Annotated in this window: 53 protein-coding genes (2 of these 53 only partly in view); 29 read left to right on the top strand and 24 right to left on the bottom strand. The window is 30.7% G+C overall.

Annotated elements, in window-relative coordinates:
* From panB to CW733_RS03480, 4 genes are all read left to right on the top strand, one after another.
* Positions 1 to 233 carry the 3' portion of a 3-methyl-2-oxobutanoate hydroxymethyltransferase gene (gene panB / locus CW733_RS03495; RefSeq protein WP_100995745.1) on the top strand. Its footprint begins 586 nt before the window's first position, so 233 of the gene's 819 nt are visible here — the last part of the coding sequence; its start codon lies off the left edge, out of view; its stop codon occupies positions 231 to 233.
* 154 nt (positions 234 to 387) lie between these two features.
* Positions 388 to 738, top strand: a complete 351-nt coding sequence (locus CW733_RS03490) for a four helix bundle protein (protein ID WP_100995743.1) — start codon at positions 388 to 390, stop codon at positions 736 to 738.
* Positions 739 to 762: 24 nt separating this feature from the next.
* The gene (locus CW733_RS03485; RefSeq protein ID WP_100998641.1) at positions 763 to 1467 is read left to right on the top strand and encodes an RluA family pseudouridine synthase; all 705 of its coding nucleotides are present in this window, start codon (positions 763 to 765) and stop codon (positions 1465 to 1467) included.
* A gap of 81 nt (positions 1468 to 1548) precedes the next feature.
* Complete coding sequence (locus CW733_RS03480; protein ID WP_100995741.1) at positions 1549 to 2919, top strand: aldehyde dehydrogenase; 1371 nt, start codon at positions 1549 to 1551, stop codon at positions 2917 to 2919.
* Between the two features lie 19 nt (positions 2920 to 2938).
* On the opposite strand, the gene CW733_RS03475 is transcribed toward CW733_RS03480, so the two are convergent.
* The 13 genes from CW733_RS03475 to CW733_RS03415 form a co-directional block, all read right to left on the bottom strand.
* Positions 2939 to 3760 (bottom strand): sensor histidine kinase, encoded by an 822-nt coding sequence (locus tag CW733_RS03475; protein WP_100995739.1) that lies wholly within the window; start codon positions 3758 to 3760, stop codon positions 2939 to 2941.
* Positions 3761 to 3879: 119 nt separating this feature from the next.
* Positions 3880 to 4521 carry a hypothetical protein gene (locus CW733_RS03470; protein WP_157811531.1) on the bottom strand — a complete coding sequence of 214 codons (642 nt, stop codon included), beginning with the start codon at positions 4519 to 4521 and terminating at the stop codon, positions 3880 to 3882.
* Positions 4522 to 4621: 100 nt separating this feature from the next.
* Positions 4622 to 5332 carry a hypothetical protein gene (locus CW733_RS03465; RefSeq protein ID WP_100995734.1) on the bottom strand — a complete coding sequence of 237 codons (711 nt, stop codon included), beginning with the start codon at positions 5330 to 5332 and terminating at the stop codon, positions 4622 to 4624.
* 8 nt (positions 5333 to 5340) lie between these two features.
* Positions 5341 to 5862: a hypothetical protein gene (locus CW733_RS03460; protein WP_100995732.1), complete on the bottom strand. Its 522-nt coding sequence runs from the start codon at positions 5860 to 5862 to the stop codon at positions 5341 to 5343.
* A 148-nt stretch (positions 5863 to 6010) separates the two neighbouring features.
* Positions 6011 to 6718, bottom strand: a complete 708-nt coding sequence (locus tag CW733_RS03455) for a hypothetical protein (protein ID WP_100995730.1) — start codon at positions 6716 to 6718, stop codon at positions 6011 to 6013.
* A 6-nt stretch (positions 6719 to 6724) separates the two neighbouring features.
* Entirely contained in the window at positions 6725 to 7084 is a 360-nt protein-coding gene (locus CW733_RS03450; protein WP_100995728.1) for a hypothetical protein, read from the bottom strand.
* 182 nt (positions 7085 to 7266) lie between these two features.
* Complete coding sequence (locus CW733_RS03445; RefSeq protein WP_100995725.1) at positions 7267 to 8805, bottom strand: YifB family Mg chelatase-like AAA ATPase; 1539 nt, start codon at positions 8803 to 8805, stop codon at positions 7267 to 7269.
* 90 nt (positions 8806 to 8895) lie between these two features.
* Entirely contained in the window at positions 8896 to 9855 is a 960-nt protein-coding gene (locus CW733_RS03440) for a YheT family hydrolase (protein WP_100995723.1), read from the bottom strand.
* A gap of 117 nt (positions 9856 to 9972) precedes the next feature.
* A complete protein-coding gene (locus CW733_RS03435) occupies positions 9973 to 13509 on the bottom strand; it encodes a T9SS type A sorting domain-containing protein (protein ID WP_100995721.1) in 3537 nt (1178 codons plus the stop codon).
* Positions 13510 to 13572: 63 nt separating this feature from the next.
* Entirely contained in the window at positions 13573 to 15195 is a 1623-nt protein-coding gene (gene ade, locus CW733_RS03430; RefSeq protein WP_100995719.1) for an adenine deaminase, read from the bottom strand.
* 345 nt (positions 15196 to 15540) lie between these two features.
* Complete coding sequence (locus tag CW733_RS03425; protein WP_100995716.1) at positions 15541 to 17907, bottom strand: protein-disulfide reductase DsbD domain-containing protein; 2367 nt, start codon at positions 17905 to 17907, stop codon at positions 15541 to 15543.
* On the bottom strand, positions 17904 to 19220 hold the full coding sequence (gene tilS / locus CW733_RS03420; RefSeq protein WP_100995714.1) for a tRNA lysidine(34) synthetase TilS: 1317 nt from the start codon (positions 19218 to 19220) through the stop codon (positions 17904 to 17906). The genes CW733_RS03425 and tilS overlap by 4 nt, the downstream gene beginning before the upstream one ends.
* Positions 19221 to 19413: 193 nt before the next feature.
* A complete protein-coding gene (locus CW733_RS03415; protein ID WP_100995712.1) occupies positions 19414 to 20724 on the bottom strand; it encodes an anthranilate synthase component I family protein in 1311 nt (436 codons plus the stop codon).
* Between the two features lie 75 nt (positions 20725 to 20799).
* Between CW733_RS03415 and CW733_RS03410 the strand changes: the two genes are divergently transcribed.
* From CW733_RS03410 to CW733_RS03400, 3 genes are all read left to right on the top strand, one after another.
* A complete protein-coding gene (locus CW733_RS03410; protein ID WP_100995710.1) occupies positions 20800 to 21690 on the top strand; it encodes an aldose 1-epimerase family protein in 891 nt (296 codons plus the stop codon).
* Between the two features lie 41 nt (positions 21691 to 21731).
* The gene (locus tag CW733_RS03405) at positions 21732 to 23090 is read left to right on the top strand and encodes a DEAD/DEAH box helicase (protein ID WP_100995708.1); all 1359 of its coding nucleotides are present in this window, start codon (positions 21732 to 21734) and stop codon (positions 23088 to 23090) included.
* A gap of 150 nt (positions 23091 to 23240) precedes the next feature.
* Positions 23241 to 23831, top strand: coding sequence for a hypothetical protein (locus tag CW733_RS03400; RefSeq protein WP_100995706.1), 591 nt, complete (start codon positions 23241 to 23243; stop codon positions 23829 to 23831).
* 58 nt (positions 23832 to 23889) lie between these two features.
* Here the strand turns inward: CW733_RS03400 and CW733_RS03395 are convergent, their stop codons facing one another.
* Entirely contained in the window at positions 23890 to 24276 is a 387-nt protein-coding gene (locus CW733_RS03395; protein ID WP_100995704.1) for a MotA/TolQ/ExbB proton channel family protein, read from the bottom strand.
* 191 nt (positions 24277 to 24467) lie between these two features.
* Between CW733_RS03395 and CW733_RS03390 the strand changes: the two genes are divergently transcribed.
* On the top strand, positions 24468 to 25535 hold the full coding sequence (locus CW733_RS03390; protein WP_100995702.1) for a sensor histidine kinase: 1068 nt from the start codon (positions 24468 to 24470) through the stop codon (positions 25533 to 25535).
* Entirely contained in the window at positions 25528 to 26238 is a 711-nt protein-coding gene (locus CW733_RS03385) for a LytTR family DNA-binding domain-containing protein (RefSeq protein WP_100995700.1), read from the top strand. Before CW733_RS03390 ends, CW733_RS03385 begins: the two co-directional genes overlap by 8 nt.
* Positions 26239 to 26301: 63 nt before the next feature.
* On the opposite strand, the gene CW733_RS03380 is transcribed toward CW733_RS03385, so the two are convergent.
* From CW733_RS03380 to CW733_RS03355, 6 genes are all read right to left on the bottom strand, one after another.
* The gene (locus CW733_RS03380; protein WP_100995698.1) at positions 26302 to 26793 is read right to left on the bottom strand and encodes a nuclear transport factor 2 family protein; all 492 of its coding nucleotides are present in this window, start codon (positions 26791 to 26793) and stop codon (positions 26302 to 26304) included.
* A gap of 126 nt (positions 26794 to 26919) precedes the next feature.
* The gene (locus CW733_RS03375; protein WP_100995695.1) at positions 26920 to 27501 is read right to left on the bottom strand and encodes a hypothetical protein; all 582 of its coding nucleotides are present in this window, start codon (positions 27499 to 27501) and stop codon (positions 26920 to 26922) included.
* A 230-nt stretch (positions 27502 to 27731) separates the two neighbouring features.
* Complete coding sequence (gene fabV, locus CW733_RS03370) at positions 27732 to 28922, bottom strand: enoyl-ACP reductase FabV (RefSeq protein WP_100995693.1); 1191 nt, start codon at positions 28920 to 28922, stop codon at positions 27732 to 27734.
* A gap of 3 nt (positions 28923 to 28925) precedes the next feature.
* Positions 28926 to 30326 (bottom strand): dihydrolipoyl dehydrogenase, encoded by a 1401-nt coding sequence (lpdA, locus tag CW733_RS03365; RefSeq protein ID WP_100995691.1) that lies wholly within the window; start codon positions 30324 to 30326, stop codon positions 28926 to 28928.
* A gap of 108 nt (positions 30327 to 30434) precedes the next feature.
* Positions 30435 to 31064, bottom strand: a complete 630-nt coding sequence (locus CW733_RS03360) for a CPBP family intramembrane glutamic endopeptidase (RefSeq protein ID WP_100995689.1) — start codon at positions 31062 to 31064, stop codon at positions 30435 to 30437.
* A gap of 13 nt (positions 31065 to 31077) precedes the next feature.
* Complete coding sequence (locus CW733_RS03355; RefSeq protein ID WP_055436985.1) at positions 31078 to 31536, bottom strand: Lrp/AsnC family transcriptional regulator; 459 nt, start codon at positions 31534 to 31536, stop codon at positions 31078 to 31080.
* Positions 31537 to 31714: 178 nt separating this feature from the next.
* On the opposite strand from CW733_RS03355, the gene CW733_RS03350 reads away from it, so the two are divergent.
* The 8 genes from CW733_RS03350 to CW733_RS03315 all read left to right on the top strand — a co-directional run bounded on the left by CW733_RS03350 (position 31715) and on the right by CW733_RS03315 (position 39667).
* Positions 31715 to 32929 carry an aminotransferase class I/II-fold pyridoxal phosphate-dependent enzyme gene (locus CW733_RS03350; RefSeq protein ID WP_100995686.1) on the top strand — a complete coding sequence of 405 codons (1215 nt, stop codon included), beginning with the start codon at positions 31715 to 31717 and terminating at the stop codon, positions 32927 to 32929.
* A 25-nt stretch (positions 32930 to 32954) separates the two neighbouring features.
* Positions 32955 to 33611: a MarC family protein gene (locus tag CW733_RS03345; RefSeq protein ID WP_100995684.1), complete on the top strand. Its 657-nt coding sequence runs from the start codon at positions 32955 to 32957 to the stop codon at positions 33609 to 33611.
* 747 nt (positions 33612 to 34358) lie between these two features.
* Positions 34359 to 35828, top strand: coding sequence for a Na+/H+ antiporter NhaC family protein (locus CW733_RS03340; RefSeq protein WP_100995682.1), 1470 nt, complete (start codon positions 34359 to 34361; stop codon positions 35826 to 35828).
* A gap of 144 nt (positions 35829 to 35972) precedes the next feature.
* Positions 35973 to 36617, top strand: a complete 645-nt coding sequence (locus tag CW733_RS03335) for a peroxiredoxin (protein WP_100995680.1) — start codon at positions 35973 to 35975, stop codon at positions 36615 to 36617.
* A gap of 6 nt (positions 36618 to 36623) precedes the next feature.
* Positions 36624 to 36932, top strand: a complete 309-nt coding sequence (locus CW733_RS03330; RefSeq protein ID WP_100995677.1) for a co-chaperone YbbN — start codon at positions 36624 to 36626, stop codon at positions 36930 to 36932.
* 111 nt (positions 36933 to 37043) lie between these two features.
* Positions 37044 to 37301: a hypothetical protein gene (locus CW733_RS03325; protein ID WP_100995675.1), complete on the top strand. Its 258-nt coding sequence runs from the start codon at positions 37044 to 37046 to the stop codon at positions 37299 to 37301.
* 279 nt (positions 37302 to 37580) lie between these two features.
* Complete coding sequence (locus tag CW733_RS03320; protein ID WP_100995673.1) at positions 37581 to 37955, top strand: hypothetical protein; 375 nt, start codon at positions 37581 to 37583, stop codon at positions 37953 to 37955.
* 2 nt (positions 37956 to 37957) lie between these two features.
* Positions 37958 to 39667 carry an AarF/UbiB family protein gene (locus tag CW733_RS03315; protein WP_100995671.1) on the top strand — a complete coding sequence of 570 codons (1710 nt, stop codon included), beginning with the start codon at positions 37958 to 37960 and terminating at the stop codon, positions 39665 to 39667.
* A 114-nt stretch (positions 39668 to 39781) separates the two neighbouring features.
* On the opposite strand, the gene CW733_RS03310 is transcribed toward CW733_RS03315, so the two are convergent.
* Positions 39782 to 40381 (bottom strand): DNA replication initiation control protein YabA, encoded by a 600-nt coding sequence (locus CW733_RS03310; RefSeq protein ID WP_100995669.1) that lies wholly within the window; start codon positions 40379 to 40381, stop codon positions 39782 to 39784.
* 139 nt (positions 40382 to 40520) lie between these two features.
* Here CW733_RS03310 and CW733_RS03305 point away from each other — a divergent pair, with 139 nt between their 5' ends.
* The 6 genes from CW733_RS03305 (at position 40521) to CW733_RS03280 (ending at position 45800) form a co-directional block, all read left to right on the top strand.
* The gene (locus CW733_RS03305; RefSeq protein ID WP_100995667.1) at positions 40521 to 40700 is read left to right on the top strand and encodes a hypothetical protein; all 180 of its coding nucleotides are present in this window, start codon (positions 40521 to 40523) and stop codon (positions 40698 to 40700) included.
* Between the two features lie 329 nt (positions 40701 to 41029).
* The gene (locus CW733_RS03300; protein ID WP_100995665.1) at positions 41030 to 41293 is read left to right on the top strand and encodes a hypothetical protein; all 264 of its coding nucleotides are present in this window, start codon (positions 41030 to 41032) and stop codon (positions 41291 to 41293) included.
* Between the two features lie 305 nt (positions 41294 to 41598).
* Positions 41599 to 42666 (top strand): ABC-three component system protein, encoded by a 1068-nt coding sequence (locus tag CW733_RS03295; protein ID WP_198520103.1) that lies wholly within the window; start codon positions 41599 to 41601, stop codon positions 42664 to 42666.
* Positions 42666 to 43148 carry an ABC-three component system middle component 2 gene (locus CW733_RS03290; RefSeq protein WP_157811530.1) on the top strand — a complete coding sequence of 161 codons (483 nt, stop codon included), beginning with the start codon at positions 42666 to 42668 and terminating at the stop codon, positions 43146 to 43148. The genes CW733_RS03295 and CW733_RS03290 overlap by 1 nt, the downstream gene beginning before the upstream one ends.
* A complete protein-coding gene (locus CW733_RS03285) occupies positions 43148 to 44959 on the top strand; it encodes an AAA family ATPase (protein ID WP_100995661.1) in 1812 nt (603 codons plus the stop codon). Before CW733_RS03290 ends, CW733_RS03285 begins: the two co-directional genes overlap by 1 nt.
* Before the next feature lie 475 nt (positions 44960 to 45434).
* Positions 45435 to 45800, top strand: a complete 366-nt coding sequence (locus tag CW733_RS03280; RefSeq protein WP_369806626.1) for a VF530 family DNA-binding protein — start codon at positions 45435 to 45437, stop codon at positions 45798 to 45800.
* A 31-nt stretch (positions 45801 to 45831) separates the two neighbouring features.
* Here CW733_RS03280 and CW733_RS03275 read toward each other — a convergent pair whose 3' ends face one another.
* Together CW733_RS03275 and katG are read right to left on the bottom strand one after the other, a co-directional pair.
* On the bottom strand, positions 45832 to 46302 hold the full coding sequence (locus CW733_RS03275; protein WP_100995657.1) for an ankyrin repeat domain-containing protein: 471 nt from the start codon (positions 46300 to 46302) through the stop codon (positions 45832 to 45834).
* Between the two features lie 72 nt (positions 46303 to 46374).
* A complete protein-coding gene (gene katG, locus CW733_RS03270) occupies positions 46375 to 48549 on the bottom strand; it encodes a catalase/peroxidase HPI (protein ID WP_100995655.1) in 2175 nt (724 codons plus the stop codon).
* A 218-nt stretch (positions 48550 to 48767) separates the two neighbouring features.
* Here katG and tpx point away from each other — a divergent pair, with 218 nt between their 5' ends.
* From tpx to ribB, 6 genes are all read left to right on the top strand, one after another.
* Positions 48768 to 49274, top strand: coding sequence for a thiol peroxidase (gene tpx / locus CW733_RS03265; RefSeq protein WP_100995653.1), 507 nt, complete (start codon positions 48768 to 48770; stop codon positions 49272 to 49274).
* Positions 49267 to 49638, top strand: coding sequence for a diacylglycerol kinase (locus tag CW733_RS03260; protein WP_100995651.1), 372 nt, complete (start codon positions 49267 to 49269; stop codon positions 49636 to 49638). Before tpx ends, CW733_RS03260 begins: the two co-directional genes overlap by 8 nt.
* Positions 49639 to 49732: 94 nt before the next feature.
* Positions 49733 to 52189: a DNA translocase FtsK gene (locus CW733_RS03255; RefSeq protein WP_100995649.1), complete on the top strand. Its 2457-nt coding sequence runs from the start codon at positions 49733 to 49735 to the stop codon at positions 52187 to 52189.
* 17 nt (positions 52190 to 52206) lie between these two features.
* Positions 52207 to 52848 carry an outer membrane lipoprotein carrier protein LolA gene (locus tag CW733_RS03250; RefSeq protein WP_100995647.1) on the top strand — a complete coding sequence of 214 codons (642 nt, stop codon included), beginning with the start codon at positions 52207 to 52209 and terminating at the stop codon, positions 52846 to 52848.
* A gap of 78 nt (positions 52849 to 52926) precedes the next feature.
* Positions 52927 to 55374: an LptF/LptG family permease gene (locus CW733_RS03245; RefSeq protein WP_232730388.1), complete on the top strand. Its 2448-nt coding sequence runs from the start codon at positions 52927 to 52929 to the stop codon at positions 55372 to 55374.
* A gap of 109 nt (positions 55375 to 55483) precedes the next feature.
* On the top strand, positions 55484 to 56635 hold the full coding sequence (gene ribB, locus CW733_RS03240) for a 3,4-dihydroxy-2-butanone-4-phosphate synthase (protein WP_100995642.1): 1152 nt from the start codon (positions 55484 to 55486) through the stop codon (positions 56633 to 56635).
* On the opposite strand, the gene CW733_RS03235 is transcribed toward ribB, so the two are convergent.
* Positions 56636 to 57671, bottom strand: the 3' portion of a protein-coding gene (locus tag CW733_RS03235; RefSeq protein ID WP_100995640.1) for a hypothetical protein. Its footprint extends 212 nt past the window's final position; only the last 1036 of its 1248 coding nucleotides appear in the window; the start codon falls outside the window, past its right edge; it ends in the stop codon at positions 56636 to 56638.

Below are 57671 nucleotides of genomic sequence, written 5' to 3'. Positions count from 1 at the left end.
TAGCACAAGAAGTTGCCGAAAGTGTTTCTATTCCTGTAATTGGAATTGGAGCTGGAAATGGAGTTGATGGCCAAGTTTTAGTTACACATGATATGGTTGGCATGACACATGAGTTTAATCCACGGTTTTTAAGACGTTACATGAATTTATATGAAGAAATGACCAATGCCTTTACACAATATGGTGCAGATGTTAAGAGTGGTGATTTCCCTAATGATGAGGAGCAGTATTAAGATTGGATTAATTAGATTTTTCGATTTCTCGATCTTTAGAACTTACTCGAATTAATACTAAATAAAACTAGTTTATTTTATAGGTATACTTTAGTTGGTTTTTAAAAATTGAACTAACCCAATAATCGAGCAACCGAACTAATCAAATAAATAAATGCATAGATTTAAAGGTTTAGAATTCTGGAAGAAAAGCCGATTATTTTGTTCTGAGATTTATGCTATTACTTCTAAATTTCCTGAATCTGAAAAATTTGGTTTAACAAATCAACTTAGAAGAGCTTCTGTTTCAATACCATCAAATATTGCGGAAGGTTCTTCAAGACAATCTAATAAAGATTTCTCGCGATTTCTTCAAATAACTTTAGGTTCTGCTTACGAAGTTGAAACACAATTATTAATTGCTCCAGATTTAAATTTTATAACTCATGAAGAATTAGATCCTCTTTTAAAAAGTTTAGAATCAATAATAAAAATGACCTCTAAGTTTAAATCTACTCTCAAATAAATCTAAAAATCTAACTATCTAGTGATCCAAAAATCTAAAATTATTTCTACAAAAGACAATCTTCAGGTTATTTACGAGGACAATCACATTATTGTAGTTAATAAACGTGCTGGTGATATTGTACAAGGTGATAAAACTGGAGATAAACCTTTAAGCGATGTTGTAAAGGAATATATTGCTGAGAAATACAATAAGCCTGGAAACGTTTATTTAGGCACAGTACATAGGCTTGATAGACCTACTACTGGCTTGGTAATATTTGCTAAAACCAGCAAAGCTTTACCACGTTTAAATAAATTATTTGTTTCTAAAGATATATCTAAAACGTATTGGGCTTTAGTAAAAAACCAACCTAAAAAAGAGGCAGATTCTTTAACACATTGGCTTATAAAGAATCCTAAAAACAATAAATCTAGAGCGCATATTAATGAAGTTCCCGATAGTAAAAAGGCTATTTTACATTATAAAACAATAAAGGCTTTAGACAATTACTTCTTACTTGAAGTTAATCTTGAAACTGGCAGACATCATCAAATTCGTGTACAACTGTCCAGTATTGGTTCGCCTATTAAAGGAGATTTAAAATATGGTTTCGATCGTAGTAATAAAGATGCTAGTATAAGTTTACACGCTAGAAATATTAAATTTATTCATCCTGTTTCTAATGTAGAACTAAATATTACTGCGCCTTTACCTAAAGATCCTATTTGGGATGCCTGCTTAAAATAAAAAGCCATTTAGACTGATGCTTTTAAGTAAGACAATGATTACTAATAAAGTTTCGTAACTTTACTTTCTAATCTATTTAGTATGATCCCTGAATTATTACAATCTCAAAAAGACTACTTTAAAACTGGAGAAACAAAATCTGTTGACTTTAGAAAGCAAGCTTTAAAACGCTTAAAAGTTGAACTTATAAAACGTGAAAACGATATTATAGAAGCTTTAGCCAAAGACTTTAAAAAGCCAGCTTTCGAGTCTGTTTTAACAGAAACTGTAGTTGTACTTTCAGATTTAGATTTAATGATTAAAAACATTACTAAATGGTCTAAACCTAAACGCGTTTTACCTGCTTTAATGAACTTTCCATCTACCGATAGATTGTATTCTGAACCTTATGGACAAGCCCTAATTATTGCACCGTGGAACTATCCTTACCAATTAGCAATTGCTCCAATGGTTGCTGCCATTGCTGCTGGAAATACCGTTGTTTTAAAACCGAGTGAACTTACTCCAAATACTTCTGCTTTATTAAAAAAAATTATAGAAACCGTTTTTAAACCCGAACATGTTAGTGTTGTAGAAGGAGGTGTTGGTGTTTCCACAGAACTATTAGCACAACGTTGGGATTATATTTTCTTTACAGGAAGTGTAAATGTTGGTAAAATTGTAGCTAAAGCTGCCGCACAATTTTTAACGCCATTAACTTTAGAATTAGGCGGAAAAAACCCATGTATTATAGACGAAACAGCTAACATTAAATTAACTGCCAAACGTATTGTTTGGGGTAAATTTTTAAATGCAGGACAAACCTGTATTGCTCCAGATTATATATTAATTGCCCAAAGTAAAAAAGAAGTTTTTTACAAAGCCATGCAAATTGAAATTGACAAAGCTTATACTAATAACCCAAAAGCATCAGAAGATTTTTGTCGTATTGTAAACCATAAAAATTTTGAGCGTTTAAACAAAATGCTTACCAATGAAAACTGCATTATTGGAGGACAAACAGATGCTGAAACATTGTACATCTCTCCTACTCTTATAGATGAACCAAACTTAGATAGTGAAGTGATGAAAGATGAAATATTCGGTCCAATTCTACCTGTTATTTCTTATAAAAATGAAGATGAAATTGAAACCATAATTTCTAAATACGAAAAACCATTGTCGCTTTATGTTTTTAGCACAAATTCAGCGAAAGCTAGAAAAATTATAGAGCAATTTTCTTTTGGAGGCGGTTGTATTAATGATACTGTAATTCATTTTGCAAATCATAGATTGCCTTTTGGTGGTACAGGAAACAGCGGAATTGGAGCTTACCATGGTAAACTATCTTTCAATACTTTCTCTCACCAAAAAGCAGTTGTTAAAAAAGGAAACTGGTTAGATTTACCGGTGCGTTATGCACCTTATACAGGGAAATTAAAGAAGGTGAAAAAGATTTTAAAATGGTTGTAATTGAAAGAATATATTATTTTTATTCGTGCTTATAAGGATACTTTAATTCCAATATTACACCTTCACCAATCTTTGATGTAAGATTATATTGTGTATTAATAAGTTTTGCTCTACTTTTCATATTTAATAAACCAGAACCTTTTTGTACTGTTTCCATATCGAAACCTTTTCCATCGTCGCTTGCTACTATAATAAGCTTATCTTCTAAATAATTTAATTTAACTAATAGATTTTTAGCTTGAGAGTATTTTACGGTGTTCGAAAAGAATTCTTGAAGTATTCTAAAAATAATAATTTCATGTTTTGTGTTTTTAAAAGGAACAATCTCTCCTTTAACATGTAACTCTGCTGTTGCAAACTTTAATTTCTTAAGTCTATTTAACTCATTTTCAATAGACTGTTCAAACCCAATATTTAAAACCACTTCGTTATTTAGAGATCGAGATAGCATCCTAACTTCCTTTAAACTCTGTTTTACAGTACTTGCGGCTTCAGTAAAGTTTTCCTTTACTTCATCACTAACTTGTGTTTTTAGTATGTTCATTTGCATACTGGCTGCTGCTAGTAATTGACCTACATTATCGTGTAATTCCCAACCAATATTCTTTAAAGTTTGCTCTTGTATTTCGGTTTGCGCATTACTTAATTCCTCTTCAAAAGCTTGTTGTTGCTTAATTTTATCGATTAGCAGTTTGTTTTTCCTTTTCTGAAAAACAATAAAGAATAAAATAACTAAAGCTGTTACTATTACCAAAACACCAATCATGTAGATTAATAAATAGCGTTCTGCAGCAGTCGAAACCATTGGTTCTTGAAATATATAAATTAAGCGATTATTCATTTTTTTGTTGTGGTTTATAAATAATTAGTTCAATAGCAAAACAAGTATACATAAAAATATTTGAAGCAAACATTAAACTTCTATTCAAGTAAACAAAATCCATATCATTTTCATTATTATTAATCTCTTTGAGGTTTAGAAATAACAAGTCCAAATGCAAACATACCGTACATAAACATATTTGCAAAAACAAAAATGCGTCTCTTTAAATTAACAAAATCAATATCTGAGATAGTATTATATGCCTCAAAAAGTAAAATTGGTGTAACAATAAGCCACCAAATTAAAACTGCGCTTAATGCATAAAAACTATAGGTTCTTAAAGCATAGGTAATCGATTCTGAATTAATAAACTCAATAAAGTAAATAGCACATCCTATTAATAAAGTAAATGCACCTACTAATTGGTAGTATGAACTATGCGTTTTAAAAAACACTTGAGGATATATAAAAAAATGACCAAGCATAAGAGTAGTAAATATAACTGTAACAGCTAGTATTAGTATCTTGTTATATTTTTTATGTAGTACGTTATAAATATAATACATTACAAATAGCATACTCCCAAATAGCCATAACAGATTGTACCAAGGTTTACTATTAAACCCTATACTTCTTAAGTATGCCGTTGGTTTAAAATTAATATCGTAGAAATATGTTGCACCTGTAAAATCTACAAAAACCACATAAATTAAAAAAAAAATAAAAATTCTAGTTGAAGTGTTTTTGTATTTATTAAAACAGAAAATACCTGTTAGCATTGCTAAAAGCTCAAAGACATAGCTTATGTGATTAAAATATTTTGTAATAAATTCTAGCAATTCTATTAAAATTTGTAGTGCTGCAAAATACGCTTAAAATCTATGATACACTACTTTGTGGTTTAGAAACTATTAAACCTATGGTAAATGTAGTGTACATAAAAATGTTTGCGAATAGATAAATTTGCCATTTTAGTATTACAAAATTCCAATCTGCTTTAGTAAAATACAAACTATAAAAAACTAATGGTGTTATAATTAACCACCAAATAAATATTGCAGTACTTATATAAAAATTTAACGATTTATAGAAACTTAAAATTTTTTCAGACTGTAATACTTCAATATAATATAGAACAACACAAATACTAATAATTAAAGCTCCTAACACGCTTATTATAGGAAAAGAACGTATAAAATATTCTTGAAAATGCACAATAATATATATTAAAGAAAATAACAGAAAAGAGTAGCCTGTATATTTAAGAAACAACTTGCTTTGTTTCGTCTTTAGTATTTTATAATAATAGAAGGTAAAAAACAATACGGCTCCAATCTTCCAATATAGCGTGGACAACCAATAATTTTTTTCAAATAAAGTACCACCTAAAAAATTTAGAAAACCAATATTCTTAACATAATAAGTATAACCACATAAAAAATCACATATAGTTATATACACTAAAAACCATATGAAATAAGTAGCAGCTGTATTTTTATACTTTTTATAGAATAATAAGCCAGTAACAGCTGCTAAAATTTCAACACCTCGTGTTATTAAAATATAATTATCTTTTAAAAATTCTTCCAAAAAAATATTTATTGAGGATAATTAGCACTTGGTGGATTTCCGGCACTTCCATCGTTTAATGGATCACCACCTGGAACATCTCCTCCATCTTTAGCATCTACTGCAGATCCTCCTTTTTGGTGTACTTGTTCTATTTCACTAGAAGTTGGAACCATAAACATTGTGGTGTAACCTACAGTTCTTTTAGAATCTACTTCTTCATCTGGATAAGCACCTAAATAAACACGTATGCCATCCATTGTGTAACCCAATTCTTCACTTTGGTTTTCTGCATATTTCAAGTAATCTTGCATATCTTTTAAAGACCACCAAGACGAACGATTATCCGGACGTTTTACAATAGAATCGCTAATTAATTTATGTCTAGAATCGAAAGCGCGATCTAAAGTTCTAGCGTCTTTAGTAGATATTACTCCAGAAGGTTTTACAACAACCATTGGAGCTGCAAAATCTCCTGATTTGCAACAATAGAAGTACATTATTATTGCACCAATTATTAAACCTAATATTAGGGTAAGTAAGTTTTTCATTTTAGTTCTAGTTTTAAAGTTAGTAATAGATGTAGTAAATAGGTTTTACAACATAATTAGTATTTATAAGAAGAGTAAATACTAAAGTTTACACCATAGATTATGTTTTTAAGATTAATAGCGATTTAAAAGTAAGAAAAAAAAATGACTACTCTGTTTTTTCTGGTTTAGAAACTATTAAGCCTATTGTAAAGGTTAAATACATAAAGATGTTTGAAAGAATGTAAATACTCTTTTTTAATAAGACGAAACTTTCATCTTCTAAAACAAAATACTGATCGAAAAACACTAATGGCGTAACAACTAACCACCATATAAAAATTGCTATGCTTATATAAAAATATAAGGATTTTGAAAATTGAAGAAAGTTATCACTATTTAAAACCTCTATAAAATAAAACACTGAACAACAACAAATTAAAATGGTTTCTAATATATATATTGAACGAAAATTACTTTTAAATAAAGCATCTATATCTAATACTATTAAAATAATTGCAATAAAAGAATATAGTATTATTCCATATTTTAATATGTTTTTAGATAATTTTTTCTTTAAAATTTTTTGAAACAATAAAGAGAATAATATAACAGCAATAATATCAAAGAAAATAGTAAACCACCAACTATTTCTTCTAAAAATACTATTTTTAATTGGTTCTAGGAAGTCAAAAGTATTATAATATTTAGGGTACATTCCTAAAACATCTACCAAACACAGATAAACCAATAACCATATAAAAAAAATAGCAGCAGTACCTTTATACTTTTTTAAACAAAAAAGCCCAGTAATTGCTGCTATTGCCTCTATACTATGAGTAATTATACTATTATAATAAAATAAGAACTCTAGCATAAAATTTTATTGAGGGTATCCAGATTCTACTGGCTCTCCTTCTTCACCTCTATCCATTCCTTTTGCTTTAGGAATATCTTTGTTCTTTCCTTTATCGTCTTCTGTTGGAACCATGAAAATTGTAGTTAATCCTTTTGGATCTTCTTTTGTAGTTTCAACACCTAAATAAAAACGGATGCCATTAACTTTTGGATTTTCCTCTTTAATTAGGTTTAAAAAGTTCTGCATGTCGTCAAACGAATACCAAGACGAGCGGTTGTCTGGTTTCCCAGCAGCTGATTGGTTTGCTCTAGCTCTTAAATTTGTCCAATTGTCGTTTAATTCTTGAGCTTCTGCAGCTGTAATAATTCCTTTTGGTGTAGGCATAGTTTTTTGTTTAGTTAATTAATAGCATTTAAATTTTTAAAAGTTGTGAAGATATAAAGATTTGACAGTTTTTCTATACTTTTTTCTTTTTTCTAGCTCAATTAAGAATAAAAAACACTGTTATTTAGCTAATTTACAGTTTAATTTTTATTTCATTTATATAAAAAATAATGATTTTACTACTAACCCAACCAACCTTCTCTATCTAAACTTCTATATTGAATGGCTTCGCTTAAATGACTGCCAATAATATCTTTAGCGCCTTCTAAATCTGCAATTGTTCGCGATACTTTTAAGATTCTATCATAAGCTCTAGCGGAAAGGTTTAAACGTTCCATAGCTGTTTTTAACAGTGCTTTAGAGGCATCATCTAACTTACAATGCGTTCTAATTTGTTTTACATGCATTTGCGCATTGTAATGTACCGTTTCAGATTCTGCAAAGCGTTCTGTTTGCCTTTCTCGTGCTTCTGTTACACGTTTTCTTATGTCTATTGAAGATTCGCCTTTTCTTTCATCGGAAAGTTTATCGAAAGGAACTGGCGTTACTTCAATATGAATATCTATTCTATCTAACAATGGTCCAGAAATTTTACTTAAATAACGTTGCATTTCTGCAGGACTTGAGGTTATTGGCGAGTCTGGATCGTTAAAATAACCACTTGGACTAGGATTCATACTAGCTACCAACATAAATGATGATGGATAAGTTACAGTAAATTTAGCTCTTGAAATGGTAACCTCTCTATCTTCTAGAGGTTGCCTCATAACTTCTAAAACTTCTCTCTTAAATTCGGGTAATTCATCTAAAAACAAAACGCCGTTATGGCATAAAGATATTTCTCCAGGTTGTGGATAACTACCTCCTCCTACAAGTGCTACATTAGAAATGGTATGATGTGGGCTTCTAAAAGGACGTTGAGCCATCAAGCCCGAATTAGCTTTTACACGGCCTACAACACTATGTATTTTTGTGGTTTCTAAAGCTTCTTTTAAAGACATTGGTGGCAGAATACTAGGTAAACGTTTGGCTAACATTGTTTTTCCTGCTCCTGGTGGACCAACTAAAATAATATTATGTCCACCAGCTGCTGCAATTTCCATACAACGTTTTATGCCTTCTTGTCCTTTTACGTCTGCAAAATCGAAATCTGGATAATCTAAATTCTTATAAAATTCTTCTCTTGTATTTATTATGGTTTCTTCGATTGCTTCACTTTTATCAAAAAAATTAATAATCTGTTTAATATTATCGATACCATAAACTTTAAAATCACTAACGATTGCTGCTTCTTTTGCGTTTTGAATAGGAAGTATAAATCCTTTAAAACCTTCTTCTTTAGCTTTTATAGCTATTGGTAAAGCACCTTTAATAGGCTGTAAACTTCCGTCTAAGGAAAGCTCTCCCATAATTAGATAATCTTCTAAATCATTGGCTTGAATTTGTTTAGAAGCTGCAAGAATACCTACCGCTAAAGTTAAATCGTAGGCAGAACCTTCCTTTCGTAAATCGGCAGGTGCCATATTAATAGTGATTTTTTTACCAGGAATCTTGTAACCATTGTTTTGTAAAGCAGCTGCAATTCTGTAATTGCTTTCTTTAATTGCATTGTCTGGAAGTCCTACAAGGTGATATCCAATTCCGGAATTAACGTTAACCTCTACAGTTATTGTGGAAGCATCGACTCCAAAGACAGCGCTGGCAAATACTTTTTTGAGCATAAATGGTTGGTTTAGAAACTAAATGTAGGAAAATTAGTGGATTAATAATCTCTAAAACCAATAAAGTTAATATTCTAACTACTTAAAAATCTATAATTTACTTATAAACTCTAGCATTCTTTTTTCGGAATAATAAATATTTTCAGAATCGCAAAAACCAACATGGCCACCATATTTTGGCATTTCTAAATACAAATATTCATTCTGTTTTGCTGCTTCAATTGGATAACATTCTTTTGATAAAAAAGAATCGTTTTGTGCATTTATTAATAACGTAGGTATTTTAATTCCTGCTAAAAACGGAAGACTACTCGATTTTTCATAATAATCGTAAGCATCAATAAAATTATGTGCTTTAGAGGTGTAAAAGTCATCAAAATCTTTTAACGTCTTTATCGCTATTAAATCTTCATTTTTAATATTCTGCGGAAATAATTCTTGTTTTCCCTTCAGCTTAGCTCTTAAATTTTTTAAAAACTTTTTAGAGTACAATACGTTTTCAATAGACATTAATTTTTCTAACGAACCTCTTAAAAACACAGGAACCGAAACCGTTACTGCTCCTTTTACTTGTTTTGGAATTTGATTATTCTCTCCTAAATATTTTAAAATAACATTACCTCCAAGGCTAAATCCTTTTAGATAAATAGTATCATAATGAAACTGCTCTGTTATGTGTTTTAAAACCGAAGCTAAGTCGTCTGTTTTACCAGAATGGTACGATTGAAAACTGTTATTAACTTCTCCACTACAACCTCGAAAATTAACACAAACTGCATCTATATTATTTTGGTTTGCCATTTTTGCAGAGCCTAACATATAATGGCGTTGCGCATTGCCTTCTAAACCATGTAAAACGATTAGTAATTGGTTTGTTTTCTTGGTTGTATAACTCCAATCTAAATCTAAAAAATCGTTATCTGGTAACGTTAGACGCTCTCGCTTTTGGGTAACGCCTTCAACTTTTCTTAATAGTCCAGAGTAAATGGTCGACAAGTGTCCATTTCTAAATATAAATTTAGGTTTGTATGTTGTGGTTAATATTGGCATTTAGTTTACTGTTTTAAAGGACTTTTAATATTGAAATGTAAGCACAAAGATAAGTAACAAAAAAACCTTTCAGTTTTAAAACTGAAAGGTTTAGATTTTAAATTATTAAAGTAAAAATTACTTTTTTATAAACTTTAATGATTCCTTTTTATTTCCTGAAGTTATCTCTAAAAAATATAGGCCTTGAGATAGATTACTAACGTCTAATTTAGCTTTTTTACTTTTTGAAGTTATTGTATTTAATAACCTTCCATTAATATCGTAAATAGTAACAGATTCTATAACGGTTTCTCCTTCTATATTTAATATGTTATTTGCTGGGTTAGGGAATATTAAAAAACTTGATGCTTCAAAATCCTCTACAGATAAGGTATTTACTATTTCTGTACTTACAGTATTTGTTACTATAGCTGGATTAAAATCGAAGAAAATATCTGCTGTACTATTAAAAATATCGCCAACAACTACATTATCTTTTGGTTTAATTTTATAAGCTATATAACCGTGAGAGTTTGGCTCGTCGCTAGTACTATCTGGTAAATTAATATTATCAAATATAAATTTAACCATACTACCATTTGCTATTTCTACTCTTCCTGTGTGGCTTAAACTTTCTAATTGCATGGTTGTCCAGTCTAATTTATAATCTAACACATTTTCTACATTTACATTAATAGCACTTGCTGTTCCTGTATTTTGAAAACGGATGATATAATGTAAATACTTATCTGCATCTGCTAATAATATTTCTTCACCTTCTAAAACTCTAATATCATTGGGATCGTAAGAACCAATTACGGTTTGATTTAATGTAAAAACATTATCATCTGCTGTGTTATCTCCTGTAACAGGATTTACTGTTGCTGTTGATACTAAAACATCATCAATATTAGTAGTTGGTGGTGCAAATACATTAAACTCTAAATCGATTGTTCTTGTTTCGAAAGGATTTAAGTCTGTAAAATTGAATGTTAAAGTGTTCGCTGTTTGTGAAACTATTGTTTCACTTGCATTTAAGAAATTTAATTTAGCATCATCAAACTCAAAAGTAACATTACCACTTAATTGGGTTGTACCAATATTATTATAGACTATTTGATAGGTTGTATTAAAACCTGGTCTTGGATCGTTTAATGATGGATATACTGAAATGTTTAAATCGTTAATTACGCCTATTGGTTCAAAACAGAAGTCTATTGCTTCTGTATTCCCTAAATCATTAAAAACTGAAACATTAGAAATTGGTGTTACGTTAAAATAATTAAGAGAAGAGATTACACTTGTCTCAAAAGTTCCTAAATTTAAAGCTATTTGATAGCTTCCATCTAATTGAGTAAAAGAACTAAAACTATCATTTCCATTATTTGTTCCTATCAATAAATTACCAATTTTAATATCATCTAAAGTACAGCCATCCAAATCTAGGTCCAACTGAACTACTCCATTAATTTCATTTCCTAAAACACCTAAATTTTTATACCAACCAATTTCATTTAATACACTACTAGAATAAAGTAAATCTATATCTCCATCACTTTCAAAATCCTTTAAACTAATTGATGATAAATCATTTAAATTACTATCTAGTGTATGAAAAGTATTAAAGCCACCTAAACCATCAGTATTTTCATACCATCTTATCCATGTGTTATTTGTTGAGAGTTTATAAGTAACTAAAATATCAATATCCTGGTCTTCATCTATATCTCCTGCTTTAATTAAAACATTATTTAGATTTGAAGTATTTAATATCATAGGCCGTTCAACAAAACTACCTAATCCATCAATATTCTCATACCAAACTAAATTTGGATTTAAAGCTACAATATCGATATCTCCATCATTATCAATATCTTTACTAATTATTTCTCCATCAAAACTGGATATAGAGCCAACAATATTTGACTGGCTAAAGTTACCTTGTCCATTAATATTTTCAAACCAAGCAATCTCATTATCAGCAGCTAATAAAATATCTAAAAAACCATCGCCATTAAAATCATTTAAACTAGTTGACTTAGGATTATTAACTTGAGATATTATTTGCTCACTTCCAAAGCTACCTAAGCCATCCAAATTTTCAAATACAACTAATTTATCATCTAATAATGATACAGCAATAATATCGTTATCATTATCATCGTCTATGTCCTTGAGTTTAATATCTGTTACATAGGATAAGCTATTCGTTATATTAATTGGACTGCCATACATGCCATTCATATTTTCTAACCAAAAAATATTACTGTCATAAGAGTATAAAATATCTGTATTCAAATCACCATTAATATCACCAATACTCATTGAAATAATATTATTATTTATTTCTAAATCATTCTGAATGTATGTATTATCATCAATATTATCTAACCAAATTAACTGTGGGCTATCTTCTGAAAGTATTAATAAATCTTCGTCACCATCATTATCTAAATCTGAAACCTTTATACCTTTTGGAGAATTTATTATTACATTTATTTGAGCTCCCTCTTCGAAATTACCAAGACTCCCAGAATTAGTATAAAGAAATACTGCTCTTGAAAAATTCTTATCTATACAAATATCGACATCACCATCATTATTAATATCTGTCACGATAAAACTTCCTTGAGTTTCAATATCACTAATTAAGACTTCATTAGCATCAAACCCACCAAAAGAATTAGTCCCTTCAAAATATACTAGCCTATTGTTTTGGTATTCAGTAGTACTAAACAAAATATCTTTATACCCATCGTTGTTGACATCTACAACTTCTACCTTTTCTCTGTTATTAGATGATGTGTTTGTAAGTAAATGGGAATTAGAACTACCATAAAAATCACCTAGACCATCAGCATTTTCAAACCAAATTACCCTTGATACTCCAACAGCTACAACATCTAAATCGCCATCATAGTCCATATCTGAAACTGCAAATGACCTGTATTGATAGGAAGAAGTTGACACAGTTTGAGTCGCAGAGAAAGTACCATTCCCTTCATTTCTTTTCCATCTTATATAGGAACCTGTTATATAAACTATATCCAGATTAGAATCCCCATCTATATCAGCAGTTTTAAGTCCACGAAACACACTACTTCCGGTAGAAACTATATTATTAGCGCTCGAACTAAAGTTCCCAAATCCATCACTGTTTTCGTACCATTTAACTTGGTTAGTAAAAGATTCCTCAAACAAAATGTCTAAATCTCCATCTGTATCTAAATCTGCTAAACTAACTTGAAATGCATCATATAAATTTGTACCAACAACATGAGTGATATCAAATGAACCATTACCATCAGTATTTTCAAACCAATATAATCTATCAGAATTACCATTTTCAGATCCAGCCAAAATGTCCAAATCTGAATCATTATCAATATCACCTATAAAAATAGACGTCACACCAAATATATTATCAGTCACTATATTTACTGATTCATAAACCTGAAAAGCATCATTAAACCGATGCCAAGTAATTTGATTTCCATATGCAATAATTATATCCTGATTCCCATCTCCATCTAAATCTCCAAATTTCATTGCATTAGTCTCATTACCTGAATTATTATTTATAGAATGAATAACAGATTTTTGAAACGTAATCTGCCCAAAAACAGTATAATAAAATAGAAAAACAGAAATAAATACAAGCAGTTGTTTCTTCATAATAAAAATTAGTGAATTAGTATTGCAATAATAATAGGAAAAGGTTTACTTTTTAATAATAATTTACTCTACTTCTAAGTTAATAAACTTAAAATCCCCTCCATTAAACAAACCTTTATCGCTCAATTTCAAAGCAGGAATAACCAACAAAGCCATAAAAGACAACGACATATATGGAGCGTATAACGTACAACCCATTTGTTTTGCCATTTTGTCTAATTCTGCATACTGCTTTCCAATAGTTTCTCCATTTTTATCACTCATTATTCCTGCTACTGGAAGCGCAACGGTTTTTTCTTCGGAAGTATTAACTGCACAAATTCCGCCTTCTGCTTCAATTATCGCGTTAACAGCTTTACAAATAGAAGCATCATCTACTCCAACTGCAATAATATTATGAGAGTCGTGTCCAACTGAACTTGCTATTGCGCCTTCTTTTAGTCCGAAGTTTTTAATAAAAGCAATTGCTGGTTTTGCATTATTATACCTGTTTACAACCGTCATTTTTAACACATCTGTTTTGGTATTAGAAACAAGGTTTCCATTTTCTATTAAACTGTCTGCAATAATTTCATTAGTTACTAACTCACCATCATTACACTCTATAACACGAATTCTTTTAGCCAAAGATTCAAATCTAAAATCTGAAACGTCTTTTTTGTCGCAATTAAAATTATTAAGATTCTCAAAAGCGATATTTGGAATATTAACAGTTCCGAAATCGTAAACCAATTCACCGTTTATATACGTTTGAAGCGTTTTAAAATCTTTTAAATCTTCAACTATAATACAATCTGCAGCATCACCTATTTGTAAGGTTCCAACATCTAGATTATAATGCTTTATTGGATTAATACAAGCGACTTGAAGCACTTTAAATATATCTATGTCTTTAGCTACTGCTCTTGCGCAAACTTTATTTATGTGTCCTAAAAGTAAATCGTCTGGATGCTTATCGTCACTGCAAAACATCATGTTTTCAAAATGTTCTGGTAATAAATCTATTAAAGCTTCAAAGTTTTTGGCAGCACTTCCTTCTCTAATAATAACTTTCATACCTTTTTGAAGCTTTTCTAAAGCCTCGTCATAGGTAAAACACTCGTGATCTGTAGAAATACCTGCAGCAATGTATTTTGTAATATCGTCTCCTCTTAAACCTGGCGCATGACCATCTACTGGTTTGTTATTATGTTTTGCCCAAGCTATTTTTTTAAGCACTTCTTCGTCATCGAAAAGTACGCCTGGATAATTCATCATTTCGGCAAGGTATTTAATATCCGGATTTGCCATTAAGGTTTTAATATCTTCAGAATCTATAATTGCACCTGCAGATTCAAAACTTGTTGCTGGTACACAAGAAGGTGCTCCAAAATTGAATTTAAACGGTGTTTGTTTTCCGTTTTCAATCATGAACTCAACACCTTTTACACCTAAAACATTAGCTATTTCGTGTGGATCGCTAACTGTAGATACTGTACCATGTTTTACAGCCAGTTTTGCAAACTCACTAGGCACCAACATAGAGCTTTCAATATGAATATGTGCATCTATAAAACCAGGTAATATAAAATGATTTGCGTTGTGTTCTTTTTCTATAATAGAAACAATCTTTCCTGCCTTAATAGTTACTTCTCCTTTGTAAATACGTTTGTTTGGGATATCTACTATGTTACCTTGTAGTTTCATATTAATTCCTTTGAAAAAAGGAATCTCATAAATGTATTGGAGATTCCTTTTTATTAAATTTATTCTATACTAATTTCTTTTTAATTCTACTAAAGACAACTATTTAATAAAGCCATAGTGTGGTAATATATTAATAATAAATAATGCTAATAGTTTATTAAGCTCCTTAGGAGCGAAACAGAACACTAATAATGCCACTCCTCTGGAGTTCTATTATGCACAAAATTAATCTTCTATTAATATAAAACTCCTCTGGAGCTTTAAATTGAAAATCTAAAAATTGCTTATTTTAATAATAGCTTAATACTTTCAATTTATAAGATTCCTTTTTTCAAAGAAATTTAGTTATTCCTTAAAATTGCTAATACCATCTTTTAGCCAATTAAAATACTCATCTGCATCTGGAGTAAAAGCAACAGGCTCTATTAAATTTTCTTCGCTGTGATCCATTAACACATAATATGGTTGTGTGTTCGACTTGTATTTAATGGTTTGAAACTCACTCCATTTCTGACCAATATATTTTAGTTTTTTACCTTCTCTAAGCTTAGAGTCTACTATTTCATCCTTTTCAAGAGGTCGCTTATCGTCCACATAAAGAGAGATTAAAACGACATCATTTTTTAATGCGTTTAATATCTCAGGTTTGGGCCAAACGTTTTGTTCCATTTTTCGACAGTTTACACATGCCCAACCTGTAAAATCAATCATTACTGGCTTATTCACTTTTTTAGCATAAGCTAAACCTAAATCGTAATCGTTAAATGCTAAAATATCGTGTGGTGCTAATAAATGTGCACCTTCGGGTAAATCTGAATGGTCTGCGCTTGCACTACCTCCTCCTTTCGAATTCCCAACTCCATAAGGAGATTCGCTATAATCTAAAGGTGGTGGAAACGCACTAATTAAATTTAATGGTGCTCCCCAAAGTCCGGGAATCATATAAATTGTAAACGTTAAAACTATTAATCCTAGGCTTAACCTACCAACAGAAAGATGTTTTAAAGGTGAATCGTGTGGTAATTGAATTTTACCAAAAAGATATAATGCTAATGTTCCAAAAATGGCAATCCAAATAGCTATAAATACTTCTCTTTCTAATAAATGCATTTGTAATACTAAATCTGCTTGCGATAAAAATTTGAAAGCTAATGCTAATTCTAAAAATCCTAAGACCACTTTTACTGTGTTCAACCAACCACCAGATTTTGGTAACGAATTTAACCAACCTGGAAAAGCAGCAAACAATGCAAATGGTAATGCAATTGCAGATGAGAATCCTAACATTCCAATAATTGGAGCTAAACCTCCTTTAGAAGCAGCTTCTACTAAAAGCGTACCTACAATTGGTCCTGTACATGAAAAAGATACAATAGCTAAAGCTAAAGCCATGAAGAAAATACCAACCATACCACCTCTATTAGCTTGAGAATCTACTTTATTAGCCCAAGAATTTGGTAGCATAATTTCGAAAGCTCCTAAAAAGGAGAATGCAAAAACAACTAAAAGAATAAAGAAAATAATATTAAACCAAACGTTTGTTGCTAACGCATTTAAGGCATCGGCTCCAAAAATTCCTGTAACAGCAGTACCTAATAATAGATAAATTACTATAATACACAATCCATAAATAATGGCATTTTTAATACCTGCAGCTTTAGATTTACTTTGTTTAGTAAAAAAGCTAACAGTCATTGGTATCATTGGAAAAACACAAGGTGTTAGTAATGCCGCAAAACCTGATAGAAAAGCAATAAAAAAGATTCCCCACAAACCTTTAGATTCACCATCTGAAGAAGAATCTACACTTGCTTCATTATCTATTGCAGACTTTACAGTAGCATCTTCTAGATTGCTATTAAAGTCGAAAAAAGTTGGAGCTAAACATTTTTCATCATCACACGCTTGAAAATAAGCTTCTGCTTCAATTGTTTTTAAATCTGTATTTAACACTTTAATTTTCTGAGTAAAAACAGCTTCATTGGAGAAGTATTTAACATCCATATCGAAAGCTTTTTCAAACTTTTCTATACTCTTAGATTCTTTTAATCCTCCTATTAATTTAAAATCTTTATTATCGTTTTTAAATGTAATCTCTGTTGGTATTGGTCCCATTGGGTCCTTATTGTCTTGAGAATAAATGTGCCATTTATTATCTAAAACTGCTGTATAAGCAATCTCATACTCATCATTTCCAAGTGAATAAATAGATGACGTCCATTTTACTGGATCTAATATTTTACTATTATTTGTTTTTTCTTTAATCTGAAAATCAACAGTTTTACTTTCGAAAATACATTTAGCATCATCACAAGCTTGGTAACTAACTTCTGCTTCAATTGATGTTAAATCTGGATTTAATATTTTAATTTTTTGAGTAAATGTAGCCTCATAATCAAAATAAGTCATGTCCATTTCAAAGACTTTATCAAATTTGGTAGTGCTTGCACTTTCTGAAGCTTTCCCTACTAATTCAAAATCTTTAGACACTACGTTTTCATCGTAAATAAACTCGGTTGGTATTGCGCCTCCTTCTGGTAAGTTTTGAGAATAAAGGTGCCAATGGTCCTCGATATCTGCTTCGTAAATTAAATTATATTCTGTATCCGAAATTTTCTCTACTGTACCACTCCATTTTACAGGTTCTAATACTTGTGCAAAAATGGTTTGCATTGAAAATAATACGAATAATAAAGCTAAGATTTTCTTCATTCTTTCAAGGATATTTTTAATATTTTATTAGTATTTGTAGTCACTTTAAAACGTTCGTCTGCTCTATAATTTAAGATCCAAACAATTTCTTTATTCGAGCACAATAAAAGACATTTCTCTTTATCTAACAAAGATAGTTTTTCATCTTTAAAATACTTGCTCAATTTCTTTTTGCCATTACCTCCTAAAGGATAAAAATAGTCGCCTTCCTTCCATTTTCTTACCGTTAGTGGGTAACTTAATTTTTCTATATCTACAAAAATTTCATTTTTAGAGACTTTTTCTATTGTATTGACTGTTTCTAAAAACAAAATCCCGTTTGGTATCGATTTATCTTTCTCTTCTTTAAGGATACTAATTGCAATATTCTCTGCTTCGGAAGCTAATGTAGCCAAAACCATATGAGATCTGTCTTTTATTAATCTGTGTGTTTCAGAAAAAATTTGCTTTCCACTTTGTGCTGTTAACAAATTTTGAATATCTCCAAAAGCAGTAAAACCGAATGGTTTAAATACTTCTACTAAGTATGCTTTAGGGTTTTTAAGCTTTATAAATTCTGAAATATCATAGGTGATTTCATCATTATTGACAGCTATAATCGCTCTTTTTAAAACAGCATTTACACTTTCTTCTACAATACTTGAAGCATCATTTAAATGCATTAAAGTGGTATCGAAATTTTGTAACAATTGTGAATTTGTTTCTTTTAACTTCGGAATAATTTCATGACGCAATTTGTTTCTTAAGTATTTAGTAGATGCGTTACTACTATCTTCTCTCCATTCAATTTTTTGTTGTTCAGCAAAACCTAGAATTGTTTCTCTAGAAAACTTTAATAATGGTCTTACAATATTTCCATTAGTTTCAGGTATTCCAGTTAAACCTTCTAAACCTGTTCCTCGTGTTAAATTAATTAGAAAAGTCTCTAAATTATCGTCTGCATGATGTGCTGTTAAAATATAATCGAAACCTAATTGATTTGACAACTCTTGAAACCAATTATAACGCAACTCACGAGCTGCCATTTGTATGGACAACTTGTTTTCTTGAGCATAAATAGTCGTGTCGAAATGCTGTGTAAAGACTTCTAAACCTAGTGTTTTGGCTAAGTCTAATACAAAGGCTTCATCTCCATTGCTTTCTTCATCTCGCATATTAAAGTTGCAATGTGCTAGTGAAATATCAAGTTTAGCTTTCTTACATAAATGTGTAAGTGCAACACTATCTAATCCTCCAGAAATAGTGATTAACAGCTTCTTCCCTTTTAGAAAATTAAACTGATTATTTATATGTTTTTGAAAGATTTCTTGCACTTTGTAAATGTACGTTTTTTGGCTATTTTTTGATATTAATTATGATGATTTTAATACTTGTGGATTTTTACACTGAGATTCGTAGAGATTCGCTGAGTTTCACAGAGCGTTTAGTTTATTAGTAAATTGCTGTTTTATCTCACAAAGACGAGAAGCTATTGCCAACTGAATACTGACGACTTCCTGTTGAAAACTAATTCTCTAAAACTGTTCGCATTGCTTTGGCTTTAACCAAGCATTCTTCGTATTCTTTAAGCGGTTCACTTTTAGCAGTAATTGCACCACCAACAGAATACGAAACGTATTGTTTTGCTTCATTATAAAGAATACTTCTAATCACTACATTAAAATCGAAATCGCCATTTGGCGTAATATATCCAACACTTCCAGAGTATAAACCGCGTTTGGTTTCTTCTAAATCTTCAATAATTTTCATTGCTGAAATTTTGGGAGCTCCTGTCATGCTGCCCATTGGAAACGTTGTCCTTATTATATCTATTGGATTTGTTGTCTCTTTAACTTCTGATACTACAGTAGAAATCATTTGATGCACTTGGTCGAAACTGTATATCTTACAAAGCTCCTCTACCTTTACGCTACCTTTTGTTGCTGTTTGCGAGAGATCGTTACGTACTAAATCTACAATCATAATGTTTTCGCTACGCTCCTTTTCATCACTTACCAAATCATTTTTTAAAATAGAGTCCATAATATGGTCTGTATCACGTTTGGCAGTTCCTTTTATGGGTTGCGAAATTACTTTTGTTCCTTCTTTTTTTATGTAACGTTCTGGTGAAGCAGAAAGTAAATAGTTACTTCTTACTTTTAAAAACGTTGCAAAAGGTGCATTAGAAATGGTGTTAAGCTTATTATAAGTTTCTAGAGGTTGAATGATTGTGTTTTCTGCATAAAATTCTTGACAAAAATTAGCTTCGTAAATATCTCCTCTATGTATGTGCGAGAGTACTTTTGTTACTTTATCAAAGTATTCGTCTTTATGTATTTTTAATTTTATTTTTATTGAATTACTGTTGTTGAATTCCTCGATATCAAGATTATTGGATTGTTCGATATCTTTTAAATCGGATTCAAACTCATCATCAACTGCTTTCAAATAAAGCATTTCTACAGTATCTCCTTTAAATAAAAATATTTTTTTTGGCTGAAAGAAATACAAATCAGGAAATTCTAAACCATCATCATTATTAGATTTTAGAACTTCGGTATCGTTCTTTAAATCGTAAGTTAAATAACCAAAAATCCAATCTTTGGTTGTTGTATAATATTCCTTTAGTTTTTCGAAAGCATTAAAATAATCAGTCTGTATTGCTGTAAAAGCATCTACAGCCAAAACCGCATCGTAACTAGAATATTTTTGATTTTCTTGAAATTGTTTCGAATTAGAATCTAACCAAACAACATCATCAAACTGTTGGGCCCAAGACAATAGATTTTGCTTGAACTCCTCAGGATTAGTAATTTTATGTTTTGCTGTTGTTCTCAATGTAAAAATGTTGTGTAAAGTTAAGCAGAATTGCTAAAAAAACGAGTATTTTAGTCATTAGATTATATAAAAAACATGTTCGAATTATCTAATAGTATTTTAAAAATTAAAGTTAAACCAATAGGTGCAGAACTTTGCGAAATAAGTTCGGTAAAAAACAACACACAGTTTATGTGGGATGCAAATCCTGATATATGGGGAAGCTTTGCTCCTAACCTCTTTCCTATTATTGGAGCGTTAAAAGATGAAACTTATTTTTATAAAGGCACAAAATACAACATGCCTAAACATGGTTTTGTTAGGCATAGTAAAGACATTAAGCTTGTTAAAGAAACGAAAAATAGCCTAAGTTTTAGTTTAACTTATAATGAGGATTTATTAAAAATATATCCTTTTAAATTTGAGTTTAAAATTACCTATACTTTAATAGACAATATATTAGACATTAATTATACTGTAAAAAATTTAGATAATAAATCCATATACTTTTCTGTTGGAGGACATCCAGCTTTTAAATGTCCTTTATATAATGATGAAAATTATACAGATTATAATTTAGTTTTTGAAACTGAAGAAACCTCAAAAACACATTTACTAAATACACAAACCGGATTAGTGAAAAATGAAACAAAACCTGTTTTTACTACTAAAAATAGCATTCAATTAAATCCAAATTTATTTAGTGAGGATGCACTTATTTTTAAAGATTTAAAATCTAGAAAAGTAGCTTTAGTTAGCACTAAACATGGAGAAATATTAAATATGACTTTTAAAGATTTTAATTATCTTGGTCTTTGGGCAAAACCCAACGCACCTTATGTTTGTATTGAACCTTGGTTAGGCATTGCAGATCAAGAAAACACGTCTCAAAACATCGTAGAAAAAGAAGGTATTATTAAATTACCTGAAAATGAAACCTTTAGCACAAACTATAGTGTGCAAATACATGAGCATCATTTAGGGTAAACAAAATATTAATAGTAATTTTGCGGCTTAAATAACATGCTTTGACTTTTAGAGATTTAAACTTAAATACACCATTATATAACGCGCTTGACGATTTAGGCTTTACAACGCCTACACCTATTCAAGCCGAAGCTTTTAGCGTTGTTGCCAGCGGAAAAGATATGGTTGGAATTGCGCAAACTGGAACCGGGAAAACCTTTGGTTATATGCTTCCAGTGCTTAAAAACTTACCGTTTTCTAAACAAGAGAACCCAAGAGTATTGGTTTTAGTACCTACTCGAGAGCTTGTTGTACAAGTGGTAGACGAGATAGAAAAGCTAACAAAATACATAAACACACGTGTTTTAGGTGTTTATGGTGGTACAAATATTAATACTCAAAAAAGAGCTATTGCTGAAGGTATTGATATTTTAGTTGCGACTCCTGGTCGTATGTACGATTTAGCTTTAAGTCATGTTTTAAATTTAAAATCTATTCAAAAATTAATTATCGATGAAGTAGATGTCATGTTAGACTTAGGTTTTAGACATCAATTAATTAATATTTTTGACCTTCTACCAGAACGTCGTCAAAATATTATGTTCTCTGCAACCATGACTCATGATGTAGATGCATTAATTACAGATTTCTTTAAATCTCCAGAAAAAGTATCGATTGCAACTTCTGGAACTCCTTTAGAGAATATTAAACAAACACGTTATAAAGTTCCTAATTTCTATACGAAGTTAAATTTACTAAAACATTTACTTCGAGATGAAGAAACTTATAATAAAGTCTTAATTTTTGTTGCTTACAAAAAGATGGCAGATCGCCTTTTTGAAGCTCTAGAAGAAGAATACAACGATGAACTTTGTGTTATACACTCTAACAAAACGCAAAATTATAGATTGCGTAGTATCGAGCAATTTCGTGAAGGTATTAATAGAATTCTAGTGGCTACAGATGTTATGGCTCGTGGTTTGGATATTGATAATGTAACGCATGTTATAAATTTTGACACTCCAGATTTTCCAGAAAACTACATGCATAGAATTGGTAGAACTGGTCGTGCAGAACGAGAAGGACAGGCTCATGTTTTTACTACAGAAAAAGATGAACACGCTATAGATGACATCGAAGCATTAATGCAGATGACTATTACTGTTGCAGAATTACCTTCTGAAGTTGAGATTTCTAAAGAGTTAATTGAAGAAGAAAGACCTCAAATTAAAGAACACAATAACCCGCACAAAAGACTAAAAGACGAAGATGCTCCAGGTCCTGCTTTTCATGATAAATCTGAAAAGAATTCTAAAGAAAATAAAGGTGGATCTTATAAGTTTAAAATTGCTGCTAAGTATAAAAAACCAAAAACTAGAGGAGATAAGAATTATCAGAAATTTAATAAGAATAAGAAGTAGGCTTAATTAACACTAGGCTTAATTGGCTTTTGAATAGTTGTAAATACTTTTTTGATTTCTTCTTTAAGTTCTATTTTAAGTGTAATGTCTTTCAGTATAAAATATTATCTTTAGTTTTTCGTTTGTTATAAAACGCACTAAACCTAATTAATGTCTTCTGCTATTTTTAATTTACTGCCAAACCTACAACCGTTTCATCATGAGACGCATTATGAGGATTTGTTTTTAAATCAGCATTGGGTTTTGGTAAATGGTATCTCTAAAAAAAAAGCTATTTATGTTTTTAAAGATGAGAACACTCTTCATATTTCTGAAAGTAAAACTACCACAGAAACGTCATGGTGTATTGAAAAAAAGAATACATTTTCTATTGTAACCGAAGATGGAGAAACCACAGTAAAAGCCTATTTTAAAGATCATGACGTTTTAATACTTAATAGATTACAAACGGACGATTGTGCTATTTTTATTAATGAGAGTAGCTATTCTGAGTCTTTAAATTCGTTAGAAGATGTACAACAGTTTCTACATGAAAAATACAAGAATAAAGCTAGCGATATAATTCACGACCACGAGTTTTACTACATAGAAAAATCTAAAGAGTTTGGTCCTTTTACTGTTGAAGAATTAACCAAAAAGGTTAAAGATGAAACTATTAGTCCTTTCTGTTTTGTTAGAGACGTAAACGAACACGACTATAGTAATCGTTTACGCATTAAGGATTTAATAAGAGAATTGTAATAAAAAAAGAGTAACCAAATATTTTAGATTACTCTTTTTTCTTATAAATTTCAAACTCTTATTTTTTAATAGCGCTTCTTAACACTAGTATTCCAACTCTAGCAACAACAAAAGAAAACAACCCAAAAGTAGCCGTTAATAAAGATACTTTAAGTCCACCTGCAAATATATTAGGATCTACATTGCCCATAGATTGAATAGAATCGAAAGCTGTAATTAAACCAATAACAGAACCTAAAAAGCCTAAAACTAAGCCTAAAAGACTAGAATCTACAGTCAGTTTTATCATTTTAATAGAAACTGCTTCATTAGCTTTAAGGCTTAAAAAGCCTTTAATAATAAAGAAAATGGAAAGTAATAAGCAAATTAAAATAAGAGACATAAATACTGGTCCACCTTCCACAAAAGGATTAATTACTAGAAACTTTGAGGATACTACATTCATAATTGTTAGTGTTTTGATTAATATATTTCAAAATTACTTTAGATTTCAGCTTTAAAAAATTAAAAGCGATAGACTACCAAATTAGTAACCGATTCTACAAAATGCTAAAACAATTGCTAAATCCGTCATTCGTCTACAAATTGTAAATCTCGAATAAAAATATACTATTATTGTAATACAATTTACAAATAATGCTAAAAAAGGAATTCATCTTAAAAAAACTAGGACAAGTACTACTACATGTTCTATTCTGGCTTGGTGTGCTCTTTTTTTACACTTATTTTTTTGGTGTTGGTAGTACAGATTTTAATCAAACACTATATTTTTCTTTGTTCTTAATGCCAATTACAATAACAACAACTTATGTTTCAATTTATAAATTAATACCAGAGTATTTAATTACAAAACAGTATTTCCGTTTTGGCTTGTATAGTTTGTATACTTTAATAATATCTGGTTATTTAATTTTTGTTTCTATCTTTTTTAGCTTGATTTTCTTGTCAAATTTCGAATACAACAAAATGAGCCCAATAAGCAAAAACTTGCTCTTTGTAATGACAGGTGTTTATCTTGTGGTTATTATTGTTAGCGCTTTTAAATTATTAAAATTGAATTTAAAAAACAGTGAGAAAGCAAATGTTTTAGAAACTAAGATACTAGAAACACAGCTAAAATTAAAAGAACAAGAATTGAATTACTTAAAAATGCAAATTCATCCGCATTTCTTGTTTAACACATTAAATACAATGTATGGTTTCGCTTTAAAAAAAGCAGATGAAACACCAGAAATGATACTAAAACTGTCTAACCTATTAGACTACCTACTCTACCAAACAGATAAACCATTTGTAAGTTTAACCGAAGAAATAAACCATATAAAAGACTATATCGCACTAGAACAATTACGTTTTAATGACACATTAGCTGTTTCTTTTATTTCTAAAAACATTAAAGAAACCACCAACATATCTCCAATGTTATTAATGCCTTTTGTAGAGAATAGTTTTAAACATGGCTTTATACAAAATGGCGCATTAAAAGTAGATATTACTATTTCTTGTGAAGCTGAAAACTTAAGATTTTACATAAAAAACACGTCACAAAAGCAAACTAATAGTGAAAATGGTATTGGTTTAGAAAACATAAAAAAACGATTAGAATTACTTTACAAAGACAAATACACGCTTGATATTAATGATAATGAAACTACTTTTGAAGTTGTATTAAAACTTAACACAAAAACCTTAAAAAATGCATAAACAAATCTCTTGTCTTATTGTTGATGACGAAGCTATTGCAAGAGAAATAATTGCAACACATTTATCTAAAATAGATAATATTAAAATTGTAAAAAGTTGCAGCAATGCAGTTGATGCTTTTAATTGTATTAATGCTAGTAAAATTGACTTGGTTTTTTTAGATATTAATATGCCAGAAATTTCAGGGATAGCTTTTGCAAAGTCCATAAACAAAGACATTAAAGTAATATTTACCACTGCGTATAGAGATTATGCTGTGGAAGGTTTCGAATTACAAGCTGTAGATTATTTATTAAAACCAATAGCTTTTGAGCGTTTATTAAAAGCCGTAAACACTTATTTTGATGTTTACAACACAAAAGAAATAGAAACAAGTAAAACTGAAGAAGCAAACGATTTTATGTTTGTACGCTCAGATAGACGCATGCTTAAAATTGATTTTTATGCTATTGTTTACATTGAAAGCTATAGCGATTATATAAAAATTCATTTAACAAATGAAACTATAGTTACTCGTGAGACTATTAGTGCTATTCAAGCCAAATTACCAAAGCAGCAATTTATGCGTATTCATCGTTCTTATATTATTTCTATAAAACATATTGGGTCTTTTACAAACGAGCATATTACAATTGATAAAAAAGCGTTACCAATTAGTAGGAGTTATAAAAAGGAGGTTTTAAAAGCTTTAGAAAAGTATTGATTTGTCTTCACAGTCTTTCGCAGTAATGATAAAAAAATAAATTTTAAAACTATTAGATCGTTACTAATGCAAACTAACTACTCTAGACATTTTCCAAGAGTTATTTTCTTTTTTCCAAATAACTATAAATTTACTTGGTTTAGAGACTGCATCAGGTTCTTGATTATTAAAAAAGGTATGATACCCAATTTGAACTGCTCCATAATTATTTATTGGGTAAACTTCTACACTCCCTTCAACTAAAGTTCGTTTTACTTTTCCGCAAATATTATTTTTTAATGCTTCTAAAAAATCATCTTTAGAGGTCATTAAACCTCCTTTATCATGATAAAACTCAAAATTATCAGGAACCATTTCACTTTGTGTTTCTATATCACAGGTATTATAAGCATTAAAATACTTAGTATCTAAAGCTTTTATTGTATTGTATAATTCCTGGTCTTCAAGTACATATTCATTTATAGAAACTGACTTGTCTTCTTCTTCCCTTTTACAAGAAAAAGCAACAGTTACAATTATTAAGTAAGTACAGATTTTAGTGATTGTAGTTTTCATTTTTGATTTGTTTGGTTATTGATTGATTAACTATATAGACACAATAAGTTTATAGTTGTTACAGTGTAAAGCAAAAAAAAAGGTGAATCTAATCGATTCACCTTTTTTTTTATACCGCTATTAATACTAATCTCTTTCAACAACTACTTCTTCTGTTTCTAAAAGATACTCCATAACAATTCTTTTCATTTTTAAAGCATCTTTGTGGTTCATTTCAAAATCACGACGTTTTAATTTATGAGTTTTAGATAACCAATTTTTAAATTTAATATATGCGCTTTTTCTTTTGTTTTGATAAAGGTCGTAACCTTTGTTTTTTGCGCTTATTATTTTTAGAATTTTCCCATTAGAGACTATAAATGTTTTTTTACATTTATAAGGCATTTTGCCTAATAGCTTATCTAAATCTGAATAATAAGTAGAGTTAACAACTACTTTTTTACCTGTAGCGCTAACCACTTCTACTTCCTCGTAATCTTGCATAATATTACTCCAAGCATAATAATTAGAATACTCACGTTTACTCTTGGTTACTATTAATGTATTCCAATATTCACCAAAATTTTTATGTATAAGGTTTAGAGTTGCAATAGAATCTTTATTATTAAAGCTTTTTACATAATCTTCGACAAGTGCAACGTTTTTATTTTGCGAATTGCTAAAAGATAAAAAAAAGCAAAAAACAAGTGCTAGGTAGGAAGTTTTCATAATGCTAGTATATTAGATTTGGGATTATAAATATATTTAAAAACCCGATTAAAACCTATTATAATCGACAAAACGCACTTTGTTTTAACATATCACTATTAAATCAATTAAGTTGAAAATATAAAACAACACACAATTATTCTTGTTATATTAAAATGAAAATTACTTTTTAAAACAAAAAAAAAGCGAACTTATATAAGTTCGCTTTTAATACTGTATGTGTTGTAAAGCTATGCTGTTATACTTGGTACATTAACCATTTCGTCAACATCTTTATCGTAATCAATACCTTCTACTTTAAAACCAAAAAGATTAAAGAAATCTGTTTCATAACCTTTTAAATCTCCTATTTCTGGTAAAGTTTCGGTTGTAGCTTGTTTCCAAAGCTCTAAAACTTTTGCTTGAATATCATCACGCATTTCCCAATCGTCAATTCTAATTCTTCCTGCGTCGTCTAAAGGTGTGTTTTCAGAATATAAACGTGCGTTAAACAAACGTTCTATTTGCTCAATACAACCTTCGTGAATACCTTCTGCTTTCATTACTTTATATAATAATGATATATATAATGGTATCACTGGAATAGCAGAACTAGCCTGTGTTACTAATGCTTTATTGACAGACACATAAGCTTGACCGTTGATGTCTTTTAAAGCATCTGTAATCTTAAATGCAGTCGCCTCTAAATCGTCTTTTGCACGACCAATTGTTCCTTTTCTGTAAACTGCTTCAGTTAATGATGGACCAATATATGAGTAAGCAACTGTTTTAAAATCTTTAGATAAAACACCTGCTGCTTTAAGTTGGTCTATCCACATTTGCCAATCTTCACCTCCCATTACAGCAACAGTATTATCAATCTCCTCTTCTGTACATGGTCCTATTGTTACCTCTTTAACTTCACCTGTATGAAAATCTACGGTGTTATCTGTGAATGTAGTACCAATTGGTTTTAAAACCGATTTAAAACGCACTCCAGAATCTGGATGCGTACGTACTGGTGAAGCTAAACTATAAACCAATAAATCTATTTCTCCTAAATCCTTTTTGATTAGGTCAATAGTTTCAGTTTTTATAGCATTAGAAAATGCATCTCCATTTATACTTTTAGCATATAATCCATCTTTATTGGCTTGAGCCTCGAAAGCAGCACTATTGTACCAGCCTGGTGATGCTGGACGACCTGCTGTTGGTGGCTTCTCGAAAAAAGCACCAATGGTTGCAGCGTTAGATCCATAAGCACTTGTAATACGTGATGCCAATCCAAATCCTGTAGATGCACCAATGACTAATACTTTTTTAGGACCTTCTGTAACTGGTCTTTCCTTTATATATTCTATTTGGTTTATTACGTTTTGCTCACAACCTTTTGGGTGTGATGTTAAACATATAAATCCTCTTGTTTTTGGTTCTATTATCATATTTTATACGTGTAAAGCGCGATCTTCTGTTGCTGCTAAAGCTGCTTCTTTTACTGCTTCTGCAAATGTTGGATGTGCATGAGACATACGCGAAATATCTTCTGCACTTGCTCTAAATTCCATAGCAACTACTGCTTCTGCTATTAAGTCTGCACAACGTGCACCAATCATGTGTACACCTAGAACTTCGTCTGTTTTCTCATCGGCTAATATTTTTACAAATCCGTCGATATCTCCACTTGCTCTTGCTCTACCTAAAGCTCTAAAAGGAAACTGTCCTGCTTTATAAGCAACACCTTCTGCTTTTAATTCTTCTTCAGTTTTACCAACTGCAGCAACTTCTGGCCAAGTATAAACAACACCTGGAATTAAGTTATAATCGATATGCGGTTTTTGTCCTGCTAAAGTTTCGGCGACAAAAACACCTTCTTCTTCAGCTTTGTGTGCTAACATAGCTCCTTTAACAACATCACCAATGGCATAAATATTAGAAACATTTGTTTGTAAATGTTCGTTTGTTTCTACTTGTCCGCGATCTGTTAACTTAACACCAGCAGCTTCAAGGTTTAAACCATCTGTATATGGATTACGCCCTACAGAAACTAAACAATAGTCTCCCTTAAACGCTACTACTTCACCTTTTTTATTTTCTGCTTTAACGATAACTTCGTCTCCATTACGCTCTACAGATTGTACTTTGTGAGACAGCATCATTTTACATTTTGCTTTTTTAAAGACCTTATTAAGTTCTTTAGATAAGCCTGCATCCATTGTTGGAAGAATGCGATCCATATATTCAATAACAGTAACTTCTGCTCCTAAACGACGGTACACTTGACCTAATTCTAAACCAATAACACCTCCACCAATTATAATTAAATGCTTAGGGATTTCTTTAAGTTTTAAAGCTTCGGTAGATGTTATTACACGTTCTTTATCTAAAGTAATAAATGGTAAGCTAGATGGTTTAGATCCTGTAGCGATAATACTATGTGTAGCTTCAATCTCTGTAGTCTCTTCTCCTGTAATTGTTATGTGTGTAGCGTCTTTAAAACTACCAACACCTGTAAAAACGTCGATTTTGTTTTTCTTCATTAAAAAGTCAATACCTCCTGTTGTTTGGTCTACAACTGCTTGCTTACGACCAATCATTTTTTCTAGGTTTACTTTTATCTCTCCAGGTATTTCAATACCGTGATCTTCGAAATGTTTTGTAGCTTCCTCGTAATGGTGAGAAGAACTTAACAATGCTTTACTAGGAATACAACCAACGTTTAAGCAGGTGCCTCCTAAGGTTGAATATTTTTCAATTATTGCTGTTTTCATACCTAGTTGTGCGCAACGTATTGCTGCTACATATCCTCCAGGTCCAGAACCAATTATGGCTACATCATATTTACTCATAAAAAATGTTTTTGTATAGTTTTCCGCTTTTGCGAAAATGACAAATTTAATATTATAACAAAAGTACAATTTTGATTTGTGACAAACCAACGACTATCAATTATTTTTTTAACTTGGAAAACCAAGCATTTCTCCCATGCCAACAGTAAATAACCAACAACCATAAATGGCATGTTCTATAGATACTAAGAGTGTTGATTTTGTCTTCTTATAAGTGAAAGCAAAAAGTAATCCACCAAAAAAGGTTAAGGCGATTACTAAGGTATTTCTAAAAAACAAATGTGCTAAAGAAAACACAACAGCATTTATAAAAATGAATAGTTTTTTATTCTGAAATAAATTCTCGTAACGTTGAAAGTAAAAGGTTCTAAATATTAATTCTTGCGGATAAACCGAAAAAGCTGAATACACAAATAGTAAAACCAACCACATTAAAGGCTTATTTATTAACACTTTAAACAGACTTGCTTTGTCTAAAAAGTAGACTAAGGCTATTGTAATAAAAGCGATACCAACTAATTTTATTAAAGTATCACGAAAAAACCGCGACCAATTAATATTCTTTGCAATTCTGAATTTATTTTTCTGAATTTTTAATAATACATATATTATGTAAACAAAGCCTGTTAAAGCTATAATTCCCTTTATCCAAAACGGAAAATCTATTGTAAAACTTATAGGAGTTACAATAAATATTAAAAAGAATTCTATAAGCTTATATCTTATTGACTGAAACATAATTATTAAAAATTTAAACTGAAATAGCAGTAGTATGCTTTACTTCGTTAATCATGAACATACTATGTGTGCTTCCAATATGATTAATGTTGGTTAGTTTATTTACCATGAACTCTCTAAAAGCCTCCATGTCCTTTACTAGAACTTTTAACAAGTAATCGTAATCTCCACTAATGTGAAAACATTCTAGAACCTCGTCTAATTCGGTTACCTCCTTTTCAAACTTCATTACATAAGCTTGAGAATGCTTTTCTAACTTAATGTGACAAAAAGCAACAAACGATTTTTCTATGGCTTCTTTTTTAATTAAAGCTACATATTTATCTATTACACCATTATTTTCAAGCTTTTTAATACGCTCGTAAACTGCTGTTATAGATAAGTTTAATTTATTAGAAAGTTCTTTATTAGTCTGTTTACAATCTTCTTGTAGTAATTGAATTAGTTTGGTGTCTATAGCATCAAAAGTCATAATCGAAAAATTTTCAGTTGTACTGGCAAATTTTAAATAAAATATTAAAAATAAACCATAATAATGTAAATATTCAGTTTTAACAACTGAATTTAAACAAATCTATTGATTATTAGTCTAAAATAGATCAATTTTACATGATAATAATCATATATACTAATTTTTTATATACAAAGCTATGAAATTTAAACCAGCAAATAATATTCAGGACTTACAATATTTTGGAGAGTTTGGAGGCGTAAATCCTTCAATTTCAGACTCCTCTACTTACACCTTTATATCTGCAAAAACAATGCAAGATACTTTTGAAGGTAATGCAGATGGTTGTTATTTATATTCAAGACATACAACACCTTCTAACCTATATTTAAGCCAAGCTTTAGCAGCAATGGAAGGCACAGAATCTGCTAATGTTACAGCTTCTGGAATGGGTGCAATTACACCTGTAATTTTACAACTTTGTGATGCTGGAGATCACGTAGTTTCTAGTAGAACTATTTATGGAGGTACTTATGCTTTTCTAAAAAACTTTACACCTCGCCTAAATATTACAACATCTTTTGTAGACATTACAAAATTAGATATTGTTGAAGCTGCTATTACTCCAAACACAAAGGTTTTATACTGCGAATCTGTTAGTAACCCATTACTAGAAGTTGCAGATATAGAAGGTTTAGCTAAACTTGCTAAAAAGCATAATTTAAAGTTAGTTGTAGATAATACATTCTCTCCTTTATCGGTTTCTCCTGCTGTTTTAGGTGCAGATATAGTAATACATAGTTTAACAAAATTCATTAATGGATCTAGTGATACCGTTGGTGGTGTAGTTTGTGGAACACAAGAATTTATAGACAGCTTAAAAAGTGTAAATGATGGTGCTTGTATGCTTTTAGGTTCTACAATGGATAGTTTACGTGCTGCTTCTGTTCTTAAAAACTTAAGGACATTACATATTAGAATGCAACAACACAGTTATAATGCTACTTTTTTAGCCGAGAAATTTCAAGATTTAGGTATAAAAACAGTATATCCAGGTTTAGCATCGCATCCTTCTCATGAGTTATTTAAAACAATGATGAACGAAAAATACGGATTTGGTGGTATGCTTACTATAGATACTGGTTCTCTTGAAAACGCAAATGCTTTAATGGAGTTAATGCAAGAGAAAAACTTAGGTTATTTAGCAGTAAGTTTAGGGTTCTACAAAACATTATTTAGCGCTCCTGGAAGTTCTACTTCTTCAGAAATCCCTGAAGATGAACAAAAAGAAATGGGATTAAGCGATGGATTGATTCGTTTTTCTATTGGATTAGATGCAGATATAGAACGTACTTTTGATATGATGAGAGCATGCATGTTAGAAGTTGGTGTTCTACAAACTGAAATGGCATAATTAAACTAACAACTTAATAAGTACAATGAACGAAGTAATAGCTTTCGGAATCCTATCATTCACCTCTTTTTTTACACTGATAAATCCTTTTGGCACTATGCCAATATTCATGACGATGACTGCAGACTTAGATAAAAGTCATAGAACTAAAACTGCACAAAAAGCGTCGATAGTATCTTTTATTACTATAATAATATTTGCCTTTTCTGGGCAAGTATTATTTAATTTCTTTGGCATCTCTGTAAACAGTTTTAGAGTTGTTGGAGGTGTTATCTTTTTTTTAATGGGAATGGATATGCTTCAAGCACGCTTAGGCAAAGTAAAATTGAAAGAATCGGAAATTAAAACATACGTCGATGATATTTCTGTAACGCCTTTAGCAATCCCAATGATATGTGGACCAGGAGCACTAACCAATGCCATAGTAATGATGGAGGATGCCCATTCAATAGAAAAAAAAATCATCCTAATTCTTGCTGTAGTAGCAGTTATATCTGTAACTTATATTATTCTATATAGTTCTACAAAAATTATTAAAATTCTTGGTCAAACAGGAATAAATGTCATGATGCGTTTAATGGGTTTAATAGTAATGGTAATAGCTGTAGAATTCTTTTTTAGCGGTCTCAAACCAATTATTTTAGATATTCTAAATAATCAAGCAACTAGTATTCTCACTTAAAGAACTGACAGTCGCATAATTTAAAATAATTAAATACTAAAAAGCCTGAACATAATAAATGTTCAGGCTTTTTATATTTATGTAATAAGTGACTACTTATTTAAAAGTACTTCTATTTTAAGTAGCCTATATTCTAAATTCTTAATTTTTTCATCTTAATATTCTTTAGTAGTATCAGTATCTTGAGACTTTATCTTTTTATTTAATTGTGTAATGTATAAAAATTACTCTTCTAAATTTTAAAGTGAAGACAAAGACAATTCGCTTAAATCAACTTTAAATTAGTTATTTTTAATTTCGCATAAGATTTTACACCTGGAAGGTGTATTATTTGCTTTTGCAAAAGCTTCCGTTTACCCAATAGACTTGAATTTATATTCTGAATTAATTCCAGATTCTCCTGTAAAAAACTTCTCAAGAACTATACAAAGTTTTTTAAGTCTATATAATATAAACCTTAATCTTAATCTCTATCTTAATTCATAAACCGAACATAAAAGAACTCTAAACAGATAATAAAATAGCTTACCAAAAAGCACTTATAAATCTAGAATGACATCTCTAATGGCACCAAAAGGCAAAGCCTTATTTCCTGTTTTATTTATTAAAATTACTTCTCAAAAAGCTGCTCCTAAAACAATTTGAGTAAGTAAATCTATATAACCCGCTAATTTCCAGCATATACTTGAATTTGCATAACTTCTTCTAAAATCGTAACATTACATATCCAAAAAAAAACTAACTAACATGCAAGACGATAATCTTTCTGAAATTAATATTAATGATGACCAAAAAATAATTGAAAATAAAGAGCTTAACTTTTTTGAAGCCCTAATTCCTGTTATTATTTTAATGAGCTTACTAGCTTACAACATCTTTTTTGTTGAGGGTCAAGAATGGTTTGGTGCTTATACCAATCAAATTATTTTATTAATAGGAGGATTTGTTGCCATGATTGATGGTTTTTTTAACAAAGTACCTTTAATGATCATGATTAAAGAAGTCTGGGAAAACCTAAAAAGTGTTTTCGTGCCTTTAATGATACTATTTTTAGTTGGTGCTTTAGCAGGAACATGGCTAATTAGTGGTATTATTCCTGCCATGGTTTATTACGGTTTACAAGTATTAAATCCTTCAATATTTTTACCAGCCTCTGTAATTATTGCAGCTATTATTTCTATTGCAACTGGAAGCTCATGGACAACCTCTGCAACCGTTGGTATTGCACTAATTGGTATTGGTAGCGCACTTGGAATCCCAACAGGAATGATTGCTGGAGCTGTTATTTCTGGCGCTTACTTTGGAGATAAAATGTCGCCTTTAAGCGATACTACAAACCTTGCTCCTGCAATGGCTGGAACAGATTTGTTTACACATATTCGCTATATGACAATTACTACAGTACCTACAATTATAATTACATTAATCGTTTTTGCAATATTAAGTGCAACTATAGACACAACAGGAAGCGCAGATATTAGCGGCTTACTAGCAACTATGGATGCTACATTTAACATTACACCTTGGTTATTTGTTGTTCCATTAGTAGTTGTTGGATTAATTTTACTAAAAACAAAACCACTTATAGCTTTAGGTATTGGAGTTGCTTTAGCTGCCATTTTTGCTTTTATATTTCAGCCAGAAATTTTAAACGGATTAGCAGAAACTAAAATAGGAGCGATTACCACTGCTGTTTTAACAGATACTAGTATAGTTACCGATAACCCAAAATTAAACGATCTCTTTAGTTCTGGCGGAATGAGTGGCATGCTCTGGACCATCTATCTTATTTGTTGCGCTATGGTTTTTGGTGGTGTTATGGATGCTATTGGTGCTTTAGCTAGAATAACAAAAGCTTTACTGTCTGTAGCAACAACTGTTTTTGGACTATTTGCGAGTACTGTTTTAAGCTGTTTAGGTTTAAACGCTATTGCAAGCGACCAGTATTTAGCATTAGTAATTCCTGGTAAGATGTTTAAAAAAGCATATGAAGATAAAGGCCTTGCGCCTGAAAATTTAAGTAGAACACTTGAAGACTCTGGAACAGTAACCTCTGTATTAATACCTTGGAACACTTGTGGTGCATACCAATCTAGCGTTTTAGGCGTAGGTGTTAGTGAATACTTTGTGTATGCCGTTTTTAATTGGCTAAGTCCTTTTACAACACTTTTGTTTGCTGCACTTAATATTAAAATAAGACTACTCAAAGATAAATAACTAAAAATTATCGTTTTTTCCTTTTACTATAATCAAAATTTATAGCTTAATAAGATTTAAAGATTTTATTAAGCTATTTTTTTTGTCTTCTAATGTATCTTTGTAAACTGAAAACAATATAATAATTTATAAAATTTTATACCAATGGCAATAGTAGGAAAACAATTCCCAGATTTAAATGTGGATGCAATGAACGAAATGGGTGACACCTTTAAATTAAACGTTCTTGAAGAAGCAAAAAACAACAAGAAAAAAGTATTATTATTCTGGTACCCAAAAGATTTTACTTTTGTTTGCCCAACAGAATTACATGCTTTTGAAGCTGCTAAAGCAGAATTCGAAAAAAGAAACACAATTGTAATTGGCGCTTCTTGTGATACTCCAGAAGTTCACTTTGCATGGTTAAACACACCAAAAGACAATGGTGGAATTGAAGGTGTTACTTACCCAATTTTAGCAGATTCTAACCGTAACTTAGCAAATACTTTAGGTATTTTAGATATTACTAACGAGAAGTATAACGAAGAAACTGGTGTTGTAACCGTAGATGGAGACAACGTAACATACAGAGCAACTTACGTAATAGACGAAGATGGTGTTGTACAACACGAAGGTGTAAACAACATGCCAATTGGTAGAAACGTAAACGAATTTTTACGTATTATCGATGCATTAACGCACGTACAAGAAAAAGGTGAAGTATGTCCTGCAAACTGGGAAGAAGGAAAAGACGCAATGAGTGCTAATAGAACTGGTACTGCAGAGTATTTAGCAAACCACGTAAACTAATTAAACATGGTTCAAGAATTAAGTCAAGATAATTTAGCCGAAATTATTGCTAATAACGACACTGTTGTTGTGCAATATTCTGCAACATGGTGTGGTAACTGTCGTATTATGAAACCAAAGGTTAAGAAATTAGCTGGAGAGTTAGAAAATATAACATTTGTTATCGCTGACGCGGAAAAATTCCCGGAATCTAGAAAATTAGCTACTGTAGATAATTTACCAACGTTTGCTGCTTTTAAAGGTGGGAAATTTGTGAATCAAGTACAGACTAACAAATTCGACGTTTTAAAAGAATTAGTTAACGAAGTAGCATAAATAATATCATTTTCGCTTTCGCGGAAGTAATAAACGTCAGTTCGAGTGCATTCGATTTTTTATCGTATTTGTATCGAGAACACCAGTTTATTAAATAAAATAAAATTATCAATGAAATTACCAGTAATAAAACACCTTACACAATTTATAGAAGACAATGACGAAGACTACCTAGTCGAAACCATTGAAACTCTAGAAGCCTTAACCGAAGTACCATCTCTAAAAGATGAAGAACTAGACGTTATTGGAGAGCTAATTTCTAATATGTATGGTGCCATTGAAGTTAATAAAATGATTAAAGATGGTGCAACTAAAAAAGATGCAGTTAATGGTTTTATGAAACGTGTTTTAGGTTCTATTGATAAGTAATTAAAAAAGAAAAATTAGTAGTTATTAAAACCACTTTGCAAAAGCAAGGTGGTTTTTTTGTTTAAATTAATTACTAACTCTACTCGTAAAGCCCTAAGTATCTCCTGTAAGTTATTTGTTACAAATATCTATTACTTAACATAAATTAAAAACCCACAACTACCTCCTGTTTCAATCTTGAAAATACTTACTTAAAACCCATAGCTGATTTAAATCATATTTAAATACCGCTTATCATAATATATTGTGGTAAAAAGCGTAAACCAAATATGCAATATCATGAAAACTAAAACCTTACTAGAGCTCATTACTTTATCTTCCAGCCTTTATTTTTTAGCCAAAGACACCCATTTTATAGATAGATTGAATGATTTTTCTGAAAAAGGAAAAGAAAATCTTAATAAAATGGCTTCAGATTCTGAAGTTGATGAAAATGGTGAAGAGCTTGAATTCATGGATAAAATAATCCAGAAAACAAGCCAAGTAAGAGAAGAACTGGAGCATAAAATTGAAGAAGCAGTTGTTCAGTTTTACAAAAAAGTAAACATTGCTCATTTAGATAAAATTAAGGGATTAAATGAAAAATTAGACAAAGCAGACAAAGCTATTGCCTTATTAGAAGCACGTTTAAATCATATAGAAGCTAAAGAATAATTATGAATGGTTTCGCAGCAATTAAAAGTAAATACAAATCGGCCTCTAGATATAATCAAATTCTACGAGTTCTAATCAAATATGGATTTGAAGACCTTGTGCATTATCTTGAAAAAAGCAAGCGTTTTACCATAGTACAGCGTCTTATACCTCAAGCCTCTAGAAAGCAAGCAAAAATGCACTCTAAATGGGCAAAAATGCGATTGGTATGTGAAGAATTAGGTCCTACATTTGTAAAATTTGGTCAGATAATGAGTAGTCATCCAGACTTAATACCACTGGAGTTAGTACTAGAATTAGAAAAACTACAAGACAACGTACCACCAATGCTTGAAAATGAAGCAAAAGATATGGTAGAATCTGAATTAAAGGATAGCGTTAACAACTTATTTGCTTGGTTCGATGCTAAACCTTTTGCCTCTGCATCTATAGCGCAAGTACATATTGCAACCTTGCATTCTGGCGACCGTGTAGCTTTAAAAATACAACGTCCTGGCATTAAAAAAACCATTATAGAAGATATTAAAGTAATGTACACCATTGCCGAAGTACTTGAAAAACGCATACCATCTCTAAAAAGTTTTGATCCGCTTGGTTTAGTAAGAAACTTTGAAGCGTCTATTTTAAAAGAACTAGATTTTATTCACGAGTCTATAAATGTACAACGGTTTTATAATAACATTACAAAAGATGATGATAGCACACTATTTGCCCACGCACCAAAAGTGTATCAAAAATATACAACTGCTAAAGTTCTTGCTTTAGAATTTATAGATGGTATTAAAATTAACAAAATAGAGCTGCTAGAAGAGAAAGGTTTCGACTGTAAAATTATTGCAAGACGTTTAGCGAACAGCTACTTCAAACAAATTTTTGAATACGGTTTTTTTCACGCAGATCCGCATCCAGGCAATTTATTGGTGCTACCTAATGGTCATATTTGCTATTTAGATTTTGGTATGATGGGCAGCATTCTACCAAGAGATATTATAACATTTGGTCAGTTGTTTATGGCAATCACCAAAAAAGATGTGAAAAAAATTATTCGTGCCTTGCAACATTTATCAAGCAATACAGCGATATCTAATATGAGAGCTTTAGAATTTGATATTAGTGAGTTTGTTGAAAACCATTATGTTAGAGCGGTTCATAAAAATGAAATGAGCACTATCATGCTAGAACTAAAAGATATTATTATTGCTCACGGCTTAAAAGTACCTTCTCATTTTTTCCTTTTCGCAAGATCATTAGTTACAATTGAAGGTGTTATACAAAAACTAGATCCAGAACTAGATCAATTTGCAATGGTTCGTCCATATTTAATAAAAATTGTAGCCAAAAAATTTAATCCTGCCAGAATAGGAGAAAAAACGCTGAATTCGCTTTACGAGTTTGGTAACTATATGGAAGAATTTCCAAGAGATTTAAAAAATGCTATCAGAAAAATAAATAGCGGACAAGTAAAAGTAGATTTAACACACAAAGGTATCGACCCAATGGTTCATACCATGCAACGTGTAACAAAACAACTGGTTACTGCTTTTATAATGGCAGCCTTAATTATTGCTGCTTCGCTGTTTATTATTTCAGAAATAAAACCGTTATGGAAAGGCTATTCTATAATTGGTATTGTATGTGTAATAATAGCCATAATTTTGGCTTATGGAATGCTGCGTAATGTAAGTAAAGGCGATTACGACACTAAAGAATAAAGGTCTGCCCTATTCTACTTTAATACTTATTATTATTATTATTAAAGATTACTGTTTAAACCAATAAAAAAGCACAATGATTACATTGTGCTTTTTTAGGTTTTTAATTAAAAATTAAGGCTTAGTAAATGCCATTTTTAAATGGCTAAAAGCTTGTGAAACTTCACCTTGAAAGTGTTCCCATTTTGTTTCCTCTTTTTTAGAGTACTTAGTCTTGAATGTATTAATATAGTCATTAAATTCCTGCTTTCCTTTTTCAAAAGACGCTTTGGCATCACTCTTTTTATCTTTAAAATTGTCTTCCAAGACATCCAGATGGATCTTGAACTTTTCAATTTCCACAAGCACTAAAGCATACATATGGCTCATTTTTTTGTTGGTCTTAATCTTTACTTCAATATCATGAAGCAATAACAATAATTGTTTCTTTTGCTTAGCAAAAGCATCCTTTGTGTCTGCTTTTCCTAAAGCCAATTGCACACGAAGCTCATCAAACTTGGTATTTATATCGTCTATCTTTTCTTTACCAACTTCTATTTTAAATTTACTCTCGTGAATAAATAGATTAAACTTCTTTTTAGCTTCTTCATACTTATCCTGTGCTTCAGCTTTACCTAAAGCTGCTTGTACTCGAAATTCTTCAATCTCAATAGCGCTCTTTTTAAGTGCTTCAACAATTTTGTCTACAAATTTAGTGTGTTCCTTATTTTCCATAATAACTCAGGTTTTTAGTTTAAACCAAATATCATCATAAATATTAATGCTCAAAATGATAAATCTCAGTTGTACATAATTTTTATGTTTTTATACTGCTCGTTATCAATAACTTTACACTTTATTTAATAATGAAATTGTGGGTTTTAAATTAAAAGAATCCTTATTGCAACGTCATTATTTAGATATGTTTTATGGTTTAAAACAAGATTACACTATTAGTAAGTTTAAAAATGTATTAAGTTTTAATTATAAACCCTCAAAACAAGCCTTAGAAAATGCGCTTCGTTATTTAAAGCATTATTGGAATGCAAAATAAAGGTTGTATAAATTAGTTGTTGTTAAAACCACTTTATAAAAGCAAGGTGGTTTTTTTATACTTTTTTTCTTGCAATTGAGGATTCCCGTAAAATATATTAAATAGACGGTTGTAACTTGGCTGTTGTTGGAGAAAAATACGTAGTTCTACGTATTTTATTTGTGTAAGAAAAGGTATAGATTTGTTAAATACCAACTTACAGAATAACAATAACTAAAAATGGACTATAGCCTGATGTTCTTATTGGATAACGGAAATAAAAGTAATGATATAAATAGTTACCTGTAATTACGCAGCTCACTCAAAACTGAACAAAACCTGAATTTAATATGAAAAAAACAATTGGAGTAATAATAACAATCATTAGCTTTTTAATGAGTTGTTACAGCGTGCTTTTAATAACTGCATCTGAATTTGAAAAAGCAAATAGATATAATAAAAGCGATGAATTAAAAGCAATGGGAATTGGACTTTTAGTTTTGGGAGTTGTATTATTTACGGTTGGTTTGTTTTTAACAGCGTCTAAATCGAAAAAACAAAAAGCTATGGAAATGGAACTTTCCAATTTGAAATACGCAAAAGAGAATCAGTAAAAAATCCGAATTGAATATTGTGGAATTATTTACTCATATGCTGAATTTCACTCTATCGGAATTTAGCAAGTTTATGAAAACTGAACTGTGCGTGAATTGAGCCACTTTCGGAATTATTAACTCAATAGGAATTGAATTGCGGACAAAAAAACAGGAACTGAAAAGTAATAACTACAGGTAACAATGTATAAAAATAATTGCGGTTTAGTGCTTAATCAAAAGGTAGTTGCGTGTTTGCTACATCTGAATTTCCTGCGGAAATTCCTCGCACGCAAACCCGCAACTATTCTTATACCAAACCGTTAGTGATAAGCTTAAAAAAAATGGAATTCTACAAAACATCACATCAAGTCAATTACGGAAAGAGAATAATACCTCTTAAGATGATTGAGCATATGTCATTTGATGACTGGGAAGAGTTTATTGAAGAATGGATTGATTTAAAAAAAGTTGAATATTTAGACGGAGAAAGGTTTGGTGGAGCTGGTGATAAAGGAAGAGATGTTGTTGGTTATGTAACAGATAAAGATAAACCTAACTATACTTGGGATTGTTTTCAATGTAAGCATTATGACAATGCATTAACACCTACTCAAGTTTATAAAGAGTTTGGTAAAATTTTATATTACACATTTCAAAAAGAGTATCCAAAGCCTAGAAAATTCTATTTTGTTTCTCCTAAAGGTTGTGGAACTTCCCTTTCAAAATTACTACAAAATCCAATTGACTTAAAAGATGCCATAAAAACAAATTGGGCAAAGTATTGTGAAAACGGTATATCTAGTACACCTATTAAATTAGAAGGTAAATTACTCAATTGGATAGAAAGTTTTGATTTTTCAATTTTTACAAAAATTCATACTAAAAACATTTTAAAAGAACATAAAAAACATCCAAATCATAAAATTAGATTTGGTGGAGGATTACCTGAACGTGAAAAACTGGATATAAATACAATACCTGATACTATTAAAAGTTCTGAAACGACATATGTTAATCAACTATTATCTGCTTATAGTTCTGAAAGTAAAGAAAATTATAAAAATGTATCAAATTTAGATTCTAAAGAATTATATAAAAATCATTTTACACGAGCAAGAATGAGTTTTCATCATGCAGAACAGTTAAGGAATTTCACTAGAGATAACCTACCCATTGACACCTTTGATGATTTTCAAAAAGAAATATTTGAAGGTATTGTTGATATTGTAGAAGATATTCATTCGAATAGCTTCATAAAAGTAAAAGAAGTAGAAAAAGAAGCTAGTAAAGTAATAATTTCCTCAAACCCACTAAAGGACGTCAGCCTAATTTATGATAAAAAGGGAATTTGTCATCAGTTAGTTAATGATAATAAAATTAAATGGACATAATGGAAACTAAAAAAAACATAAATCCATTCAATAACAGTGTTGAATCTGGTCTTCGAATCTTAACTATATTAAATGAGGCATTTCCTAAATCTTTTGATTTACAAAACCTTGTTTATCTAGATTACCTAACAATACATTCAGCAGATATTGACAAAACAACTCAAAGCCTACACCCAGCAGTACCTTATCGTTCTGGTGAAATAATGATTAGAAGTTCAATTATACAAAAAGGATTAAATCTTTTTATAATAAAAAAATTAATTGAAAAACAATACAATATTAATGGTATAGAATATAAAGCAACTGAAAATGCAATGCCGTTTCTTGAATCACTTGAGGAAACATATTCAACAAAACTTCAAGAAAAGGCTAATTGGGCAGTTAGTAAATATTCAAAACACACAAAAAAAGAACTAAAAAGCATTATGACTCCAAGATTATCAGAAATAAGTAATGAGTTTAATATTGAAATTCTACAATAATGAAAGCAGGTTTTATATTAAAAGAGTTAAGACTAGTTGGAGAATCATTAAATAAAGCCAGTATAGTTTTCGAAAAAGGAGTTAATGTAATTACTGGACCTTCTAATGTAGGTAAGTCATATATTTTTCAATGTTTAAATTATATGTTTGGTGCCTCAAAACCACCTAAAGATATTAAAGAAGCGAGAGCGTATGAATCTATATATCTAGAAATAAGAGATAATAAGAATGAACCATTTACCTTATTAAGTGATTTAAAAGGAGGGAATTTTAAACTATATAATTCATCTATTGATGGTATCAAAGAAGCGGATGAATTTGAAACTCTTAATAGAAGACACAATCCAGCTAGTCAAAAAACAATTTCTGCTTTTTTATTAAAATTAAATAATTTATCAGGCAAAAAAATACGAACAAACAAAAGTGGCAAAACTAGACAGATTTCTTACAGAGATATTGTAAAATTTTCAATGGTTAATGAAACTAGAATAACTACAGAGGATTCTATAGTAGTACATAACGACAGAGATAAAACAATTGAATCTAGTGTCTTAAAGCTAATTGCTACTGGTAAAGATGATAGTAGCATAATTTCGCCACTTACTACTAATCAAATAGCAAATAGAAAAGGTAAATTAGAAATCTTAAAAGAATTTATAAGTGATAATACGAATGAATTAAAAGCTTACAAAGTTGAACCTTCATCGATGCTTATAGAAACTAACTCTAGTCTTGTAAAGCTAAGTAAAAAACACTCTAGTCTTCAAAAGCAATTTAATGAAATTGAAAATAAGCGAAAAGAAGACCTAAATATACTCTACAAGAAACAATCTCGAAAAAGAGTTATTGATGAATTATATAAAAGGTCAAATCTTTTAAAACTTCATTATCATTCTGACATTTCACGTTTAAAATCTACAACAGAAACAAGTATATTATTGAATGAAGAAAATCATTCAACTAATGGAACTTGTCCTCTTTGTAATGGAGAAATAGAAGAAGAGTGTTCAAGTGCAGAAATTAAGAAAATAATAGATTCTTGCAGTAAAGAAATACTAAAAGTTGAATCCTTGATTCAGGAATTAATTGAATCTGAAAAGGTTTTAAAAGAAGAAACCACTTCTCTTTCTCTAGAGGTATTGGATTTAGAAAAAAATATAGAAAAATCTACTTTAGAACTTGATAAAGGAGTTGGATTAGAAATGGGTTCAATAATTGAACAAATCAATAAACAAAATGAAAAGAAGAGTCATCTTCTTGGTGCTTTATATAAGTTTGAACAACTTAACAAATTCAAAGAAAAAGAAGAAAAATTAGAAAACTCTTTACCTATTTCTAGTTCTAAAGATTCATTTGAACATATTTCGACAGCCTCTTTAACTCCTCTTTCAAAATCAATGAAGTCAGTCCTTAAAGGTTATAATTACCTAAGATTAACAGATGTTAGCTATAGTGAAGAGCAAAACGATTTTGTAATATCAGGTGAAAACAGAAATCTGTTTGGAAAAGGTTATCGAGCAATTTTTTATTCTGCATTTATTTTAGCTTTACATGAGTTAGTAATTGCAAAAGATTATTCTATTGGCATTCCAATTTTAGACTCTCCATTGGTCTCATATAAAAAATCAGAAAATATTGGTGAAGAAAGGGTTAGTGATGACTTAGCTATGGATTTTTACAGATATATAGCTACTCAAACTGATTTAAAACAAATAATAGTAATTGAAAATGAAGAACCTCCAATAGATATAAAAGAAAACATAAATCATATAAAATACACAAGAGAAAATGGCTTTATACCTACGAAATAAAACTTACCACTTACCGCTAATAATGTGTAAAAAACATAGGGCGTTTATGCCAAACCGAAAGGTCTGTGTATTTTAGCAAAGTAATGAACCGAAACGATAGTGTTTATCAGCTGCCCTACGTTTCTTATACGAGCCGCACGTTGGCAATTAATTCTACGCTGCGCTGCGATTAACTACCAACATACGTATCTAACAAATAGAATTTTAAAATTCTATTTCATAATTATTTATCTTCTTTTTATAAAAAAATAAAAACAGTCTAAGTGCATTTCTTTAGTGCAAGTTGTAACAAAATCTTGTTCTAAAAACATTTCTATAACCACCTTGTAAAATCAAGGTGGCTTGTGTTTTAATTGAAACTTGATATTGTCAAATTTTTCAACTAAATTACCTTTTTTAGCAAATAATAAAATAACGTTTAAAATAGAAATAAAGTAAACAGAACGATCTGGTAACGCACCACACAAAAATAAAAGTGACAACAAACCATACACCAATAATGGACACAAATAAAAACAAGAACGAATTGGCTAATACAAACACGCAACCTGAGAAACCTCAAGAAACAGAGTCACAACCAAAAACTAAACGCATACGTAAACAAGCTACAGAAGCGCAATTAAGCAATCCGTTTCATGGTGTAAAACTAGTACAAGTTTTAGAGCGTTTGGTAGCACATTATGGTTGGGAGTATTTGGGAGAGCGTACTAATATTCGTTGTTTTATCTTCAATCCTACCATGAAATCTAGTCTTGGTTTTTTAAGAAGAACAGCTTGGGCAAGAGAATATGTAGAGGATCTTTATTTAGAGATGCTGGACGAAAAAGAAGAAGCCAAATAGGCTTTAAATAGTATATTTAAAAACCACTGCTCTACTCCAAAAGCCCAACAATTTCTGTAAACTTTTTGTCTACTGCATAATCCATAGCCGTTTTACCATCGTTATCTTTAATAGTAGCATCTGCTTTATGCTCTAAAAGCAATTTTACTATCTCTACTTTATTGTATTGTGTCGCAAAGGTTAAAGCAGTTGTTCCGTTAGTGTTTACTTCATTTATATTAGCGCCATTCTCCATTAAATACTTAGCAAAAGCTACATTACCTTTAAAACTCACGCCAATTAATGCGGTATTTCCAGAGGCATCTTTAGCGTTAATTGGAGCGCTATGTTCTACTAATAGTTTGGTTGCAGCTTCGTTATCAAAATACGTAGCCAAAATTAATGGTGTAAAACCACGTTGGTCTTTAGCTTCGGTTAATTTTGGGTTGGCAGTTAACACTGCTTTTAAAGTAGCATTATCGTTATTTTTTATACTTTCAAAAAGGGTGTTTAGGTCTTTCATTTTAGTTTCATTTTATAAAAAAAAGGAATGCGCTTTTAAACCCATTCCTTTTATAATTAGTGTCTTACTTTATTATTTTAAATCAAACCGGTTAGCGTTCATCACTTTAGTCCAAGCAGCCACAAAGTCTGTGACAAATTTCTCTTTATTATCGTCTTGTGCATATACTTCTGCGTAAGCACGTAAAATAGAGTTAGAACCAAATACTAAATCTACACGTGTTGCTGTATACTTAACGTCACCAGTTTTACGGTTTTTAATTTGGTAAATACCGTTATCAATAGGTTTCCATTCGTAAATCATATCGGTAAGGTTTACAAAAAAGTCGTTAGTTAAAGCACCTTCGTTTTCTGTTAACACACCATGTTTAGTTTTGCCATAATTGGTTCCCATAACACGCATTCCTCCTACTAAAACAGTCATTTCTACAGCTGTTAAACCAAGTAATTGCGTACGATCTAATAGCATTTCTTCTGGGCTAACAACGTATTCTTTTTTCTGATAGTTTCTGTAACCATCTGCAAGTGGCTCTAAAGACTCAAAGGAGTCTACATCAGTCATCTCTTGCGTAGCATCACCTCTACCAGGAGAAAAAGGAACACTTATACTCATTCCTGCATTTTTAATGGCTTTTTCTACACCAACATTACCTGCTAATACAATAGTATCTGCAACGCTAATACCAAATTGAGTAGCAATAGGTTTTAAAACCGACAGTACTTTTTGTAATTGTTCTGGCTCATTACCTTCCCATTTATTTTGAGGTTCTAGACGTATGCGTGCACCATTTGTACCACCTCTAAAATCTGATCCTCTATAGGTTCTTGCACTATCCCAAGCTGTAGATACTAATTCTGAAATAGTTAAATCTGTACTTGCAATTTTATTTTTAACAGCCGCTACATTGTAACTGTAATTTCCTTTAGGTACAGGATCTTGCCAAATTAAATTTTCTTGAGGTACATCTGGTCCAAACCAACGGTCTTTTGGTCCCATATCACGATGTGTTAATTTAAACCAAGCACGAGCAAAAGCATCAGAAAAGGTATCAAAATCATCCTTAAATTTTAATGAAATTTCTCTATAAATAGGATCCATTTTCATGGCCATATCTGCATCAGTCATCATTGGATTATACTTTGTTGTTAAATCTTCAACATCTACAGGCTTATCTTCATCTTTAATACTAACAGGTTCCCATTGGTCTGCTCCAGCAGGACTTTTTTTAGATTCCCACTCGTGGTTAAATAACATTTCAAAAAATCCGTTATCCCATTTTGTTGGGTGTGTTGTCCACGCACCTTCTAAACCACTAGTTACTGTATGTCTTCCTTTTCCCGAATTTGTTGGGTTAGACCAACCTAAACCTTGCTCCTCTACTCCTGCACTTTCTGGATCTGGACCTAAAATACTAGCATCTCCATTTCCATGCGCTTTACCAACAGTATGTCCACCAGCTGTTAAAGCTACAGTTTCTTCATCATTCATGGCCATACGTTTAAATGTTTCTCTAACCTGTAATGCTGTTTTTAAAGGATCTTGCTTACCGTTTACACCTTCTGGATTTACGTAAATTAAACCCATTTGTACTGCTGCTAATGGATTTTCCATTGTTTCTGGACTATCAACATTATCGTAACGCTCATCACTTGGTGCTAACCATTCTTTTTCTGCTCCCCAATACACATCTTTTTCTGGATGCCATATATCGTGACGACCAAATGCAAAACCATAAGTTTTTAATCCCATACTTTCGTATGCAATAGTTCCTGCAAGAATAATTAAATCTGCCCAACTAACTTTATTTCCGTACTTTTTCTTAATAGGCCAAAGTAAGCGTCTTGCTTTATCTAAACTAACATTATCTGGCCAAGAATTTAAAGGTGCAAAACGCTGGTTTCCTGTACCACCTCCTCCTCGTCCATCGGCTAATCTATATGAACCAGCAGCATGCCAAGCCATTCTAATCATTAATCCACCATAATGTCCCCAATCTGCAGGCCACCAATCTTGACTGTCTGTCATAAATGCATGTACATCCTTTTTTAAAGCATCTACATCTAATTTTTTTAATTCTTCATGATAATTAAAATCAGCACCTAACGGATTTGTTTTGGTATCCTGTTGGTGTAAAATCTCCAAATTCAAGGTATTTGGCCACCAATCTGTTACTGTTTTTTCGGTTGTGGTAATTGCGCCTTTCATAAAAGGGCATTGGCTTGCGTCTCCAGTATTAGTATGATCCATATTTTTTGATTTTTAAAGATTAATTTTAATAAAATTAGCGATTTATCACTTAAAAGTAAAGATTAGAAAATTGATTGTTGCTATTTTATAATAGTTTTTGATTATCAAAAAAAAATATTTAATAATTAAATTTTATGATTTTAGAATAAAAAACGTGAAACATATAGTTTAAACATCTAATTATTCTTAATTTTATAGATTAATTAAAACAACTCAAAATGGCTAAAATAACATTAGGTGGAGCAGCAACAGAAACAGTTGGAAATCTTCCAAAAATAGGAGAAAAAGCTCCAGACTTCTTACTAACAGTAAGCGATTTATCAACTCAAAAACTATCAGACTTCGAAGGCTCAAAAATTGTTTTAAATATATTCCCAAGTGTAGACACTGGAACTTGCGCTACTTCTGTAAGAACATTTAATAAAGAAGCTGCAGAAATGGAAAACACAAGAGTATTATGTATTTCTAGAGATTTACCATTTGCTCAAGCACGTTTTTGTGGTGCAGAAGGTATTGATAATGTTATGATGTTGTCAGACTTTAAAACAGGACAATTTGGTAAAGACTACGGTTTAGAAATTGCTAATGGAGCATTTGAAGGTTTACACTCGCGTTGTGTTATTGTTTTAGACGAAAATGGTATTGTAAAATACACAGAACAAGTACAAGAAGTTGGAGACGAACCAAATTATAAAGCGTCTTTGTATGCTCTTTTAGATGAATAAAAAAAAGGACTCTTTTTTAGTAAATAGAATTAAAAGTGTAGGCTTTGCATTTAAAGGAGCCTACCTTTTAATTACTACTGAGGCGAGCCTAAAAGTACAGTTTACTATTGGCATAATAATGACTATTCTAGGCTTTTATGTTGGCCTTTCGACAACAGAATGGTGTATTCAAATTTTAATTATTGCTCTTATTATGGCTATTGAAGGTGTAAATACTGCTATTGAAGAAATTGCAGATTTTATTCACCCAGAACACCACCCAAAAATTGGTTTAGTTAAAGATTTGGCAGCAGGAGCGGTTTTTATTGTTGCTATTGCTGCAATTGTAATTGGTTGTATAATATATATCCCAAAGATTTTCTAACACAATTAGACTTCGTAAATACCGTTAACAATACTAGAAAACATCAAAATAATCGATTGAATTTGTTTATTTTTACGCAATCTAAAAACCAAAAATGGCGAAAACAAAATCGAAATCTAAACCTAAACCTAAAACAGCCAAGAAAAAGTTAAGCTTTAAAAAACCTGATTTTAAACTTACAAGTCAACAAAAGCTAATTTTTGGTAGTCTTTTAGTGCTTTTAGGTGTCTTAATTTTTATAGCCTTTTTATCTTTTTTATTTACTGGAAAAGCAGACCAAAGCGTGCTTAGTGAATTTCCATCTAGAGTAGTAGAAACACAAAACTGGGCAAGCCAAAGTGGTGCTTGGATTAGTGATCTCTTTATACAACGTGGTTTTGGTATTGCATCCTTTATTTTTGCTGGACTTATTTTCTTATCTGGAATTTATATTCTTTTAGATCTTAAAAAAGAGAAACTTTTTAAGCATTGGTTTTGGGGCATTATTATAACAATATGGCTATCTATTTTTCTAGCCTTTATCGCTCCAAAAATTGGAGTTTTAAGTGGAACTATTGGCTTTGAATTAAACAACTTCCTACAAGACTATATTGGTAAAATAGGTGTTGCGTTGCTGCTCCTTTTCGGTTTAATTACTTATTTAGCTATTAGATTTGGTTTTACACCAGAACGAATTGGTACGTTATTAAGAAGCGCAAAAAAAGATATTAAATCTGAATTTAATGCAGCTTCTAAAGATATTATAGTTCCTGTAGATAATGCTTTATCTGATGAAGCCGAAGCTTTTAAATCGGCTTTCGAAATTAAAGAAGAGACTGTTGAGCCTACAATAGCTAAACACTCTAAAATTGAAACGAAACTAAACACTTCAACTACAGAATTAAAAGTAGAAACGCCAAAGGTTGAAAAACCTAGCGTTAGCACTTCTACAATGGAAATTGAAATTCCAGAAGATGAACCAGAAGTAGAAATTGAAGTAGAAAAAATAATTGAAGAGAAATCTGAAACCGATAATCTTTCTGATAAACTAGTAGCAGATTTTGGACCATACGATCCTACTCTAGAGTTAGGCAACTATCAATTTCCGCCTTTAGATTTATTAAAAAAATATGATAACGAAGGTGTTACCATAAATCAAGAAGAACTAGAAGCTAACAAAAATAAAATTGTTGAAACGTTAAACAATTATAAAATTGGTATTGCAAGTATTAAAGCAACCATTGGACCAACAGTAACATTATATGAAATTGTTCCAGAAGCTGGTGTACGTATTTCTAAAATTAAAAATTTAGAAGATGACATTGCGTTATCCTTAGCTGCTTTAGGAATTAGAATTATAGCGCCAATACCTGGAAAAGGAACTATTGGTATAGAGGTACCAAACACGAATGCAACTATTGTTTCTATGCGCTCAGTTATTGCTTCTCAAAAGTTTCAAAATACAAAAATGCATTTACCAATTGCTATTGGAAAAACAATTAGTAATGAAACTTTAGTTATTGATTTAGCAAAAATGCCTCACCTTTTAATGGCTGGAGCAACAGGACAAGGAAAATCGGTTGGATTGAATGCTGTATTAACATCATTATTATACAAAAAGCATCCTGCGGAAGTTAAGTTTGTATTGGTAGATCCTAAAAAAGTAGAATTAAATTTATTCAATAAAATTGAAAGACATTACTTAGCTAAACTTCCAGATGAAGCTGAAGCTATTATAACAGACAATACTAAAGTAATTCATACGCTTAATTCATTGTGTATTGAAATGGATAACCGTTACGAAATGCTTAAAAACGCATTATGTCGTAACATTGTAGAGTATAACACAAAATTTAAAGCACGTAAATTAAACCCTAACGATGGACATGCTTTTTTACCGTACATTGTTTTGGTTGTCGATGAGTTTGCCGATTTAATTATGACTGCAGGTAAGGAGGTAGAAACTCCTGTTGCTCGTTTAGCGCAATTAGCACGTGCTATTGGTATTCATTTAATTATTGCAACACAACGTCCTTCTGTAAACGTAATTACAGGTATTATTAAAGCCAATTTTCCAGCACGTATAGCTTTTAGAGTCTCTAGTAAAATAGATTCGCGTACTATTTTAGATGCTGGTGGAGCAGACCAACTTATTGGTCGTGGAGACATGTTATACACACAAGGAAACGACATGATTAGAGTACAATGTGCTTTTGTTGATACACCTGAAGTAGAAAAAATAGTTGATTTTATTGGTGCTCAAAAAGCATATCCTGATGCTTATTTACTTCCAGAATATGTTGGTGAAGAAGGTGGCACGAGTCTTGATATAGATATTGATGATAGAGATAAACTGTTTAGAGATGCTGCAGAAATTATTGTAATAGCGCAACAAGGTTCTGCCTCTTTATTGCAACGTAAGCTAAAATTAGGTTACAATCGTGCAGGTCGTATTATAGATCAGTTAGAAGCTGCTGGCATTGTTGGTGGTTTTGAAGGCAGTAAAGCAAGACAAGTTTTAGTTGTAGATTTAGTTGCTCTCGATCAATTATTAGCAAACGAAGGTCAATAAAAAATTAAATTTTTAAGATGAAAAAAGTATTACTAGTATTAGCTTTAATTATTTCAGGTGTAACATTTGCACAAAATGATGCTAAAGCAAAAACATTATTAAATGAAGTGTCAACCAAAGTAAAAGGTTACAACAATATTGCTATAGATTTTAAATATGTTTTAGAAAATATTTCAGAAAACATAAAACAAGAAACGCGTGGAGACGTTACCATGCAAGGTGATAAATACAAATTAAATATTCTTGGTGTTACTAGAGTATTCGATGGTAAAAACCTGCATACTATTAGCCCAGAAGATGAAGAAGTTACTATTTCTAAAGAAACTGGAAGCGAAGAAGGTACTGTTACTCCAAGTAAAATGTTATCGTTTTACGAAGATGGCTTTACTTATAAAATGGATATTGTTCAAAAAATAAAAGGAAGGCAAATTCAATACGTAAAATTATATTCTATGGATTCTAACGCAAGTATAAAATATATTCTTTTAGGGATAGATGTAGAGACAAAACACATCTATAATCTTATAGAAATTGGGAAAAATGGAACTAAAACAACACTTACTGTTAATTCTTTTAAAACAAATGAGCCTATCTCGAAAACCTTGTTTATTTTTGACGAAAGTAAGTATAAAGATTACTTCATAAATAAACTAGACTAAGGACCATTAGTGAAAATACTAGATAGATACATATTAACTTCTTATCTAAAAACTTTTATCAGCGTGTTTGTTATACTCATGCTGATTTTTGTATTACAGGCTATTTGGTTATATATCAAAGAATTGGCAGGTAAAGATTTAGATGTAGCAACAGTTTTAAAATTTCTGTTCTACATTACTCCTACCCTAATTCCACTAATTTTACCGCTTACAATACTTCTCTCTTCCATCATGGTTTTTGGTAATTTTGCCGAAAATTATGAGTTTGCAGCAATGAAATCTACAGGTATTTCATTACAACGTGCAATGGCTAGTTTGAGTGTTTTTATTGTGTTTTTAAGTATTACTACCTTCTTTTTTAGTAATAACATTATTCCAAGAGCAGAATACGAAAGTTATAATCTACGGAAGAACATTGCAAAAGTAAAACCTGCAATGGCAATAGCAGAGGGACAATTTAACCAAATTGTTGAAAATTTCAATATTAAAGTAGCTAAGAAAACTGGTGATCGTGGACAGTTTTTAGAAGATGTTGTTATCCATAAAGGACAAGCAAAAAAACCAGGGAACCATGTTACCATAATTGCACAAACTGGAGAACTAGTAAGCGCTGAAGATTCAGATGTTTTAAAGCTTATTCTTTTTGATGGTTATTATTATAATGATACACCTCCAAACAAACATAAAGAAAAAGTAAAAAAACCCTTTGTAAGAAGTAAGTTTAAGAAGTATACGATGAATATAGATTTATCGCAACTTGGTGGTGTAGATTTAGACGAAAAAAACACTGATAACAAATACACCATGCTTGCTATTGGTGATTTAAAATACACAACAGATTCTCTTATTTTAGAACGAAAAAAAGAGTTCGATAAATTTGGAACTACCTTATATAACAGAACCAATATAGCAACTCTAAATCTATCTGTTGAAACAAAAAAAGACACTATTTATACTAAAAATATTATAGATCTCTTTAATACCAAACAAAAAGTACAATTACTAGATTATGCAATAAATGCTGCTACTAGTACAAAACAAATAGTTACTGCTAAAGAATCCAACATAAAAGGAAAAACTATTTGGTTAAACAGACATATAATAGCTTTACATGAAAAATTTGCTTTAGCAATTGCATGTATTATTTTATTTTTTGTTGGTGCTCCTTTAGGTGCATTAATTAGAAAAGGTGGTTTGGGATTACCAATGGTGATAGCAATTGTTATCTTTTTAAGCTACCATTTTATTGGTATCTTTGCAAAAAACAGCGCAAGAGACGGCTCGTTTAATCCTGCTTTAGCTTCTTGGTTTTCTACTCTTATTATGCTACCATTGAGTATCTATTTAACTAGTAGAGCAACTAAAGACAGAGGCTTACTAGAAACAGATGGGTTGCTAGAACCACTTAAAAAGTTCTTCAAAATTAAAACAAAGAAAACTGAATTTAGTACTAGAGTTTTCAATGTAAATTCTAACGATTATGATATTATTAAAAAGCTAGACGATAATAAGCTTATTGCAATTGTTAAAAATTATAGAGACTTCGGTTATACAGTAGAGCATAAAAATACTGCAATTTCTATTTTAACATCTAGAGGTATTACCAGACAAGAACTTAAAATGGCTGGGCATTTAAATAATGATTTCTTTGAAGAAGCTAAAACTTTAAGAAACGATTATGCTGAAGATTCTAAACTAGCATTAATTCTTTATAGCATAGGGCTCGTTCTAATTCTTGGAGGTCGAATTTTAATCAACAATAAGCTCTCAGCAGCAGGAAACACCTTATTTGTTATAGGAATTATTGCATTTTTAATTTTTATATTTGCACTTACAAAATCTTTCTCTAAGCATACAAATCTCTATAAGCATTTAGGTAAAAACAATAGTATTAATGGTGTTCTATTTGCCATAGTAGGTTTGCCTTTATATTTTATTTTCTATTTTATTCAGAAAAAACAAATTAAAAAAGATTTGAATGCTATTGAATTTGGCAACACTAGCAATTCTGAAAAAATTAATAAATCGGAAACGGTTAAGTCAATAATTAAAACACCAATAAATCAAGAACAGAAATCACTAATTAAAGCTGCAATTGGAACTTTAATTTTAGCAATACTATTTGTAGTTCTTCATTTTGTTTTTGCTAATAATAAGCTTGCTCATTATGCTTCAGCTTCAGTACAATTAAGTATTATTTCTTTTATAATAAGCATTTTCTATCTTATCAAGAATATGCAAATTAAAAAAAACGTAAGCACTATTGAATATAATAATAACAGTGACCAAGAAACGATTAACGAATCTAAATCTAACGTTAATTCCACTATAACATTTGTAAAAAAAGAAAACAAATATTTGATTAAATCTTCAATTGGAATCTTTATTTTGGCAATATTATTAGTTGTTCTTCATTTTGTATTTACTAATAATATGTTACCACATTATGCTTCGGCAGCAATGCAATTAAGTATTATTTCATTTATAATAAGCATTTTCTACTTTATTAAAAGTAAATTAAAATAGTGAAATTTTTCCTTTTTTCAAATGCTCTATTTGTAAATAGAAAAATCAAATCTCTTTTCAAATAAAAAACCGTAATTAAGCAATATATTTGCAACTTAAAAGTCTAGCAATGATTACTAAAACCGAACCAAAAGTGGCGTTTAAATTAAATACAATTCAAGAAGCGATTAGCGATATTAAAGCTGGAAAAATTATTATCGTTGTCGATGATGAAGACAGAGAAAACGAAGGCGATTTTTTAGCTGCTGCTGAATTAGTAACTCCTGAAATGATTAATTTCATGGCTACTCATGGACGTGGTTTAATTTGTGCACCTTTAACCGAAGACCGTTGTAAAGACTTAGGCTTACACATGATGGTGACTAATAACACAGATCCTATGGAAACTGCATTTACGGTTTCGGTAGATTTAAAAGGTCAAGGTGTAACTACAGGGATTTCGGCTGGAGATCGTGCTTTAACAGTAAAAGCTTTAGTAAAAAAAGACACAAAACCTTTCGACTTAGCAAGACCAGGTCATATTTTTCCTTTAGTTGCAAAAGAAGGTGGTGTTTTACGCAGAACAGGACATACAGAAGCTGCAATAGATTTCGCACGTTTAGCAGGTTTACAACCAGCTGGTGTGATTGTAGAAATTATGAACGAAGATGGTACAATGGCTAGATTACCACAACTTGTTGAAGTGGCCAAAAAGTTCGATTTAAAATTAGTTTCTATCGAAGATTTAGTGGCTTATAGAATGGACCATGATTCTTTAATAGAAAAGAAAGAAGACTTTAATATTGAAACACGCTTTGGAAGTTTTAGACTAAGAGCTTACCAACAAACTACTAACAACCAAGTACATATTGCGCTTACAAAAGGAGATTGGGCAACTAATGAACCTGTATTAACTAGAGTTAATTCTACTTTAATAAACAATGATATTTTAGGAACACTTACCAATAATGCAGATAAAAAATTAGACGATATGTTTCGTGTAATAAGCAAAGAAGGAAAAGGAGCTATATTATTTATAAACCAACAATCTCAGTCTTTAAACTTATTGAAACGTTTGAGTCTTTTAAAAGAAAACCAAACCGAAGGTACAATAGCAAAAGCTCCTGCAATTGCTATGGATAATAAAGACTTTGGTATTGGTGCTCAAATTTTACACGATTTAAACATACATAAACTAAAATTAATCTCTAACACGCAACAAACCAAACGTGTTGGGATGATTGGTTACGGATTAGAGATTGTAGAATATGTTAAATATTAATTATTCTATATAAGTAAATTTTACAGAGTGTATTCCTAAATTACTACTATCCCAATTGGATGATGGTCTAACTCTTATATAATACTGTCTATCTGTGCCAATAGTAAAAGCATTAGAACTTGTTTCTATTATGCCAGTAGCTGAGCTTCCAAATGTACTAACTGTAATTGGTATAGTTGCGCTGGTATTAGTTCTATAATAAGCAATTACATCACCTATTAAATTTACACTACCAGCGTTAGTAGTATCTCTAAAATAAAATGTAACCGTTGAAACTGTAGAACCAATAGGAATTATTACAGGTGCAAATATAGATTGGTTGCTACTGGGTTTATAAGCATATCCTCCTCCAATCCCATAATTTACCAAACTATTATTACTAGTAAATGCTGTGGCAGGAACTATTATGGTTTTTTGGCTACTTGTAGCTGAAGCTATGCTATTATCTACATAAGTTTTGACTGCTTGCTCTGTAGGCAATGCATTACTACTGTTACCAGCTAATGTTCCATCTGTAGAGAACTCATTAATTCTAGTACCAGTTTGTAAGGCTAATCCTGAATTTGAAAGTGTCATTCTACTTTCAAATTCTGTTGTAGCATTTAAATCTGAATCTAATTCAAATCTTAATTGATCACTTCTATTTTCAATTTTATAAAAAGAGTGTGTCCCTGTTTCTAAACCATTACTAAACTCGATTTTTGAGGAATTACTTATAGATGGAACAGTAAGCTTGATTCCTGCAATATCTGGATCACTAATTTCTAATAATTCGGTTGGTGTTGCAGTACCTATTCCTACATTTTTTGATATTACATGAACATTATCTACTTCGGTTTCCCAAGATTTATCACCAGAAGTAATAGCATAAGGCACAGCTTTAAATTCACTAGTTCCCATATCAATAAGTCCTCCTCCAGTATTAACTAGTACTTGTAAAAAATGGGTGTTACTTGCCCAATCTACGGTATTGTATGCAGCACTGCCAGACACTAGCATGCCTTCACCTATATTAACAATAATAACTCCGTTAGTA

Origin of the sequence: Lacinutrix sp. Bg11-31 (assembly GCF_002831665.1) — a bacterium.
Classification (GTDB): Bacteria; Bacteroidota; Bacteroidia; order Flavobacteriales; family Flavobacteriaceae; genus Lacinutrix.
The sequence above is the reverse complement of the archived record's forward strand: the minus strand, read 5'-3'. Positions and strand labels throughout refer to the sequence as shown.

Coding starts and splice junctions, on each gene's coding strand:
- CW733_RS03375 (WP_100995695.1), bottom strand. CDS start 27,501: ATGAAAACTTCCTACCTAGCACTTGTTTTTTGCTTTTTTTTATCTTTT.
- tpx (WP_100995653.1), top strand. CDS start 48,768: ATGGCTAAAATAACATTAGGTGGAGCAGCAACAGAAACAGTTGGAAAT.
- CW733_RS03250 (WP_100995647.1), top strand. CDS start 52,207: ATGAAAAAAGTATTACTAGTATTAGCTTTAATTATTTCAGGTGTAACA.
- CW733_RS03440 (WP_100995723.1), bottom strand. CDS start 9,855: ATGCCAATATTAACCACAACATACAAACCTAAATTTATATTTAGAAAT.
- CW733_RS03310 (WP_100995669.1), bottom strand. CDS start 40,381: ATGGAAAATAAGGAACACACTAAATTTGTAGACAAAATTGTTGAAGCA.
- katG (WP_100995655.1), bottom strand. CDS start 48,549: ATGGATCATACTAATACTGGAGACGCAAGCCAATGCCCTTTTATGAAA.
- CW733_RS03260 (WP_100995651.1), top strand. CDS start 49,267: ATGAATAAAAAAAAGGACTCTTTTTTAGTAAATAGAATTAAAAGTGTA.
- CW733_RS03380 (WP_100995698.1), bottom strand. CDS start 26,793: ATGAAAACTACAATCACTAAAATCTGTACTTACTTAATAATTGTAACT.
- CW733_RS03315 (WP_100995671.1), top strand. CDS start 37,958: ATGAATGGTTTCGCAGCAATTAAAAGTAAATACAAATCGGCCTCTAGA.
- CW733_RS03425 (WP_100995716.1), bottom strand. CDS start 17,907: ATGAAGAAAATCTTAGCTTTATTATTCGTATTATTTTCAATGCAAACC.
- CW733_RS03395 (WP_100995704.1), bottom strand. CDS start 24,276: ATGAATGTAGTATCCTCAAAGTTTCTAGTAATTAATCCTTTTGTGGAA.
- CW733_RS03445 (WP_100995725.1), bottom strand. CDS start 8,805: ATGCTCAAAAAAGTATTTGCCAGCGCTGTCTTTGGAGTCGATGCTTCC.
- fabV (WP_100995693.1), bottom strand. CDS start 28,922: ATGATAATAGAACCAAAAACAAGAGGATTTATATGTTTAACATCACAC.
- CW733_RS03320 (WP_100995673.1), top strand. CDS start 37,581: ATGAAAACTAAAACCTTACTAGAGCTCATTACTTTATCTTCCAGCCTT.
- CW733_RS03245 (WP_232730388.1), top strand. CDS start 52,927: ATGCTGATTTTTGTATTACAGGCTATTTGGTTATATATCAAAGAATTG.
- CW733_RS03340 (WP_100995682.1), top strand. CDS start 34,359: ATGCAAGACGATAATCTTTCTGAAATTAATATTAATGATGACCAAAAA.
- CW733_RS03450 (WP_100995728.1), bottom strand. CDS start 7,084: ATGCCTACACCAAAAGGAATTATTACAGCTGCAGAAGCTCAAGAATTA.
- CW733_RS03325 (WP_100995675.1), top strand. CDS start 37,044: ATGAAATTACCAGTAATAAAACACCTTACACAATTTATAGAAGACAAT.
- ribB (WP_100995642.1), top strand. CDS start 55,484: ATGATTACTAAAACCGAACCAAAAGTGGCGTTTAAATTAAATACAATT.
- CW733_RS03460 (WP_100995732.1), bottom strand. CDS start 5,862: ATGAAAAACTTACTTACCCTAATATTAGGTTTAATAATTGGTGCAATA.
- CW733_RS03480 (WP_100995741.1), top strand. CDS start 1,549: ATGATCCCTGAATTATTACAATCTCAAAAAGACTACTTTAAAACTGGA.
- CW733_RS03390 (WP_100995702.1), top strand. CDS start 24,468: ATGCTAAAAAAGGAATTCATCTTAAAAAAACTAGGACAAGTACTACTA.
- CW733_RS03490 (WP_100995743.1), top strand. CDS start 388: ATGCATAGATTTAAAGGTTTAGAATTCTGGAAGAAAAGCCGATTATTT.
- ade (WP_100995719.1), bottom strand. CDS start 15,195: ATGAAACTACAAGGTAACATAGTAGATATCCCAAACAAACGTATTTAC.
- CW733_RS03345 (WP_100995684.1), top strand. CDS start 32,955: ATGAACGAAGTAATAGCTTTCGGAATCCTATCATTCACCTCTTTTTTT.
- CW733_RS03285 (WP_100995661.1), top strand. CDS start 43,148: ATGAAAGCAGGTTTTATATTAAAAGAGTTAAGACTAGTTGGAGAATCA.
- CW733_RS03255 (WP_100995649.1), top strand. CDS start 49,733: ATGGCGAAAACAAAATCGAAATCTAAACCTAAACCTAAAACAGCCAAG.
- CW733_RS03355 (WP_055436985.1), bottom strand. CDS start 31,536: ATGACTTTTGATGCTATAGACACCAAACTAATTCAATTACTACAAGAA.
- lpdA (WP_100995691.1), bottom strand. CDS start 30,326: ATGAGTAAATATGATGTAGCCATAATTGGTTCTGGACCTGGAGGATAT.
- CW733_RS03385 (WP_100995700.1), top strand. CDS start 25,528: ATGCATAAACAAATCTCTTGTCTTATTGTTGATGACGAAGCTATTGCA.
- CW733_RS03475 (WP_100995739.1), bottom strand. CDS start 3,760: ATGAATAATCGCTTAATTTATATATTTCAAGAACCAATGGTTTCGACT.
- CW733_RS03410 (WP_100995710.1), top strand. CDS start 20,800: ATGTTCGAATTATCTAATAGTATTTTAAAAATTAAAGTTAAACCAATA.
- CW733_RS03335 (WP_100995680.1), top strand. CDS start 35,973: ATGGCAATAGTAGGAAAACAATTCCCAGATTTAAATGTGGATGCAATG.
- CW733_RS03290 (WP_157811530.1), top strand. CDS start 42,666: ATGGAAACTAAAAAAAACATAAATCCATTCAATAACAGTGTTGAATCT.
- CW733_RS03360 (WP_100995689.1), bottom strand. CDS start 31,064: ATGTTTCAGTCAATAAGATATAAGCTTATAGAATTCTTTTTAATATTT.
- CW733_RS03300 (WP_100995665.1), top strand. CDS start 41,030: ATGAAAAAAACAATTGGAGTAATAATAACAATCATTAGCTTTTTAATG.
- CW733_RS03435 (WP_100995721.1), bottom strand. CDS start 13,509: ATGAAGAAACAACTGCTTGTATTTATTTCTGTTTTTCTATTTTATTAT.
- CW733_RS03350 (WP_100995686.1), top strand. CDS start 31,715: ATGAAATTTAAACCAGCAAATAATATTCAGGACTTACAATATTTTGGA.
- CW733_RS03330 (WP_100995677.1), top strand. CDS start 36,624: ATGGTTCAAGAATTAAGTCAAGATAATTTAGCCGAAATTATTGCTAAT.
- CW733_RS03275 (WP_100995657.1), bottom strand. CDS start 46,302: ATGAAAGACCTAAACACCCTTTTTGAAAGTATAAAAAATAACGATAAT.
- CW733_RS03400 (WP_100995706.1), top strand. CDS start 23,241: ATGTCTTCTGCTATTTTTAATTTACTGCCAAACCTACAACCGTTTCAT.
- CW733_RS03470 (WP_157811531.1), bottom strand. CDS start 4,521: ATGCTAACAGGTATTTTCTGTTTTAATAAATACAAAAACACTTCAACT.
- CW733_RS03455 (WP_100995730.1), bottom strand. CDS start 6,718: ATGCTAGAGTTCTTATTTTATTATAATAGTATAATTACTCATAGTATA.